Source organism: Novosphingobium marinum (genome assembly GCF_013408095.1).
Lineage (GTDB): Bacteria > Pseudomonadota > Alphaproteobacteria > Sphingomonadales > Sphingomonadaceae > Novosphingobium > Novosphingobium marinum.
Map to the genome: position 1 here is coordinate 612473 of NZ_JACBZF010000002.1, position 57671 is coordinate 670143.

The 57671-nt window shown below is 67.9% G+C and carries 47 protein-coding genes and 1 tRNA gene (1 of these 48 cut by a window edge); 33 read left to right on the forward strand and 15 right to left on the reverse strand.

Annotation, left to right across the window (positions count from 1 at the left end; all coding sequences use genetic code 11):
* The first annotated feature begins 223 nt into the window (after positions 1–223).
* The 26 genes from FHS75_RS07770 (at position 224) to FHS75_RS07895 (ending at position 28222) form a co-directional block, all read left to right on the forward strand.
* Positions 224–724 (forward strand): division/cell wall cluster transcriptional repressor MraZ, encoded by a 501-nt coding sequence (locus tag FHS75_RS07770; RefSeq protein WP_179407110.1) that lies wholly within the window; start codon positions 224–226, stop codon positions 722–724.
* On the forward strand, positions 721–1683 hold the full coding sequence (gene rsmH, locus FHS75_RS07775) for a 16S rRNA (cytosine(1402)-N(4))-methyltransferase RsmH (protein WP_179407111.1): 963 nt from the start codon (positions 721–723) through the stop codon (positions 1681–1683). Before FHS75_RS07770 ends, rsmH begins: the two co-directional genes overlap by 4 nt.
* On the forward strand, positions 1680–2207 hold the full coding sequence (locus FHS75_RS07780) for a hypothetical protein (protein WP_179407112.1): 528 nt from the start codon (positions 1680–1682) through the stop codon (positions 2205–2207). The genes rsmH and FHS75_RS07780 overlap by 4 nt, the downstream gene beginning before the upstream one ends.
* Positions 2204–3928 carry a peptidoglycan D,D-transpeptidase FtsI family protein gene (locus FHS75_RS07785; RefSeq protein ID WP_179407113.1) on the forward strand — a complete coding sequence of 575 codons (1725 nt, stop codon included), beginning with the start codon at positions 2204–2206 and terminating at the stop codon, positions 3926–3928. Before FHS75_RS07780 ends, FHS75_RS07785 begins: the two co-directional genes overlap by 4 nt.
* Entirely contained in the window at positions 3925–5391 is a 1467-nt protein-coding gene (locus tag FHS75_RS07790; RefSeq protein ID WP_179407114.1) for a UDP-N-acetylmuramoyl-L-alanyl-D-glutamate--2,6-diaminopimelate ligase, read from the forward strand. Before FHS75_RS07785 ends, FHS75_RS07790 begins: the two co-directional genes overlap by 4 nt.
* Positions 5392–5395: 4 nt before the next feature.
* Positions 5396–6853, forward strand: coding sequence for a UDP-N-acetylmuramoyl-tripeptide--D-alanyl-D-alanine ligase (locus FHS75_RS07795; RefSeq protein ID WP_179407115.1), 1458 nt, complete (start codon positions 5396–5398; stop codon positions 6851–6853).
* A 12-nt stretch (positions 6854–6865) separates the two neighbouring features.
* Complete coding sequence (mraY, locus tag FHS75_RS07800) at positions 6866–7936, forward strand: phospho-N-acetylmuramoyl-pentapeptide-transferase (protein ID WP_179407116.1); 1071 nt, start codon at positions 6866–6868, stop codon at positions 7934–7936.
* A gap of 10 nt (positions 7937–7946) precedes the next feature.
* Entirely contained in the window at positions 7947–9287 is a 1341-nt protein-coding gene (gene murD / locus FHS75_RS07805; RefSeq protein ID WP_179407117.1) for a UDP-N-acetylmuramoyl-L-alanine--D-glutamate ligase, read from the forward strand.
* On the forward strand, positions 9287–10492 hold the full coding sequence (locus FHS75_RS07810; protein ID WP_179407118.1) for an FtsW/RodA/SpoVE family cell cycle protein: 1206 nt from the start codon (positions 9287–9289) through the stop codon (positions 10490–10492). Before murD ends, FHS75_RS07810 begins: the two co-directional genes overlap by 1 nt.
* The gene (murG, locus tag FHS75_RS07815; RefSeq protein ID WP_179407119.1) at positions 10489–11670 is read left to right on the forward strand and encodes an undecaprenyldiphospho-muramoylpentapeptide beta-N-acetylglucosaminyltransferase; all 1182 of its coding nucleotides are present in this window, start codon (positions 10489–10491) and stop codon (positions 11668–11670) included. The genes FHS75_RS07810 and murG overlap by 4 nt, the downstream gene beginning before the upstream one ends.
* Positions 11667–13079 (forward strand): UDP-N-acetylmuramate--L-alanine ligase, encoded by a 1413-nt coding sequence (gene murC, locus FHS75_RS07820; RefSeq protein ID WP_179407120.1) that lies wholly within the window; start codon positions 11667–11669, stop codon positions 13077–13079. Before murG ends, murC begins: the two co-directional genes overlap by 4 nt.
* Positions 13076–13969 carry a UDP-N-acetylmuramate dehydrogenase gene (murB, locus tag FHS75_RS07825; protein WP_373284976.1) on the forward strand — a complete coding sequence of 298 codons (894 nt, stop codon included), beginning with the start codon at positions 13076–13078 and terminating at the stop codon, positions 13967–13969. The genes murC and murB overlap by 4 nt, the downstream gene beginning before the upstream one ends.
* Positions 13966–14919 carry a D-alanine--D-alanine ligase gene (locus FHS75_RS07830; protein WP_179407121.1) on the forward strand — a complete coding sequence of 318 codons (954 nt, stop codon included), beginning with the start codon at positions 13966–13968 and terminating at the stop codon, positions 14917–14919. The genes murB and FHS75_RS07830 overlap by 4 nt, the downstream gene beginning before the upstream one ends.
* On the forward strand, positions 14916–15845 hold the full coding sequence (locus FHS75_RS07835) for a cell division protein FtsQ/DivIB (RefSeq protein WP_179407122.1): 930 nt from the start codon (positions 14916–14918) through the stop codon (positions 15843–15845). The genes FHS75_RS07830 and FHS75_RS07835 overlap by 4 nt, the downstream gene beginning before the upstream one ends.
* A 13-nt stretch (positions 15846–15858) precedes the next feature.
* The gene (gene ftsA / locus FHS75_RS07840; RefSeq protein WP_179407123.1) at positions 15859–17136 is read left to right on the forward strand and encodes a cell division protein FtsA; all 1278 of its coding nucleotides are present in this window, start codon (positions 15859–15861) and stop codon (positions 17134–17136) included.
* Between the two features lie 158 nt (positions 17137–17294).
* Complete coding sequence (gene ftsZ / locus FHS75_RS07845; protein WP_179407124.1) at positions 17295–19016, forward strand: cell division protein FtsZ; 1722 nt, start codon at positions 17295–17297, stop codon at positions 19014–19016.
* A gap of 85 nt (positions 19017–19101) precedes the next feature.
* Positions 19102–20937, forward strand: coding sequence for a tetratricopeptide repeat protein (locus FHS75_RS07850; RefSeq protein WP_179407125.1), 1836 nt, complete (start codon positions 19102–19104; stop codon positions 20935–20937).
* Between the two features lie 170 nt (positions 20938–21107).
* Positions 21108–21614, forward strand: a complete 507-nt coding sequence (locus FHS75_RS07855; protein WP_179407126.1) for a type III secretion system chaperone family protein — start codon at positions 21108–21110, stop codon at positions 21612–21614.
* Positions 21615–21616: 2 nt separating this feature from the next.
* On the forward strand, positions 21617–22432 hold the full coding sequence (locus FHS75_RS07860; RefSeq protein WP_179407127.1) for a pyrroline-5-carboxylate reductase family protein: 816 nt from the start codon (positions 21617–21619) through the stop codon (positions 22430–22432).
* 112 nt (positions 22433–22544) lie between these two features.
* Entirely contained in the window at positions 22545–23285 is a 741-nt protein-coding gene (locus FHS75_RS07865; RefSeq protein WP_179407128.1) for a Bax inhibitor-1/YccA family protein, read from the forward strand.
* A gap of 122 nt (positions 23286–23407) precedes the next feature.
* A complete protein-coding gene (locus FHS75_RS07870; protein ID WP_179407129.1) occupies positions 23408–24151 on the forward strand; it encodes a hypothetical protein in 744 nt (247 codons plus the stop codon).
* A gap of 80 nt (positions 24152–24231) precedes the next feature.
* Positions 24232–24307 (forward strand) — tRNA-Ala (locus FHS75_RS07875).
* 66 nt (positions 24308–24373) lie between these two features.
* Positions 24374–25426: a GTPase ObgE gene (gene obgE / locus FHS75_RS07880; RefSeq protein ID WP_179407130.1), complete on the forward strand. Its 1053-nt coding sequence runs from the start codon at positions 24374–24376 to the stop codon at positions 25424–25426.
* Between the two features lie 57 nt (positions 25427–25483).
* Positions 25484–26614: a glutamate 5-kinase gene (gene proB, locus FHS75_RS07885; protein ID WP_179407131.1), complete on the forward strand. Its 1131-nt coding sequence runs from the start codon at positions 25484–25486 to the stop codon at positions 26612–26614.
* The gene (locus FHS75_RS07890; protein ID WP_179407132.1) at positions 26611–27522 is read left to right on the forward strand and encodes an NAD-dependent epimerase/dehydratase family protein; all 912 of its coding nucleotides are present in this window, start codon (positions 26611–26613) and stop codon (positions 27520–27522) included. The genes proB and FHS75_RS07890 overlap by 4 nt, the downstream gene beginning before the upstream one ends.
* A gap of 82 nt (positions 27523–27604) precedes the next feature.
* Entirely contained in the window at positions 27605–28222 is a 618-nt protein-coding gene (locus FHS75_RS07895; protein WP_179407133.1) for a peptidylprolyl isomerase, read from the forward strand.
* Between the two features lie 4 nt (positions 28223–28226).
* Here FHS75_RS07895 and FHS75_RS07900 read toward each other — a convergent pair whose 3' ends face one another.
* The 5 genes from FHS75_RS07900 to cobA are packed head-to-tail and all read right to left on the reverse strand — an operon-like array spanning position 28227 to position 32135.
* The gene (locus FHS75_RS07900) at positions 28227–29024 is read right to left on the reverse strand and encodes a phosphoadenylyl-sulfate reductase (protein ID WP_179407134.1); all 798 of its coding nucleotides are present in this window, start codon (positions 29022–29024) and stop codon (positions 28227–28229) included.
* Positions 29017–29445, reverse strand: a complete 429-nt coding sequence (locus FHS75_RS07905) for a DUF934 domain-containing protein (RefSeq protein WP_179407135.1) — start codon at positions 29443–29445, stop codon at positions 29017–29019. Before FHS75_RS07905 ends, FHS75_RS07900 begins: the two co-directional genes overlap by 8 nt.
* Positions 29438–31072 carry a nitrite/sulfite reductase gene (locus FHS75_RS07910; protein ID WP_179407136.1) on the reverse strand — a complete coding sequence of 545 codons (1635 nt, stop codon included), beginning with the start codon at positions 31070–31072 and terminating at the stop codon, positions 29438–29440. Before FHS75_RS07910 ends, FHS75_RS07905 begins: the two co-directional genes overlap by 8 nt.
* Entirely contained in the window at positions 31072–31368 is a 297-nt protein-coding gene (locus FHS75_RS07915; RefSeq protein ID WP_179407137.1) for a DUF2849 domain-containing protein, read from the reverse strand. Before FHS75_RS07915 ends, FHS75_RS07910 begins: the two co-directional genes overlap by 1 nt.
* Positions 31365–32135 carry a uroporphyrinogen-III C-methyltransferase gene (cobA, locus tag FHS75_RS07920; RefSeq protein WP_179407138.1) on the reverse strand — a complete coding sequence of 257 codons (771 nt, stop codon included), beginning with the start codon at positions 32133–32135 and terminating at the stop codon, positions 31365–31367. Before cobA ends, FHS75_RS07915 begins: the two co-directional genes overlap by 4 nt.
* A gap of 151 nt (positions 32136–32286) precedes the next feature.
* On the opposite strand from cobA, the gene FHS75_RS07925 reads away from it, so the two are divergent.
* Entirely contained in the window at positions 32287–33651 is a 1365-nt protein-coding gene (locus FHS75_RS07925; protein WP_179407433.1) for an NAD-dependent succinate-semialdehyde dehydrogenase, read from the forward strand.
* A gap of 182 nt (positions 33652–33833) precedes the next feature.
* On the opposite strand, the gene FHS75_RS07930 is transcribed toward FHS75_RS07925, so the two are convergent.
* From FHS75_RS07930 to FHS75_RS07945, 4 genes are read right to left on the reverse strand one after another with little or no spacing between them, the layout of a single operon-like run.
* Complete coding sequence (locus tag FHS75_RS07930; RefSeq protein WP_179407139.1) at positions 33834–34934, reverse strand: mechanosensitive ion channel family protein; 1101 nt, start codon at positions 34932–34934, stop codon at positions 33834–33836.
* Complete coding sequence (metC, locus tag FHS75_RS07935) at positions 34931–36145, reverse strand: cystathionine beta-lyase (RefSeq protein ID WP_179407140.1); 1215 nt, start codon at positions 36143–36145, stop codon at positions 34931–34933. The genes FHS75_RS07930 and metC overlap by 4 nt, the downstream gene beginning before the upstream one ends.
* 52 nt (positions 36146–36197) lie before the next feature.
* The gene (locus FHS75_RS07940) at positions 36198–37040 is read right to left on the reverse strand and encodes a sulfurtransferase (protein ID WP_179407141.1); all 843 of its coding nucleotides are present in this window, start codon (positions 37038–37040) and stop codon (positions 36198–36200) included.
* A gap of 34 nt (positions 37041–37074) precedes the next feature.
* Complete coding sequence (locus FHS75_RS07945) at positions 37075–38328, reverse strand: hypothetical protein (RefSeq protein WP_179407142.1); 1254 nt, start codon at positions 38326–38328, stop codon at positions 37075–37077.
* Positions 38329–38467: 139 nt separating this feature from the next.
* Between FHS75_RS07945 and queF the strand changes: the two genes are divergently transcribed.
* From queF to FHS75_RS07975, 6 genes are all read left to right on the forward strand, one after another.
* Positions 38468–38944 (forward strand): preQ(1) synthase, encoded by a 477-nt coding sequence (queF, locus tag FHS75_RS07950; RefSeq protein ID WP_179407143.1) that lies wholly within the window; start codon positions 38468–38470, stop codon positions 38942–38944.
* Between the two features lie 176 nt (positions 38945–39120).
* Positions 39121–40248 (forward strand): acyl-CoA dehydrogenase family protein, encoded by a 1128-nt coding sequence (locus tag FHS75_RS07955; RefSeq protein WP_179407434.1) that lies wholly within the window; start codon positions 39121–39123, stop codon positions 40246–40248.
* Positions 40248–40919 carry a TrmH family RNA methyltransferase gene (locus FHS75_RS17825; RefSeq protein ID WP_179407144.1) on the forward strand — a complete coding sequence of 224 codons (672 nt, stop codon included), beginning with the start codon at positions 40248–40250 and terminating at the stop codon, positions 40917–40919. The genes FHS75_RS07955 and FHS75_RS17825 overlap by 1 nt, the downstream gene beginning before the upstream one ends.
* Positions 40916–42523, forward strand: coding sequence for a carboxyl transferase domain-containing protein (locus FHS75_RS07965; RefSeq protein WP_179407145.1), 1608 nt, complete (start codon positions 40916–40918; stop codon positions 42521–42523). Before FHS75_RS17825 ends, FHS75_RS07965 begins: the two co-directional genes overlap by 4 nt.
* A 4-nt stretch (positions 42524–42527) precedes the next feature.
* Positions 42528–44375: an acetyl/propionyl/methylcrotonyl-CoA carboxylase subunit alpha gene (locus FHS75_RS07970; protein WP_179407146.1), complete on the forward strand. Its 1848-nt coding sequence runs from the start codon at positions 42528–42530 to the stop codon at positions 44373–44375.
* A gap of 6 nt (positions 44376–44381) precedes the next feature.
* Positions 44382–45281 carry an acyl-CoA thioesterase gene (locus FHS75_RS07975; protein ID WP_179407147.1) on the forward strand — a complete coding sequence of 300 codons (900 nt, stop codon included), beginning with the start codon at positions 44382–44384 and terminating at the stop codon, positions 45279–45281.
* A 30-nt stretch (positions 45282–45311) separates the two neighbouring features.
* On the opposite strand, the gene FHS75_RS07980 is transcribed toward FHS75_RS07975, so the two are convergent.
* The 6 genes from FHS75_RS07980 to glgX form a co-directional block, all read right to left on the reverse strand.
* Positions 45312–46289 (reverse strand): chemotaxis protein CheB, encoded by a 978-nt coding sequence (locus tag FHS75_RS07980; RefSeq protein ID WP_179407148.1) that lies wholly within the window; start codon positions 46287–46289, stop codon positions 45312–45314.
* Positions 46286–50686, reverse strand: coding sequence for a chemotaxis protein CheB (locus tag FHS75_RS07985; protein WP_229735512.1), 4401 nt, complete (start codon positions 50684–50686; stop codon positions 46286–46288). Before FHS75_RS07985 ends, FHS75_RS07980 begins: the two co-directional genes overlap by 4 nt.
* A gap of 150 nt (positions 50687–50836) precedes the next feature.
* Positions 50837–53281, reverse strand: coding sequence for a malto-oligosyltrehalose synthase (gene treY, locus FHS75_RS07990; RefSeq protein WP_179407149.1), 2445 nt, complete (start codon positions 53279–53281; stop codon positions 50837–50839).
* A complete protein-coding gene (malQ, locus tag FHS75_RS07995; protein ID WP_179407150.1) occupies positions 53278–55278 on the reverse strand; it encodes a 4-alpha-glucanotransferase in 2001 nt (666 codons plus the stop codon). Before malQ ends, treY begins: the two co-directional genes overlap by 4 nt.
* A complete protein-coding gene (gene treZ / locus FHS75_RS08000; protein ID WP_179407151.1) occupies positions 55275–56987 on the reverse strand; it encodes a malto-oligosyltrehalose trehalohydrolase in 1713 nt (570 codons plus the stop codon). The genes malQ and treZ overlap by 4 nt, the downstream gene beginning before the upstream one ends.
* On the reverse strand, positions 56984–57671 hold the final stretch of the coding sequence (gene glgX, locus FHS75_RS08005) for a glycogen debranching protein GlgX (protein ID WP_179407152.1). The gene runs 1415 nt beyond the window's last position; 688 of the gene's 2103 nt are visible here — the last part of the coding sequence; its start codon lies beyond the right edge, outside the window; it ends in the stop codon at positions 56984–56986. The genes treZ and glgX overlap by 4 nt, the downstream gene beginning before the upstream one ends.

The following is a 57671-nucleotide window of genomic DNA, read 5'->3' on the forward strand; positions in this document are numbered from 1 at the left end:
TGCCGCCTTAGTGCAAGACCCGGTTAACCGAACTTGTGCACCGTTTTTCCCGCCTGATCCCAAGATTTCCCTTCCATCCCCACATTTCCCGCGATACATATTCGTTCATCGGAATGATGACGATTGCCGCGTCCCGAAAGGGGCGAACCGGTCGCACGGGGCTGCGGCCGGAAGGGGTCTGCTCGTTCCGCAAACCGGGGTGCCTTAGGGGACGAGTTTCGAGATGGCGGCGCGTGCGCACATCTACAGCGGTCAGGGCTTCTCGCTTCAGCGCGACAAGAACCGCTTCGTGCTGCCCAATCCCATCCGGGCCACGGTCAAGGAATCGAGCGGCGGCAAGGCCGTCCTGTGCCTCGCCAAGCACGACCGCTGGACCTGCCTGACCGGTTTCGGTTTGTCGCGGGTAGATGACTTCGCCGCCCAGATCGCCCGCGAGGAGGAAACCGCGCTCAAGAAGGGCGTCGATTTCGACCGCGACCTGCGCTCCATGCAACTCTACGGCTTCTTCGAAGTCCCGTTCGACGGCAGCGGGCGCTTCGTCATGCCCGAACATCTCGCCAGCCTCGCCAACATCGAAGGCGAACTGTTCTTCCAGGGCGCGGGCGAATTCTTCACCGTCTGGAACCCCGACGAACTGGCCAGCATGCCCTCGGGCCTCGAATTCGCGCAGGCGGCCTGCGCGAACCTGCGCGCCAAGGAAACCGCGAAGGCGAAAAAGGGATGAGCGCCCCGCATGTCCCCGTCCTCCTCGACGAAGTGGTCGCCGCGCTCGCACCGGAGCCGGGCGCGGTCATCGTCGATGCGACGTTCGGCGCTGGCGGTTACACCCGCGCGCTGCTCGATGCCGGTGCCACGGTCCATGCCTTCGATCGCGATCCCGATGCGATCGCCGCCGGCCGGCAATGGCCCGAAACGCATGAGGAGCCGCCCCGCCTCGTCCTGCACCCGCGCCGCTTTTCCGAAATGGTCTCCGCCCTTGGCGAAGCGGGGATTTCCCGTGTCGACGGAATCGCGATGGACATAGGCGTGTCCTCGATGCAGCTCGACCGGCCGGAGCGCGGCTTCGCTTTCGCCGCCGACGGTCCGCTCGACATGCGGATGGGCCGGGAGGGGCCCACCGCTGCCGATTTCGTCAATACCGCGCCGGAAGGCGAAATAGCCGACGTGCTGTTCCGCTACGGCGAGGAGAGGCAGTCACGTCGCGTGGCCCGTGCGATCGTGACTGCCCGTCCCCTTTCCACGACGGGCGAGCTGGCCGGCGTCGTGCGCAAGGCGCTCGGTCATCGTCCCGGCGCGCCGAAGGACCCGGCGACACGCAGCTTCCAGGCGATCCGCATCCACGTGAACGGCGAACTCGACGAGCTGGACGAAGGCCTTGCTGCCGCCGAGACCCTGCTGAGGAGCGGCGGTCGGCTCGCGGTAGTCAGTTTCCACAGCCTCGAGGACAGGATCGTCAAGCAGTTCCTGCGCGAGGCGAGCGGCGCGCTGGCCTCGGTTTCGCGCCACCTGCCCGAAGTCGCACCCGACCACGCGCCGACCTTCGCCCGCGTCAGCAAGGCGATCCGCCCGTCCGCAGCCGAAGTCGGGCGCAACCCGCGCGCCCGCTCGTCGACGCTGCGCCACGCCGTGCGCACCGATGCGCCGCCCCGCCAGCGACCGACCGGCGAAAGGAATGCCGCATGAACTTCACCCGCGACCGCGTCCGCTCGATCGGCTGGGCCTTCGTCCTCACCGTATGCGCCGCGATGGTCCTCGCGCTCACCTTCCGCGTCAACGCGGTCAAGAGCGAGGTACGGCTGGCCGAACGCAGGATCGTCTCGCTGAAGCTGGAAAAGCAGTTCCTCGAAACCGAATTCCAGACCCGCGCCAACCAGCACCAACTCACCGCGCTCAACGCCATCGAGTTCGGCTACGAGGCACCGCGCGCCGCGCAGTACATCGAGGGCGAGCGCCAGCTTGCCGCGCTGGGCCAGCCGCGTGCGCCGGGCGCGCCCGAACCGATCCGCTTCGCCCGCGCCGAGCAGCCGCGGGAGAACGAGTCTGGCTTCCCGGCGATGGTCTCGCCGCTGACTGGGCAGGCGCTCGCCGCCGAGCCTGCGCACGAGGAGGCGGAGGCCGAAAAGCCGCGCGAGGCGGTAAGCGCCGAAGGGCTTGCGGCACGGCTGGCGCGCCTTGAAGCCGCTGCCGGGAATTCGAGCGACGAATGACCGCGATCCCGGTATCCACCACGATCGTCACCGGCCGGCGAAAGCTGGTCAACGTCCGGCAGCGCTCGCTGCTGGTCGCGAAGTGGCGCGCGCTGTGGGTGCTTTCCGTCTTCGCCGCGATCGCTGTCTGCGCGCTGCTGCGCATCGTTTATCTCGGCGTGTTCGAGCCGGGCCGCGGCAGCTATTCCTATGCCGACGCGCTGACGCCCGCGCGCGGCGAGATCGTGGATCGCAACGGCGTGCCGCTGGCGCGCCAGTTCGACGCCTACTCGCTGTGGTACAACCCCAAGGCGCTGGGCGACGGATCGCCGCTGGTGAAGACCCCGCAGCAAGTCGCAGGCGCGCTCGTCGAGGTGTTCCCCGACCTCGACTACACCGAGACGGTGGAGCGGCTGTCCGCCGGAAAGCCCGGCTACATCCGCCGCCGCATCCTGCCCGAGCACGCCAACCGCATCCATTCGCTGGGCGAACCCGCACTCGAATTCCCGCGCGAGGACGAGCGGTTCTATCCGCAAGGATCGATGGCCGCGCACGTCCTCGGCTTCGTCTCGGCCGACGGCAGGGGCAAGGTCGGCATGGAGCAGGTGTTCGACGACCGGCTGACCGATCCCGTGGCGCGCACGCAGCCCGCGGTGCTCTCGATAGACGCGCGGGTGCAGGGCGCGCTCGAGGACGAGCTGGGCCGAGGCATGGTGCTTTCGCAGGCGAAGGGCGCGGCGGGCATCATCCTCGACGTCGATACCGGCGAAGTGCTGGCGCTTGCCTCGCTGCCCGCCTTCGATCCCAACCAGATCGACCGCGCCGACACGCCCAACATCTTCAACCGCGTGACCAACCAGGTCTACGAACTGGGCTCCACGTTCAAGCCGCTGACCGTCGCCGCGGCCATCGACGCCGGTACCGTCACCGACCTCGGCCACCGGTACCAGGCGAACCGGCCGCTGCAGGTCGGCGGCTTCGCCATTCGCGACAGCCATACGATCGGCGCGTCGCTCAACGTGCCGCAGACGCTCATCCATTCGTCGAACATCACCACCGCCCAGATCGCCGACGAGCTGGGCGGCGAGCGGATGAAGCAGGTCATGGCGGCGCTCGGCATGAACGAGCGGCCCTACATCGAGCTTCCTGCGCGCGGCTTTCCGATCTGGCCATCGGGCAACTGGAAGCGCATCCGCACGATGACGGTCTCCTACGGCCACGGCATCGCGGTCACCCCGCTGCACCTCGCCTCGGCCTACGCCACGATGGTCAACGGGGGTATCTGGCGACCGGCGACGCTCCGCAAGCTGGAAGCCGGGGAAGCGCCGAGGGGGCGGCGCGTGTTCAAGGCGGCGACCAGCGCGCGGATGCGCCAGCTGCTGCGCATGATCGTGGTCTACGGCACCGGTCGCAAGGCCGATGCGCCGGGCTTTCGCATCGGGGGCAAGACCGGTTCTGCGGAAAAGCCGGGGGCCGGGGGCTATCGCCGCACGTCGCTGGTCTCTACCTTCGCGGCCGCATTTCCGATGGACCGTCCCCGTTTCGTAGTGATCGCCATGCTCGACGAGCCCAAGGGCACCGCCGCCACTTCCGGCCAGCGGACCGCCGCGTGGAACGCCGCGCCCGTGGTCGGCCGCGTCGTGCCCCGCGTCGGGCCGCTGCTCGGCGTGATGCCCGACGAAACGCGCGACATCGACATCTCGGACCTGAAGCCGCTGATCCCCGGAGAGGCGAGCCGATGACGCTTGCCGACCTTGCGGCCCGCGCCGGGATTTCGCTTTCGGGCGACGCATCGGCGACGGTCACCGGCTTTGCCATCGATCATCGCAAGGTCGCGCCCGGCACGATCTTCGGCGCGTTCCAGGGGATGCAGGTCAATGGCGAGGACTTCGTTCCCGCCGCTATCGAGGCCGGCGCAATCGCGGTCGTCGCGCGGCCTAGCGTGGCGGTGGAGGGCGCGATCCACATCGCCGACGGCAATCCGCGTCGCACCTTCGCACGGCTGGCGGCGCAATTCTTCCGCCCGGTGCCGCAAACCGTCGTTGCGGTGACGGGGACCAACGGCAAGACCTCGACCGTCGAGCTAACGCGGCAAATCTGGCGCATGTCGGGCGAGCGGGCGGCCTCGATCGGGACTCTGGGCGTCACGACGCCGCAGGAAACGGTCTCCACCGGGCTGACCACGCCCGACATAGTCACCTTCCTCGCCAACATGACCGGCCTCGCGCGCGAGGGCGTGAGCCACGTCGCCTACGAGGCATCGAGCCACGGCCTCGCCCAGTTTCGCAACGAGGGGCTGGCCGTCGCGGCGGGAGCGTTCACCAACCTCAGCCGCGACCACCTCGACTACCACGCCGACATGGAGGACTACTTCGCGGCCAAGATGCGACTGTTCGACGAGGTTGTCGACGATGGCGGCGCGGCGGTGATCTGGGCCGACGACGCTTGGTCCGGCCGGGCGATCGAACACGCGAAGGCGCGGAGCCTATCGCTGTTCACGGTGGGCGAAAAGGGCGAGGCGATCCGCCTCGTCTCGCGCGAGCCGGGTCAGTTGGGGCAGATGCTGGAGATCGAGTACGAAGGCGAGCGGCGCAGGCTGAACCTGCCGCTGATCGGCGCGTACCAGGCTGCCAACGCGCTCGTCGCGGCGGGGCTGGTGCTGGCGACGGGCGGTTCGGCATCGGCGGTGTTCGACGCGCTCGGGCGCCTGCAGCCGGTACGCGGGCGGCTGGAGCGTGTCGCCATCGGGCCTGCCGGAGCGCCGGTCTACGTCGACTACGCGCACACGCCCGACGCGCTCGTCGCCGCGCTCGAGGCGTTGAAGCCCCACGCCGACGGGCGGCTGATCGTCGTCTTCGGCGCGGGCGGGGACCGCGATCCGGGCAAGCGCAGGCCGATGGGCGAGGCGGCGGCAAGTCATGCCGACGCGGTGATCGTGACCGACGACAATCCGCGCGGGGAAGACGCCGCCGCGATCCGCGCCGCGATCATCGAGGGCTGCCCCGATGCGCGCGAGATCGGCGACCGGCGACAGGCCATCGCGGCGGCCATCGCCGACGCGGGCAAGGACGACATCGTCCTCGTCGCTGGCAAGGGTCACGAACAGGGACAGATCGTCGGCAGGGGCGCGGAGATGCGCGTGCTGCCGTTCGACGACGTGGACATCGCACGGCAATGCGCCGGCGAAGCGGGAAGGGACAATTGAGGGTATGGGTGCACAGGTGAGGGTCCTCGACTGGCCCACCTCTCTGGAAGACCTGAACGGCACCGCGCTGTGGGATGCGGTCGCGATCGCGCGCGCCGTGCGCGGGACCGCCAACGCGCAGTTCCAGGCGTCGGGCGTCGAGATCGATTCGCGTGACGTCGTGCCCGGAGACCTGTTCTTCGCGCTCAAGGGCGAGAGCACCGACGGGCACCGGTTTTTGCAGGGCGCGTTCGAGAAGGGCGCCGCGGCCGCGGTCGTGGACCGCCCTGTCGACTATCCCCACGTGCTGGTGCGCGATACCAACGCCGCGCTCGAAGCGCTGGCGAAGGCGGCGCGCGAGCGGTCCGCGGCGCGGATCGTCGGGGTCACCGGATCGGTGGGCAAGACCGGGGTAAAGGAGGCGCTGTTCCTGGCGCTCGACCGGTCGAGCCGGGGCGCGGCGCACCGCTCGGTCAAGAGCTATAACAACCATGTCGGGGTCCCGCTCAGCCTTGCCCGCATGTCGTCGCGCGCGAAGTTCGGCGTGTTCGAGATGGGAATGAACCACGCCGGCGAAATCTCGGCGCTGACCGCGCAGGTCCGCCCGCACGTGGCGCTCGTCACCACTGTTGCACCCGCGCATATCGAGAACCTCGGCAGCGAGGAGGCGATCGCCGACGCAAAGGCCGAGATTTTCGAGGGGCTCGAGCCGGGCGGCGTCGCGATAATTCCCGCCGACAACCGGCACTGCGCGCGGCTGAAGGCGGCTGCCGAGGCACGCGGGGCGCAGATCGTCTCGTTCGGCGCGGCGTCGCACGCCGACGTCCGCCTTCTCGATGCGGTCGATGCGCCCGGCGGAGGGTCGCTGGTCACCGCCGACATGGGCGACAGACGCGTGTGCTACACCGTTTCCGCGCCCGGCGAGCACTGGATCGCCAATTCGCTCGCCGTCATGGCCGCGGTCCGGGCGGCGGGCGGGGACCTCGGCGCTGCCGGTGTCGCGCTGGGCGAGCTGCCGGGTCTCGCCGGGCGCGGCGCGCGCACCGACATCGCGGCGAAAGGTGGCTCGGCGATCCTGATCGACGAGAGCTACAACGCCAATCCCGCCTCGATGCGCGCCACGCTTGCGCAGCTTGGCCAGACGCCTGCGCGGCGGCGCATCGCGGTACTCGGCGCAATGAAGGAACTGGGCGACTTCACCCCCTCGTTCCACGCCGCACTTGCCGACCCCATCGCAGAGGCGGACGTCGATTTCGTCGTCCTCGTCGGCGATGAGATGGCCGCGCTGGCCGAGGAACTGGGGAAACCGGAGCGTTCCGCGCTTGGCAAAGCGTTGCGCTTCGCGCATTGCGCCGATGTGGAGCAGGCTGGGCAGGCCGTCCGCGAATTCGGGCTGGAGCGCGGCGACGCGATCCTAGTCAAGGGTTCGAACTCGGTGGGCCTGTCCGCGCTCGTAACGTCGCTTGCACGGCAGGAAGACTAAGGTCCGCCCGAAATGCTTTTCATCCTGGCAGAATGGTTTCAGTTCGAGGGGCTCGCCAACCTCGTCCGCTACCAGACGTTCCGCGCCGGCGCGGCGCTGATGACCGCGCTCCTCATCGGCCTCGTCATCGGTCCCCGTTTCATCCTGATGCTGCGCGTGCGGCAGGGCAAGGGGCAGCCGATCCGCGAGGACGGGCCGAAATCGCACCTCGCCAAGAGCGGGACGCCGACGATGGGCGGGCTGATGATCCTCATCTCACTCATCCTGTCGATGCTGCTCTGGATGGACTGGGCGAACCCCTTCCTGTGGGCGTGCCTTGCGGTGACCGTCGGCTTCGGGCTGATTGGCTTCCTCGACGATTTCGACAAGGTGACCAAGCGCAGCCACAAGGGCGTGTCGGGCAAGGTGCGGCTGCTGGCGGAATTCGTGGTGGCGGGCATCGCCGCATGGATCATCGTCAGCCAGATCAATACCAACCTGTACGTCCCCTTCCTGTCCGACAGGTACATCCCGCTGGGTCCGTTCTACTACGTCTTCGCCGCCTTCGTGATCGTCGGCGCGGGCAACGCCGTGAACCTGACCGACGGGCTGGACGGCCTCGCGACCATGCCGGTGATCATCGCGGCGGGCGCGTTCGCGATCATCGTCTACCTCGTCGGGCGCGTCGACTTTGCCGAGTACCTTGGCGTGCCGCACGTGCCGCGCGCGGGCGAACTGGCGATCATGTGCACCGCGATCATGGGGGCGGGCCTTGCCTTCCTCTGGTTCAACGCGCCGCCCGCCGCCGTATTCATGGGCGATACCGGCAGCCTTGCGCTGGGCGGGGCGCTGGGTGCGATCGCGGTCGCCGCGCATCACGAGATCGTGCTCGCCATCGTCGGCGGGCTGTTCGTGGTGGAAGCCGCGTCGGTCATCATCCAGGTGTTCTTCTTCAAGCGCACCGGCAAGCGCGTCTTCCGCATGGCCCCGATCCACCATCACTTCGAGCAGCTCGGCTGGCCGGAATCGACCGTCGTCATCCGTTTCTGGATCATCGCTATCGTTCTTGCCGTGATCGGCCTATCGACCCTCAAGCTGAGGTGACGGCGCGGCGATGATCACTTCGGAGGCCTTTGCCGGGAAGCGTTACGCGGTACTGGGACTGGCCCGGTCCGGCCTCGCCGCCGTCGAAACGCTGCTCGCCGGCGGCGCGAAGGTCATGGTCTGGGACAGCCGCGAGGACCCGCGCCGCGCGCTCGCCGACCGCGCCATCGTCGCCGATCCCGCCGTGGCGGACATCTCCGGCTACGACGGGGTGGTCGTCTCTCCCGGCGTTCCGCTCAACCGCCATCCCATCGCGGAGGCGGCGGAGAAGGCGGGCGTGCCCGTCATCGGCGATATCGAACTGTTCGCCCTGGCCCGCCCCGCGCTGCCCGCGCACCGCGTTGTCGGCATCACCGGCACCAACGGCAAGTCGACCACCACCGCGCTTGTCCATCACCTGCTGAAAAGCGCGGCGATCCCGGCACGGATGGGCGGCAACATCGGCATCCCGGTGCTGTCGCAGGAACCGCTTCCGGCGGGCGGTGTCTACGTGCTCGAACTCTCGAGCTACCAGATCGACCTCACCCGCAGCCTCGATTGCGAGGTCGCCGCGCTGCTCAACATCACGCCCGATCACCTCGACCGGTACGACGGCTTTGCCGGTTACGTCGCATCCAAGGCGCGTCTGTTCGCGATGCAGACGCGCGACCACGTCGCGGTCTTCGGCGTGGGGGACGACGAGACCGCCGGCATCGCCGGTCGTCAGGTTTCGCGCCACGACCGGGGCAACGTGCAGCAGGTCGACGGATCGGACCTTGCCGGGATGCAGGAGCAATGGCCCTCGCTCCAGGGGCCGCACAACCTGCAGAACGCCGCGGTCGCGATCGCCATCGTCGAGGCGCTGGGCATCTCGCGCAAGCAGTGGGAAGCGGCAATGCCGACCTTCCGGGGCCTGCCGCACCGCATGGAATGCGTGGCCGAGGCGAAGGGCGTGATCTTCATCAACGACAGCAAGGCGACCAACCCGTCCTCCGCCGCGCCCGCGCTTGCCGCCTTTCCGCCCAATCCCGGCAAGCGCATCCACTGGATCTGCGGCGGCCTTCCCAAGGAGGAGAGCCTTGCCGAATGTGCACCGCATTTCGGCAATGTCGCGGCGGCCTACACCATCGGCGATGCAGGGCCGATGTTCGCCGACATTCTCTCTCCCCACATGCCCGTCAGCCGCAGCGAGATGATGGCCGAGGCGATCCGCCAGGCGATCGGGGCGGCAGGGCCGGGCGACGTCGTGATGCTCTCGCCGGCATGCGCCAGTTTCGACCAGTTCCGCGATTACGAGGCGCGCGGCGATGCCTTTCGCCAGATCGTCGAGGCCCTGACGGGCGAAACCAGCGATTTGGGAGGCGGGTGCTGATGGCCAGCAATCCCTCGCACACCCCGTTGGGCGGCGGCTCGCTCCAGCGCTACAACCGCAATCGCCGCAGCGAATTCGCGATCTGGTGGCGCGAGATAGACCGCACGCTACTGTTCCTCGTCCTGTGCCTGATGGCGATCGGCACGGCGGCGGTTGCGGCGGCCTCTCCGGCGAGCGCGCGCAGGCTTTCGACCGCTGCGGTCAGGCTCGACGACCTCCACTTCTTCCTGCCGCATATCCGCTGGCAGCTGATCGGCCTTGCCGTGATGATCGGAGCATCGTTCCTGGGCAAGGACATGGCGCGCAGGGTCGGCATCTGCCTTGCCGCCGTCATGATCGGGCTGCTGTTGCTGGTGCCTGTCGCCGGGTTCGAGGTCAACGGGGCGAAGCGCTGGATCAACCTGGGCGCATCGCTCCAGCCGTCCTCGTTCCTGAAACCCGGCTTCGCGATCACGGTGGCGTGGATCCTTTCCTGGCGGGTGCGCGATCCCAAGCTTCCGACGATGGAACTGAGCCTGATCCTGACGGGCCTTGTCGGCGTGCTGCTGATGCTCCAGCCCGATTTCGGCTCGACGCTGCTCTATGTCGGCGTCTGGTTCGTGCTGGTCCTGCTTTCGGGTATGCCGGTGCGCACGCTGGCGGTCACCATCGGGGCGGGCGTCGTCGGCCTCGTCTGCACCTACCTGTTCTACGACAACGGTCGCAACCGGATCGACGCGTTCCTTGGGGGCGGCTCCGCCTTCGACCAGGTGGACCTGGCGCAGCGCACGCTGCTGGCGGGTGGCTGGACGGGGAGCGGGCTGTGGCTTGGCACCCGCAAGATGTCGCTGCCCGAAGCGCATACCGACTACATCTTCTCGGTTATCGGCGAGGAATTCGGCCTCCTCGTCTGCGCGCTGATCGTCGTGCTCTACCTCGCCATCCTCGTGCGCGTGCTGATGCGCCTGGTCGACGAGGAGGACCTGTTCACCGTGCTTGCCGCTTCCGGCCTCGTGACGCTGTTCGGCGGACAGGCTTTCATCAACATGCTCGTCAACCTGCAGCTGTTCCCGTCGAAGGGGATGACGCTGCCGTTGATCAGCTACGGCGGGTCGTCGACGATCGCGCTATGCCTTACGATAGGGCTGCTGCTGGCGGTCACCCGCCGCAACCCGTTCATCGAGCGCGAGCGCTTCTCGCTGCGAGACATTGGAGGAAAGGCATGACTGCCGTCAGCCGCCACTACGTTCTGGCCGCAGGGGGAACCGGCGGCCACCTGATCCCGGCCTTCGCGCTCGCCGCCGAGCTGGAGCAGCGCGGCCACCATGTCGCGCTCATCACCGACGAGCGCGGCGCGGCCATCCCCGGCAAGCCCGCCTCGCTTACCGCGCATGTGCTTCCGGCCGGACGGATGCAGGGCAGGAACCCGGTCAACTGGGTCAAGGGCGTGCGCGGCATCATGGAAGGTCGGCGCATGGCGCTTCGGCTGTTCGAAAGCTTCGAGCCGACCGCCGTCGTCGGTTTCGGCGGCTACCCCGCGCTGCCGACGCTGCTTGCCGCGCGTTCGGCGAAGATACCCTCGGTGATCCATGAGCAGAACGCGGTGCTGGGGCGGGTCAACCGCTTCTTCGCGGGCCGCGTCGATGCGATCGCGACGTCCTATGCCGAAGTGAACCGGCTGAAGGCGAAGCACCTGTCCAGGGTGACGCTGGTCGGCAACCCGGTGCGCAGCGAAGTCCTGACCCTGCGCGACCAGCCGTTTCCGCCGTTCACCGAGGAGGGATTGCTGCGCATCCTCGTCACCGGCGGCAGCCAGGGCGCGCGGGTGCTGTCCGAGATCGTGCCCGATGGGCTTGCGATGCTGCCGCCTGCCCTGCGGGCGCGGCTGCAGGTGACGCAGCAGTGCCGCCCCGAGGATATCGAGGCGGTGCGCAATCGCTACGCCTCGCACGACATTCCCGCCGAACTGGGCACCTACTTCGAGAACATGGCGGAGCGGCTCGCCGACGCGCACCTTTTCATCGGCCGGGCGGGTGCGTCCACGATTGCGGAACTGACCGCGGTGGGCCGCCCCGCCATACTCGTCCCCCTCCCGATAGCGACCGACGATCACCAGGCCGCCAACGTGCGCGAAGTGGTCGCGGCGGGCGGTGCCCGCTCGATCCGCCAGCACAAGTTCACCGCCAGCGAACTCGCCAAGCAGATCCAGGCGATGGCGCAGCATCCCGAAACGCTTGCCAACGCGGCGCACGCGGCGTGGAACTGCGGCTATCCCGACGCGGCTTCCGACCTTGCCGACCTCGTCGAAGGCTTCGGGGGCGAGCCGCTGATGGACGTCATCCGCATGTCCGGCCAGCCCGCCGCCACGTCTTCCGAAGCGCTGGCGCTGGAGCGCGCCGAATGAAGGGTGTCGGCACCGATATCGGGACGATCCATTTCGTCGGCATCGGCGGCATCGGCATGTCGGGCATCGCCGAGGTGATGCACAACCTCGGCTATTCGGTGCAGGGCTCCGACATCGCCGAAAGCTACGTCGTGGAGCGGCTGCGCGACCGCGGCATCGAAGTGAAGATCGGCCATGCGCCGGAGAATGTGGCGGGTTGCGCGGTCGTCGTCACCTCGACGGCGGTGCGCCGCGAAAACCCGGAAGTCGCCGCCGCGCTGGAAGGACGCATCCCCGTGGTGCGCCGCGCCGAGATGCTCGCAGAGCTCATGCGGCTGAAGAACACGGTCGCGGTGGCCGGCACCCACGGCAAGACCACGACGACATCGATGATCGCCTGCCTGCTCGATGCGGGGGGGATCGATCCCACCGTCATCAACGGCGGCATCATCAACCGTTACGGGTCGAACGCGCGGCTGGGCGCGAGCGACTGGATGGTGGTCGAGGCCGACGAAAGCGACGGCAGCTTCCTGCGGCTCGACGGCACGATCGCGGTCGTCACCAACATCGACCCGGAGCACCTCGACCATTACGGCAGCTTCGACGCGGTGAAGGACGCCTTCGTCGAATTCATCGAGAACGTGCCGTTCTACGGCGCGGCGGTGCTGTGCATCGATCATCCCGAAGTGCAGAACGTGATCGCCAAGGTGCGCGACCGGCGGGTGCTGACCTACGGCTTTTCGGCGCAGGCCGACGTGCGCGGCGACAACGTCACGCCGGTGCCGGGCGGCAACCGCTTCGACGTGGTGGTGCGCGAACGCGACGGCGCGCTGCGGCGGATCGAGGGCATCGAACTGCCGATGCCGGGTCGCCACAACGTGCAGAACGCGCTCGCCGCCATCTCGGTCTCGATCGAGATGGGCTGCCCGGACGCGGTCATCCGCGACGGGTTCGAGCATTTCACCGGGGTCAAGCGCCGCTTCAGCCGGGTCGGCGAAGTGAACGGCGCGGCGATCATCGACGATTACGGCCACCACCCGGTGGAGATCAGGGCGGTGCTTTCCGCCGCGCGCGAAGGCGTGAAGGGCCGCGTGATCGCGGTCGCGCAGCCGCATCGCTACACGCGCCTGCGCGACCTGATGGACGAGTTCCAGGCCGCCTTCAACGATGCCGACGTCGTCTACGTGACGCCCGTCTACCCGGCGGGCGAGCAGCCGATCGAGGGTGTCGACGAGCATGCCCTTGTCGAAGGACTGAAATCGCGCGGCCACCGCGCTGCGCGCACCGTCGCGGGAGCCGAGGAGCTGGCGGGCGAGCTTGCCGCCGAACTGGCCGAGGGCGACATGGTCGTCTGCCTCGGGGCGGGCGACATCACCCGCTGGGCTGCCGGGCTGGCCGACGCCGTCGCCGCGCGCAGGAAGGCGGCATGATGGCCGATACGCTCCCCGCCGTGCGCGGCAAGCTGACCGCCGACGCACCGCTGGCGCCGCTCGTCTGGTTCAAGGCGGGGGGCAATGCCGACTGGCTGTTCGAGCCCGCCGATGTCGAGGACCTTGCAGGCTTCCTTGCCGCCCTCGATCCGCAAGTGCCCGTGATGGGCCTCGGCCTCGGCTCCAACCTCATCGTGCGCGACCGCGGCGTTCCGGGCGTGGTGGTGCGCCTCGGCAAGACGTTCGGCAGGGTCGATCCCGTGGACGAGGTAACGCTTTCGTGCGGCGGCGGGGCGAGCGGCATCCTCGTCTCATCGACCGCTCGCGATGCGGGGATCGCGGGGCTGGAATTCCTGCGCTCGATCCCCGGCACCGTCGGCGGCTTCGTGCGGATGAACGGCGGCGCCTACGGGCGCGAGGTGAAGGACATCCTCGTCGATTGCGACGTCGTGCTGCGCTCCGGCGAGCAGCGCACGCTCGCGCTCGCAGACCTTGGCTACAGCTACCGGCATTCCGACCTGCCCGAACAGGCGATCGTCGTCGCCGCGCGCTTTGCCGGTCATCCGGGCGAGCCGCAGGCGATCCAGGCCGAGATGGACCGCATCTCCGAAAGCCGCGAGGCCTCGCAACCGCTGCGCACGAGGACCGGCGGATCGACGTTCAAGAACCCCGAGGGCGCGCGCGCCTGGGAACTCGTCGACGCAGCCGGGTGCCGGGGCCTTTCGCGCGGCGGCGCGCAGGTTTCCGAAAAGCACACGAACTTCCTCATCAACACGGGCGAGGCCACCGCCGCCGACATCGAGGCACTGGGCGAGGATGTGCGCGCGCGGGTGAAGGCGCACGCGGGCGTCGAACTGGAATGGGAAATCAAGCGGGTGGGACGCACATGAGCTTGCCGAAACTGCATGTCGCGGTCCTGATGGGCGGCTGGTCGAACGAGCGGCCCGTCTCGCTGATGAGCGGCGAGGGCGTTGCCAGGGCGCTCGAATCGAAGGGCCACCGCGTCACCCGCATCGACATGGACCGCGATGTCGCAATGCGGCTTGCCGAGACGAAGCCCGACGTCGTCTTCAACGCGCTGCACGGCTCGCCGGGAGAGGACGGGACGGTGCAGGGGATGATGGACCTGATGGGCCTTCCCTACACCCATTCGGGCCTCGCCACCTCGGTCATCGCCATCGACAAGGAGCTGACCAAGCAGGCGCTCGTGCCCTACGGCATCCCGATGCCCGGCGGGCGCATCGTCGATACCGAAGAGCTCTACCGCAAGGACCCGCTGCCCCGGCCCTACGTCCTGAAGCCGGTCAACGAGGGATCGTCGGTCGGCGTCGCCATCGTCACCGACGAGGGCAACTACGGCAACCCGATCGATCCCGGCGCAAAGGGTCCCTGGCAGGATTTCGACCGCCTGCTTGCCGAACCTTTCATCCGCGGGCGCGAACTGACGACCGCCGTCATTGCCGACCGCGCCCTGATGGTCACCGAACTGCGGCCGAAGTCCGGCTTCTACGATTTCGACGCCAAGTACACCGACGGTATGACCGAGCACGTCTGTCCCGCCGACATTCCCGACGAGATCGCCGAAGCCTGCCGCGAATACGCGCTCAGGTCGCATCGCCTGCTCGGCTGCCGGGGGACGAGCCGGTCGGATTTCCGCTGGGACGACGAGCAGGGACTGGCGGGACTGTTCCTGCTCGAGGTCAATACCCAGCCCGGCATGACGCCGCTCAGCCTCGTTCCCGAACAGGCGAAGCACGTCGGCATGGACTATCCCGACCTCGTCGAGGCGATCATCGCCGAAGCGCTGGCCGACGCGAAGGAGCGGGGAGAGGCAGGATGAGCCAGACGATCCGGCGAAAGGCGAAAAGCGCGCGCAAGACCGCCTCCGCGCAGGGCAAGCAGCGCAAGGTCCGTCAGGCGCGGGAGAAGACCGGCTCCGCGATGGGCAGCGCGATGGCGATCGTACCGCTGTCCGAGGATACGCTGCACAAGTTGTTCCTCGCGGTGATCCTCGGCGGAGCGGTGGCGCTCGCGTGGTTCGTCGCCTCGCTTGCCGGCGTGCCCGCGATGGCCGCGCACCAGGTCTCGACCGTTGCCGCGGACGCCGGTTTCGCGGTTCGCCGCGTCGATGTACGCGGGGTCGAGAACATGAACGAGCTCAAGATCTACGAGCGCGTTCTGGCAGAGCGCGACCAGGCGATGCCCGACGTCGATATCCATGCGCTGCGCCAGGAACTCGTCTCGCTGCCGTGGATCAAGGACGCGCGCGTTTCGCGGCAGTTGCCCGACACGATCGTGATCGACGTGGTCGAGCGGTCGCCGCATGCGGTGCTGCGCAAGCCCGGCCGCCTCGTCCTGATCGACGAGACCGGGCACGCGCTCGAACCCGTGACCGAGGATCGCGCCAAGGGGATGCTGGTTGTTTCGGGACCGGGAGCGGGCCGGCAGGTGACCGGCCTTGCGCACCTGCTCGACGCCGCGCCCGCGCTGAAACCGCAGGTCCGAGAGGCGGAATGGATCGGCAACCGACGCTGGAACGTGACGTTCAAGACCGGGCAGGTGCTTGCCCTGCCCGAGGGCGAGCGAGAATCGGCCAGCGCGCTCGTCGCCTTCGCGCGGCTCGACGGCACCAACCGGCTGCTTGGCGGCAAGGCGGTGGCCTTCGACATGCGCGCGCCGGACCGCATCTATTTCCGCATCCCGGGCCGGGCGAAGGAAGAGGCCGCGCTCGCCGCCGGATCGGCGCGCCGGGCGACGGCGCAGTAGGGGGAGCAGACCAATGGCCCAACCGCGCATTTCCCGCGTTTTCAGCGCCGTCAACATCGGTTCCTTCCGCATATCGGCGATGATCGCGGGAGTTTCCGAAACGGGCGAGATGATCGTGCTCGGCTCCGGCCACCGGGCGAGCCAGGGGATCAAGCGCGGCTACGTCACCGACATGGCCGCCGCGACCTACGCCGTGCGCGACGCCGTCGAGCGCGCCGAGAAGATCGCCAATATCTCGGTATCGAGCGTGTGGATCGGGTGTTCGGGCGCGGGACTCGCCAGCCAGGTCGCCGAAGTCGAGATCGACATCGGCGGGCGGCGGATCGAGCAGGAGGATATCGATCATCTCCTCGTTTCCGCGCGCGACGTCATCCGGCCCGACGGGCGCATGGTGCTTCATGCCCAGCCGGCGCAGTACACGCTCGACGGCGCGCACGGCGTTGCGGAGCCCAAGGGCCTGCATGCCGAGCAGCTCGGCGTCGACATCCACGTGATGCTCGCCGATGGCGCACCGATCCGCAACCTGACCGAAGCGGTGCAGGCCGCCCATCTCGAAGTCGACGGGGTCATCGGCTCGCCGATCGCGGCGGGCCAGGCCTGCCTCTCGCCCGAGGAGCGCGATCTCGGCGTCGCGCTGGTCGAATTCGGTGCCGAGGTCATGAACGTCTCCGCCTACGCCAACGGCATGCTCGTCGGGCTCGTCTCGATCCCCAGCGGATCGGCGGACATCACCGATGCGGTCGCCTCGGCCTTCGGTATCCGTCGCTTCCAGGCCGAGCGGCTCAAGTGCGTCAACGGCTCGGCGATTGCCAGCCCGGCCGACCATCGCGAGATGATCCCGGTGAACGCGCCGGGCGAGGAGGGCGGACCGCTCGCCCGCCACGCCGACGACAAGAACCGCATCCCGCGCGCCGAACTGATCTCGGTGATTACCGGCCAGCTCGGGCGGCAGATGGAGGACGTCTCGAAGGCGCTCAAGACGCTGGGCTTCAACGGGCGGCGCGGGCAGCAGGTCGTGTTCACCGGCGGCGGCGCGGAGCTTGTCGGCCTTGCCGACTATGCGCAGTCCGCGCTCGGCAAGCCGGTACGCATCGGCAGGGCACCCGAACTGACCGGGCTTGCCGAAGCGCACGTAAAGCCCGGATTCTCGACACTTTCGGGCCTCGTGCTCTATGCCGCGGCGGACCCGGTCGACATCCGCTCGGTCGGCAGGAACTACCAGAAGACCATGCGCTACGGCGGGTTCGGCACGGTCGGGCGCGTCTATCGGGCGATGCGGGAGTATTTCTGAGTGGCGCCAGCTTGCGCCACGATCCGACCTTGCGCCGTTCACGGTCCGCCGAAGCGGCTGTGGACAACGGTTAACGAGGCTTTGATTCGCCGAATCGAAGCGTGCAATCAATGCCGGTCAAGCGGAGTGTCCCCCGCGGGCCTGCCAGGAGTAATGCAATGAGCATCAATATCGGACCCCCGGCCGTCGAGGAACTGAGGCCGCGCATCGTCGTGATCGGCGTGGGCGGGGCGGGCGGAAACGCCATCGCCAACATGATCCAGGCCGAGATCGAGGGCGTCGACTTCGTTGTCGCCAACACCGACGCGCAGGCGCTGAACAACGCGGTTGCAGAGCATCGCATCCAGCTCGGCCCCGACATCACGCAGGGTCTGGGCGCCGGATCGCGCCCCGAAGTCGGTCGCGCCGCCGCCGAGGAGACCATCGAGGAAGTCGAGCGCGCGCTCGACGGCGTCCACATGTGCTTCATCGCCGCCGGGATGGGCGGCGGTACCGGTACCGGCGCCGCCCCGATCATCGCCAAGGCCGCGCGCGACAAGGGCGTGCTGACCGTCGGCGTCGTCACCAAGCCGTTCCTGTTCGAGGGCACGCGCAGGATGCGCGCCGCCGAAGCGGGCATCGAGGAACTGCAGCAGCACGTCGACACGCTGATCGTCATTCCGAACCAGAACCTGTTCCTCGTCGCCAAGGCGGAAACGACCTTCAAGGAAGCCTTCCAGCTTGCCGACGAAGTGCTGCAGCAGGGCGTCCGCTCGATCACCGACCTGATGGTCATGCCCGGCCTCATCAACCTCGACTTCGCCGACGTCCGCTCGGTCATGGGCGAGATGGGCAAGGCGATGATGGGCACCGGCGAGGGCGAGGGTGAGAACCGCGCGCTGCAGGCCGCCGAACTGGCAATCGCCAACCCGCTGCTCGACGGCGTGTCGATGCAGGGCGCAAAGGGGGTCATCATCTCGATCATCGGCGGCGAGGACATGAAGCTCCTCGAAGTCGACGAAGCGGCCAACCACATCCGCGAACTGGTCGATCCCAATGCCAACATCATCTGGGGATCGGCGTTCAATCCCGATCTCCAGGGCAAGATTCGCGTGTCTGTCGTCGCCACCGGCATCGAGCAGAGCGCCGAGCAGGCCGAGGCCGCTTCGCGCCCGCTCAATCTCGGCGTGTCGCGCGGGCCGGTCCGCCCGATGGCTGCCGCGGCCCCCGCCGCGCCCAAGGTCCAGCCGCTGTTCGAGCGCACTTCGCCCGCCGCGTCTCCCGAGCCGGAAGCCACTCCGGATGCCGCAGCGGCGTCGGCCGACGAAGCCGAGCCGCTCGAACTCGGCAGCGACATGGCCGAAGCGTCAGACGAGCCGGCGATGACCGGAACGCCGCCGGTTCCGGAGGCCTACGCTCCCGAAGGAGAGGAAGCCGAAGGCCTTTCGGAAGACTTCGATGCAACCGGCGACGAAGATGTTTCGGACGACGAGGAAGACGACGATTCCGCGCCGAAAGGCGGCTATGCCAGCCTGATGGGCGTAAAGCCTTCGCGCAACGAACCGCTCGATCTCGACCTCGAACAGGTCGAGGAAGATGCTTCCGAGGAACCCGCTGCGGAGCCCGGGAAGGCCCGGCAGGACGAACTGCTGCTCGATGCCACCCGGCTCGAGAACGAGGACCGTCCGGTCGCGCCTATCGGCGGGCGTCGCAAGCCCCTCCTGACCCGCGAGCCGGAAGAGGAGAACGCGCCGAGCGCTCCGGGCAGCACGTTGTTCGAGCGGATGGCGAACCTTTCGCGCGGGACGAAATCGTCGTCGCCCGCAGCCGAGGAACAGGACGACGAGAAGGAGTCGTCGGTCAACATCCCGCGCTTCCTCAATCGCCAGAACAACCAGTAGCAGCGGAGGGCGGGGCCATGCGGTCCCGCCCATTCCACCGAGGTTCATCTGGTCTCGTGCAAGGCACTCGCGCTGCCGAGAAAACATGAAGAAGTACGCCCTGCCACCCACCGGCCACGCCGCCCGCCGCCTGTCCGTACCCCGCCTTGCCGGAGGTATCGCAGTCGTTGCGTTCGTCGCCGGGACTTCCCCCGCGCTCGCCCAGAGCGGCCAGCCGGCTGTCTCGCAGCCGGTGGTCCAGCCACTGCCTAAGCGCGAAAGCCTGGAACTCAGCGCGGCACTGTCTCGGCTCGGGCGCGATCCCAGGAACGTCGATGCGCTGGTCGATGCCGGAAACGCGGCGACGGCGATGGGCGATCTCGACGCGGCGGTCGGGTTCTTCAAGCGGGCCGACCAGGTTTCCGGCAACGATCCGCGCGTGAAGGCAGGCCTTGCAAACGCTATGGTGCGAAGCGGCGATCCTTTTTCCGCGATCCCCGTCTATGCCGAGGCGGAGCGCGCTGGGGCGAAGCCCGACCAGATCGCGGTCGATCGCGGCCTTGCCTATGATCTCGTCGGAAACACGAAGGCCGCGCAGGCCTATTACCGGCAGGCATTGCAGGGCAACGATGGGAAGGAGGCTGCGCGCCGCCTCGCCATCAGCCAGGCGATCGCGGGCGACCGCCGGGGCGCCGACGCGACGCTGATGCCGCTGCTGCGCGAACAGGACAAGGCCGCATGGCGTGCCCGCGCCTTTGCGCTCGCCATTGCGGGCGAGGTCGACGAGGCGGTGCGCATCGTGCAGACGATCCTGCCCGAAAGCCTCGCCGGCAGCGTCGTGCCCTACATGCGCTACATGCCGCGCCTCACGCCCGCACAGCAGGCGGCGGCGGCGAATCTCGGCAAGTTTCCACGCGCGTCCGAGATCGGTCGCGACGATCCGCGCGTCGCGCAGTTCGGCGGAAGCAGCGCGCCGCGCATCGCGTCCGCCGATGCGGGCCTGGTGCCGCAGGGCCAGCCGCTGGGGCCGAGTGCAGCGCAGCCGCGCCAGTCCCGTCCCGCGCCGGCAAGGCCCGCGCCGCGCGCCGCTCCGCCCGAGCCGAAGCCGACGCGGACTGCCGAGAGCCGACCGGCGGCGACGAGCACCGGCGAGCTTCCGCCCGTCGATGCGGCGCGTCCGGCAACGCAGCCCGGCGCGGTCGCTTCCGCTCCGGCACCGACGCCCACGCCCACGCCCACGCCCTCACCGGCACCGGCCCCGACATCGACAGCCACTGCGCGACCCGCGACGGCGTCACCTTCGCCGGCACCCGCCGCCACGCCTGCGGCTTCGCGTCCGGCGCAAGTCGCGAGCGCCGCGCCATCGGCGCGTCCCGGCTTCGACCTTGCCAGCCTGCCGCGCTCCGCCCCTGCCGATTCGCCCGCCGAACTGCTGGATCGGGCGACCCCGGGTTCCTCCCCCGCCGCCACCACGACCGTGCCGACGGCGGCATCCCCCCAGCAGCGCGTCTCGCTGCTCGATGCATTCGCCGATCTCGGCGCGCCGTCCACCGCCGCCGCTCCGGCTGCGGGCGCCGTCGATATCCGGGGCATCACGCCGGTGATCGAGAAGGCCGAGCCGGCCCCCGTTCCGGAACCGAAGGCGAAGCCCGCGCCGCCCAGCCACCCCAGCCGTATCTGGGTGCAGATCGGCATCGGGCGCGATCGCAAGGCGCTCGCCTTCGACTGGCGGCGACTTGGGCGCCAGGCGCGCAGCCTGCTCGGCGACCGCAAGGCCTACGTCAGCGAGATGGGCCAGACCAACCGAATGGTCACCGGGCCGTTCGAAAGCGCCGCCGCCGCGAACCGCTTCGTTTCCGACCTGGAGGATGCGGGGATCGACGGACCCTATATCTGGACCAGTCCGGCGGGGCAGGTGGTCGATCCGCTGCCCGGTTCTTAACCATCGCGACCGGCGCGGTATCGCGGCGACCGGGCCCGCCCCCTTGCTTTTTCCACAATGTGTGAACAGTCTTATCGACTTATACGCAGGGGTTATGGCCCGCTGCATTGCCGCGCGGGGGGCTTGGCAAGCATCCAGTGTCCCATGAACACGCACACAGGTTATCGCTCATGAGAACAGTCCAGGAAGAAATCGAACGCGACGACGACGCGGCCCCGGTCGAGATGCTCGCATCGCTCTTCGAGGCGCGCGGCTGGTCGTACGAATACGTCAGCAACGACGAGATTTCGGGCGAGGTGCAGGGGAGCTGGGCGACCTACCAGTTCCAGGCGATCTGGCGCACCGAGGACAACGTGCTTCAGATCCTGTGCCTTCCCGACTTGCGGATTACCGACAAGAAGCGGCTCGCGGTCTTCGAGGCGCTGGCGCTTATCAACGAGCAACTCTGGCTCGGTCATTTCGATGTCTGGTCGAACGGCGGGGTGATCCTCTACCGGCACGGCCTGATGCTGGGCGACGAAGGCATGCTAAGCCCGGCGCAGGCGCAGATGGCGGTCGAAGCCGCGATCGAGGAATGCGATCGCTTCTATCCCGTCTTCCAGTTCATCCTGTGGGGCGACAAGTCACCGGCCGAGGCGCTTTCCGCCGCGCTCGTCGACGCTGCCGGAGAAGCGTGAGCATGGCCGACCCGGTTCCCTCCTGGCCGCAATCGCTGCTGTTCGTCGGCTGCGGCAACATGGCGGGCGCGATGCTCGACGGCTGGCTCGCCGCCGGTATCGACCCGTCGCGCTTCGTCGTCGTCGATCCCGGCCGCAAGACCGTGCCGCCGGGCGTGACGCTGCTCGATGCATTGCCGCAGCGGCAGTTCGACGCGATCCTGCTTGGCGTGAAGCCGCAGATGCTGGGCGACATCGCACCCCGGATCGCGCTCATGACCGACGAGAGCACCGCAATCCTCTCCATCCTTGCCGGCGTCGAGCTCGCGACGCTGCGCTCGCGCTTTCCCGAAGCGGGCGCGGTCGTGCGCGTGATGCCCAACCTCGCGGCCAGCCTCGGCAAGTCGCCGATCGCGCTGGCGGGAGAGGGGCTGGACGAAGCAGGGCACAGCGATATCGCGGCGTTCATGGACCTCCTCGGCACGGCGGAGTGGATCGGCGAGGATACCTTCGACCTCGTGACCGCACTCGCGGGATCGGGGCCGGGGTTCGTCTATCGCTTCATCGATGCGCTGGCATCGGGCGCGGCTTCGCTCGGCCTCGATCCGGCACAGGCGGAGCGGCTGGCGGTCGCCATGGTGGAGGGCGCCGGCGCTCTCGCCGCCGGATCGCCGCACTCGCCCGGGGAACTCGCAAGCCGAGTCGCCAGCCCCGGCGGCGTGACCCAGGTCGGCCTCGACGTACTCGACAGGGACGAGGCGCTTTTGCGGCTGATCGAGGCGACCTTGCGCGGCGCGCGCGACCGCAGCGCCGAAATGGCTGCCGAGGCGCGGGGCTAGGCTCCGATTTTCGGGCCTTCGATGTCCGGTTCTTCTTGAAAAGTTAAGGGGCGCACGCGATATTGATTCACAGTGACCCGGCACTGGGCCGGGCCGCACAAAGGAGTTTGAAATGGCGAATTGGAACGACCCCCAGCCCCGCGCGGGCTTCGGAGCGTCTCCGAGCCTTGATGGCAGGGTAGGACAGCGCGCCGGGTATGACGCCGGTCTGCGCAAACACATGCTGTCGATCTACAACTACATGACCTCGGGCGTGCTGCTTTCGGGCGTCGTCGCCCTGCTGATGGCGAACATGGGCTGGACCCAGGCGCTGATGGGCTCGCCGCTGATGTGGCTCATCATCCTTGCCCCGCTCGGCATCGTCTTCGCGATGAGCTTCGGCGCGAACAAGTTCTCGACCGGCACGCTCCAGGCGATGTTCTGGGGCTTCGCGGTGCTGATGGGCATGTCGCTGTCGACGATCTTCCTCGTCTACACGGCCACCTCGATCGCGACGACCTTCTTCGCGACCGCTGCCGCCTTCGCGGGCCTCAGCCTCGTCGGCTACACCACCAAGAAGGACCTGTCCGGAATGGGCAGCTTCCTGATCATGGGTGTGATCGGCCTGTTGGTTGCGATGGTGCTCAACATCTTCATCCAGTCGAGCGCGCTCGGCTTCGCGATCTCGGCGATCGGCGTGCTGATCTTCGCGGGTCTCACCGCCTACGACACGCAGCGGCTGAAGATGCAGTACTATCAGCTTGCCGGAACCGATTTCGCGGGTAAGGCCATCGTGCTCGGCGCGCTGAGCCTGTACCTCGACTTCATCAACATGTTCCAGTTCCTGCTCGCCTTCATGGGCGGCCGCGAGTAAGCTCGCGTACATATCTGGAAACCTATCGTGCCCGGTGCGTTATCCATCGCACCGGGCATTTTCTTTGTGCCCGCGCAGGCGTATGGGAAAGCGCTCAGGATCGGTCGCAGGCATTGAAGAACATGAATATCAGGAAAGTACCGGGTTGGGCCTTCGTCGTGGCAGGAATCGCCGCGCTGGCGGGCTGTGCAGCGCCGCCGCCCGCACCGGTCGCGCCGCCGCCGCAGATCGCCATACCGCCGCGCCCGACCCCGCCGATGGGTTCGGCGACGAACCTGACGACGCCGCCGGTCAACGCGCTCGGCGTGCGCGAGACGGTGAACCTGGGACTGACGCAGGCGCAGACGACCTGGAACCTGCGCTCGGCCCTCAACGTCGCGGCGCTCAACTGCCTCGATCCGCAGTACGCGCCGATCCTCACCAATTACGGCCAGTTCCTCGATCTGCACGAAAAGTCGCTGCGCGCGGCGAACAAGGAACTCGATGCGCAATTCCGCGAGCGGCACGGCAAGACCTTCATCCCTGCGCGCGAGACCTACCAGACGCAGGTCTACAACTACTTCGCCCTGCCGCCGACGCTGCCCGCATTCTGCGACCAGGCGATGATCGTCTCGCAGGAAGCGGCGGCGATCCCCGCAGGCGAGCTGGACATGTTCGCGATGACCGCGCTGCCGCGCATCGACTCGGTCTTCCTCGAATTCTTCAACGATTACGACCGCTACCGCCGCGAAGTCGCGATGTGGGATGCGCAGTACAACCCGGCGACGCCGGTGATCGCGCTGCCGCCCTCCACCGTGCAGGCCAGCGCTCCCGATGCGGGAACGACCCTGGCGGAGCCGGGCTTCACCCTTCAGGACGGCACTTAACTTTTTCGCTTTCAAGCGCGGGACCCTTTCGCTAAGGGGGCCGCTCGCAACGGGCCGAGGCCCGCTGCCTGCATGGGAACGGGGCCGTAGCTCAGTTGGGAGAGCGCGTCGTTCGCAATGACGAGGTCAGGGGTTCGATTCCCCTCGGCTCCACCATTCCTTTGCTTTAAAGTCCGACCGATTGCGTCGACAAACCACCGACCGCCGGACACGACCAGACCCATGCACTTTCTCGACCAGGCCAAGATTTTCATCCGCTCGGGTGCGGGCGGGCCGGGTGCGGTCAGTTTCCGGCGCGAGAAGTACATCGAATACGGCGGGCCGGACGGCGGCGACGGCGGGCGCGGCGGCGACATCGTGTTCGAGGCGGTGCCCGGCCTCAACACCCTGATCGACTTTCGCTACAGCCAGCACTTCAAGGCGCCGCGCGGCGGCCACGGCATGGGCAAGGACCGTACCGGCGCGGCGGGCAAGGACCTGGTGATCGAGGTGCCCGTCGGCACGCAGGTGATCGACGAGGACAAGGAGACGGTGCTGGCCGACCTGACCGAGGCGGGGCAGCGCATCACGATGCTGACGGGCGGCATGGGCGGTCGTGGCAACGCCAGCTACAAGACTTCCACCAACCGCGCGCCGCGCCAGCACCAGCCGGGCGAGCCCGCGCAGGAGATGTGGGTCTGGCTGCGGCTCAAGCTGCTTGCTGACGCGGGCCTTGTCGGCCTGCCCAATGCCGGCAAGTCGACCTTCATCAACCGCATGACCAACACCAAGGCGCGCGTCGGCGACTATCCGTTCACGACGCTGCGACCGCAGCTTGGCGTCGTGCGTCACAAGGGGCGCGAATTCGTGCTCGCCGACATTCCGGGGCTAATCGCGGGCGCGGCCGAAGGCGCCGGCATCGGCGACCGGTTCCTCGGCCATATCGAGCGTTGCCGCGTCCTCATCCACCTGATCGACATCGAGAACGACGATCCTGCCGAGGCGATGCGCATCGTCGAGCGCGAGCTGGCGGCCTACGGTGCCGGGCTCGACGGAAAGCCGCGCCTCGTGGCTCTGAACAAGGTCGACCTCGTCGATGCCGAACTTGCAGCCGAATTCGCCCGCGAGCTCGAGGCGGAAGGGGCCGAGAAGGTTTTTCCGATCTCGGGCGCGACCGGCGAGGGACTGGAGCCGCTGCTCGACGCCGTGATCGCGCGCCTGCCTGCCGCGACCGTGACCGAACGACCCGACGGCGAGCGCGAGGAAGAGGACGACACCCCGTGGTCGCCCGTTTGACGACAGCCGGGCGGCTGGCTGTTCCAAAGCGGGCGGCTTTGTCCTAAGCGCACGACCATGCAGATCGAGAAACTCGAAGACCTCGCCGATCCGGAAAAGTGCCCCCGGATCGTCGTGAAAGTGGGATCGTCGCTGCTTATCGGCGCGGGCGACATCCGGCGGCGCTGGCTGGGCGGGCTCGTGGCAGAGATCGCCGCGATGCTGCGCCGCGGGCAACAGGTCATCGTCGTCAGCTCGGGGGCGATCGCGCTGGGGGCGTCGCGCCTGAAGTTCGACAAGGGCGGACGCGGCAGCCTCGAGGATGCGCAGGCCTCGGCGGCGGTCGGCCAGATCGCGCTTTCGGGAATGTGGTCCGAACTGCTCGGCATGCTGGGCACGCCCGCCGCGCAGATGCTGCTGACGCTCGACGATCTCGAATACCGGCGGCGCTACCTCAACGTCACCGCGACGCTCAACCGCCTGCTCGATGCCGGTGCGATCCCCGTGATCAACGAGAACGACTGCATCGCGACGCATGAAATCCGCTTCGGCGACAACGACCGGCTCGCCGCGCGCGTCGCGCAGGCCGCACGGGCGAGCGCAGTGCTGCTGCTTTCCGACATCGACGGCCTCTATGACCGCGATCCCGGCGATCCGGAGGCGAAGCTCTTGAAAATCGTGAACGGCGTCGATGCCGAAATCCATGCCATGGCCACCGGCGGTTCGGGCTCGGGCATGGGGTCGGGCGGCATGACATCGAAGCTACAGGCCGCCGAGATCGCCGACCTTGCCGGCATTCCGCTCGCCATCATCAACGGCCAGCACGACATGCCGATAGAGCGCGCGATGGAAACGGGCACCGGCACGCTGTTCCGTTCGGCGGAGGGACATTCGGCGCGCAAGGCGTGGCTGGGCGGACGCATGCGCATGCGCGGATCGCTGATCATCGACGACGGTGCGGTCGCCGCGCTCAGGGACGGCAACAGCCTGCTCGCCAAGGGCATCGTCAAGATCGAGGGATCGTTCCAGCGTGGCGCGCCGGTCGCCATCCGCAACCGCGAGCATGCGCTGATCGCGCGCGGCCTCGTCGAGTACGATTCGGCCGAGTGCGAGCACATCCTGGGCACCCACAGCAACGACCAGGAAGCGATCCTGGGCTACGCGCCGCGCTCGGCCGTGGTCCATCGTGACCAGCTCGCATTGCTATGACGATCGCGGTCACCGGTGGAACGGGCTTCGTCGGGCAGGCCCTGATCGACCGCGCCCTGAGCGAGGGGCGGACGGTGCGCGCGCTTGCCCGCAGTGCGCAGGAGCCGCGCGAGGGCGTCGAATGGATCGCCGGAGACCTCGACGACCGCAAGGCGCTCCGCAATCTCGTGTCGGGGGCCGAAGCGGTCGTGCATGTCGCCGGGCTCGTCAACGCGCCCGATGCCGCCGCTTTCGAGAAATGCAACGTCGTCGGCACGCTCAACCTTGCAGAGGCGGCGCTGGGCGCGGGCGCGACGCGGTTCGTCTTCGTCTCCTCGCTGTCGGCGCGCGAGCCGGAGCTGTCGGCTTACGGCGCATCGAAGGCGCGGGCGGAGAAGATCGTGCGGGCCAGCCCGCTCGACTGGACGATCGTGCGCCCGCCTGCGATCTACGGACCGCGCGACAAGGAAATGTTCGAGCTGTTCCGGTCGGCCAAGTGGGGCGTCATCCCGGTCCCCGCCAAGGGCCGCGCATCGGTGATCCACGTCGACGACCTTGCCCGGCTGCTGCTGGCGCTGCTGTCCGGCGGCGAGGACGTGTCCTACCGCACCATCGAACCCGACGACGGCCGCCCGAACGGCTGGAGCCACGAGGAACTGGCCCGCGCGATCGGCTGGGCGATGGGCAAGCGGCGCCCGCGCGTCCTCGGCCTGTCGCAGGGCACGATGGAACTGGCGGCAAGGGCGGACGGGGTCCTGCGCCGCGACAAGGCCAAGCTGACGCTCGACCGCGCGCGCTACTTCAGCCACCCGGACTGGGTCGTCACCGCCGCGCAGGGCGTGCCCGATGCGTTGTGGAAACCGCGCATCGAAACCCGCGCCGGTCTCGAGACCACCGCGCAATGGTACCGCGAGCAGGGGTGGCTCTGAGCGTCGGTCTCTTCGAAATTAGCGATGTGCGTTTTGCCGGCTTGCGGCTACGAAAGTGGCAGGGGCAGCAGGGTGACCGGGCATGGACTACGCGAACCAGCGGTATTTCGACGATCCGGCGTCACGCGTCGCGGCGATGGGCGGCGACGTAAGGTATTCTCCGCACCCGAGAAAATCGGAGTTCGTAGCGCCTGACGGGAAGGTCATCTTCCGGCTGACCAACGGGGGAATCAGCAAGCCGGTCAAGACCGTGCTCCCGGCCTGGTCGCTGATCGTGCGCATCGGACGGGGGCCATTGCCGCAGGAAGTCGCCGCGGGCGCGTGGTGGATGCTCTGGAACGACTACAAGAAGATCGAGAAATTCGCCGACGCGAACGGCTATTCGGTGCCCGTCGCGATCCGCCTCCTGTGTTGCGTCCTCCTCGACTGGAACGAGATGTCACTGATCCTCCAGGCCCGCCTGAAGATACCCCTGCTTGCCTTTTCCGGACCATCGGCCCCGGCGATGGAGCGCAATCCGAACCTCAAGACATCGGAGTACCTCGACGCCGCGAAAGCGAAGGAACTCGGGGTCCGGCAGCTCTATATTCCCGGGATGACCGATCCCGACCTGCGGCACGATGCCCTGCTCATCGGCGGTTACGGGCACCTGCCTCCCGAACAGTCGCGCAACGGATACGTGATCCGGCCCTATTCCTGAGCGGTCAGAACGCCGGTTCGTAACCCGGCGGCAGGTCGCCTTCGTCGCCGTCCTGGCCGGGGACGTGGATGCCGCATTCGGTCTTGTCCCAGCCGCGCCAGCGGCCCGAGCGCGGGTCTTCGCCCGGTGCGACCTTGCTGGTGCAGGGCGAGCACCCGATCGAGGGGTAGCCTTCGGCGACCAGCGGATGCGCGGGCAGGTCGTGCTCGGCCATGTACGCGGCAAGGTCGTCGGCGCTCCAGTCGGCCAGCGGGTTTACCTTGATCCGGCCCTGCGTGTCCGAGGTATCGAGTTCGAAGCGGGCGATGTTGGCGCGCGTTTCGGACTGGAATGCCTTGCGGCCCGTGAACGAGGCATCGAAGCCCGCGAGCGCGGCGGCGAGAGGCCTTACCTTGCGAATTTCGCAGCAGCCGTCGGGATCGTAGGACCAGCGCAGCCCGGTCTCGTCCCGCCGGGCGATGTCCGCCTCGTCCGGGCGCAGGTTGCGCAGGTCGGTCAGGCCCAGGCGGCGCTCGATCGTGTCGCGATAGGCCAGCGTCTCGGCAAAATGCTTGCCCGTCTCGAGGAACAGGACCGGCACCGAGGGATCGACGCTGGCGACGAGGTGGAGGAGGACCGAGCTTTCGGCCCCGAAGCTCGATACCACGGCGATGTCGCCTGCCAGCCCCTCGCGCACCACCGCCGCGATCAGGTCGCGCGTGCCGACACCCTCGAAGCGGCGGTTGAGCGTCTCGACGTCGGCCCCGGTAAAGCGCGGGCCGGTGTCGATCCGGTCGGCGATACGCGCCGCCGCTTCAGGCATGCCGCTTCGCCCAGATCGGCGTACGGTCGTCGGCAGCGGCCTGGTAGAACTCGGGCCAGCGGGCAAGCGCGGCCTGGGCATCGTCCGAACTGAACGGATGGTCGGGCGCGAAGCTGTCGAACCCGCAACGGCGCATGGCCGAAAGCTGGTCGACCAGCACGTCGCCCACCGCGCGCAGCTCGCCCGCATAGCCCGCTTCGCGCAGGATACGCGCCGCAGAGTAACCGCGCCCGTCGGTGAAGGCCGGGAAATTCACTTCGACGAGGCCGATGCGGTCGAGATAGGGAATGAGCGCGCGCGCATCGTCGCCCGGCTCGAGCCGCACGGCGGACGCGTTCGACTGGTCGGCGAAGGAATCGACGGTGACGGCGGGATCGGACACCGGCTCGTCGTCGCGAAAGCGCAAAGTGCGTTCAACCATAGAGCGCCTCCTTGAATGGATCGATGCCGATGCGGCGGTAGGTGTCGAGGAAACGCTCGCCCTCCTGCTTTTCGCGCAGGTAGACGTCGGCGGCCTTTTCCACCGCGTCGACGATGCCGTCCTCGTCGAAGCCGGGGCCGGTGATCTTGCCGAGCGAGGTATCCTCGCCCTCGCACCCGCCGAGGAGCAGCTGGTAATTCTCGACACCCTTCCGGTCGACGCCGAGGATGCCGATGTGGCCCGCGTGGTGGTGCCCGCAGGCGTTGATGCAGCCCGATATCTTGAGCTTCAGCTCACCCAGCGCGTCCTGCTTTTCCTGCGCGGCGAAGCGTTCGGAAATCTTCTGGGCGACGGGGATCGAGCGGGCGTTGGCAAGGCTGCAGTAGTCGAGGCCCGGGCAGGCGATGATGTCGCCGATCCGGTCGAGGTTCGGAGTGCCGAGCCCGGCTTCGTCGAGCTTCCGCCAGAGCGTGTACAGGTCCGCCTTGCGCACGTGCGGCAGCACGATGTTCTGCGCGTGGGTGACGCGGCATTCGTCGAAGGAGTATTCCTTCGCAAGGTCGGCCATCAGCCGCATCTGGTCGGCCGAGGCATCGCCCGGAATGCCGCCGACGGGCTTCAGGCTGATCGTCGCGCTGATGTAGCCCGGCTGCTTGTGCGGATGGCAGTTGCGATCCGTCCACAGGACGAAGTCGGGGTCCGATGCGTCCACTTCATCGGGTGCCCCGGCTTCGAACGCGGGATCCTGGAAACAGGCCTTGATCCGCTCGAGCTCGGCGAGCGGCGGTTCGATGCCCTGGCCCTGCAGGTGCGCGAACTCCTCCTCGACCTGGCGCTTGTATTCCTCGGCGCCGAGTTCGTGGACGAGGATCTTGATCCGCGCCTTGTACTTGTTGTCGCGCCGGCCGTGGCGATTGTAGACGCGCAGGCACGCCTCCGAATAGGTCACGAACTGGTCGAGCGGCACAAAATCGCGGATCAGCGGGGCGATCATCGGGGTGCGGCCCATGCCGCCGCCGACGTAGAACTGCGTGCCGATCTCGCCCGCGTCGTTCCGGACCATGCGGATCCCGATGTCGTGCAGCTTCATTGCCGCCCGGTCGGTGTCGCTGGCGATCACCGCGATCTTGAACTTGCGCGGCAGGGCGAGGAATTCGGGGTGGAAGCTCGACCACTGGCGCAGCAGTTCGGCATAGGGCCGGGGGTCGATCACCTCGTCCGCCGCCGCGCCCGCGTACTGGTCCGAACTGATGTTGCGGATGCAGTTGCCGCTGGTCTGGATCGCATGCATCTCCACCGTCGCGAGGTCGGCGAGGATGTCGGGCGCGTCCTCCAGCCTGATCCAGTTGTACTGGATATTCTGTCGGGTGGTGAAATGGCCGTAGCCGCGATCGTACTTGTCCGCGATGTCGGCAAGCATGTGCATCTGCGCCGAACTGAGCGTGCCGTAGGGCACCGCGACGCGCAGCATGTAGGCGTGAAGCTGCAGGTAGAGGCCGTTCTGCAGGCGCAGGGGCTTGAACTGGTCCTCGGTGATGTGGCCTTCGAGGCGGCGGTTTACCTGGTCGCGGAATTCGGCGACGCGGGTATCGACCATCGCCTGGTCGTATTGGTCGTACTTGTACATCAGATCACCCAGTTGCCCGCTTCGGGATCGGCGGGCTTTAGTGTCAGGTCGGGGCGCACGGTGGGGCCGAGCGCGCGGATGCGGTCCTTGATGTGCGCGGGGCGGACGCCTTGCGCGTCCTTCTCGCCATCGATGGCGTAGGCTCCGACGACGCGGCGCGCGGCTTCCTCGGCGGAGATGATGTCGTCGGCCCGGTCGCCGACGTCCACCGCGTCCTCGACGTGGATCGACCAGCTCTGGCCGTCCCACCAGACGACCGCGCCGGTCTTGAGGTTGTTGCCTGTCAGGATCTTCACGGGTTCATCTCCAGCGCGAGCGCGCGCAAGTTCGTTTCGGGCTCTGCGGCGACTTCGCCGATGACGATGAGCGCGGGACTTTTGACCTTCCCGCGCGCTACGAGGTCGGGCAGGCCAGCTAGCGGACCGCGCAGCACGCGCATCGCGGGACGGGTCGCGTTCTCTATCACCGCGACGGGCATGTCGGGGGAAAGCCCGTCCTCGATCAGCTTCTCGGCGATCTGGGGGGCGGTGGCGACGCCCATGTAGATGACGAGGGTGCGGCCCTTGCCGGCAAGTCCCGCCCAGTCCTGATCGGTCAGACCCTTGCACTGGCCCGCGACGAAGCTGACGATCGAGGCATCGCGGCGATGGGTGAGCGGGATCTGCGCCGCCGCCGCCGCCCCGGTCGCCGCGCTGATGCCGGGCACCACTTCGACGGGCACGCCCGCGGCACGGCAGGCCTCGACCTCTTCGCCGCCGCGACCGAACACGAACGGATCGCCGCCCTTGAGGCGTACGACATCGTTTCCGGCGAGCGCCTCACGCACGAGCAGCGCGCCGATCTCGTCCTGCGGCATCGTGTGGCGCGAACGGCGCTTGGCCACCGAGATCAGCCGCGCATCGGGACGCGCCATGGCAAGGATCGCCTCGCCGACAAGGCCGTCGTGCACGACGATGCCTGCCTGCATCAGGAGGCGCGCGGCGCGCAGCGTCAGGAGGTCGGGATCGCCCGGCCCCGCGCCGACCAGCCAGACTCGGCCTGTGGATTCGGATGACTTTTCCATGCCGTGCCACATGGCGGCGAAGGTCCGCGCACGCCAGCCAGAATGACTTTGCCCGCCGGAAGGGGAGCTTTAGCCGCCGCTGCGCATTGCCGGAACAGATATGGGCGGGCAGGCATTTCCTGTCATGTCCGATGCCAGCGAGGAAATTTTCATGATCACCACCGTCAATCCCGCGACCGGCGAGACGCTTGCCGACCATGAGGAACTCGACGGTGCGGGGATCGAGGAAAGGCTGGCGCGGGCGGCATCGGGCTGGCGCGGGTGGCGGGAAACGCCGCTGGAGGAGCGTGCCGGGCTGCTCCTGCGGCTTGCCGGGGCCTACGAGGCGCACAAGGAGCGGCTGGCGCGCCAGTGCACGCTCGAAATGGGCAAGACGCTCAAGTCCGCGATTGCCGAGGTGGAGAAGTGCGCCGCCGCCTTTCGCCACTATGCCGATAACGGTCCGGCAATGCTCGAACCGCTGCGCTGGGACCTTGCGGGCGGCGGCGTGGCCGAAGGGCGCTGGCTGGCGCAGGGGCCGGTTCTGGCGGTGATGCCGTGGAACTTCCCCTACTGGCAGGTCGCCCGCTTTCTTGCGCCGACGATCATGGCGGGCAACGTCGGCCTGCTCAAGCATGCCAGCAGCGTGCAGGGCAGCGCGCGCCTGATCGAGGAGATGATGGGTGAGGCGGGTGCGCCCCCCGGCCTGTTCCAGAACCTCCCGATCAAATCGGGCGCGGTGAACGGAGTCATCGCGGACGATCGCGTCGTCGCCGTCACGGTGACCGGAAGCGAGGGCGCGGGGCAGGCGGTTGCCGAACAGGCGGGCAAGTGCCTCAAGAAGGTCGTCCTCGAACTCGGCGGGTCGGATCCCTTCATCGTCATGCCGTCTGCCGACCTCGACGAGGCGGTGAAACAGGCGGTGACCGCGCGAATCCAGAATACCGGGCAGTCGTGCATCTGCGGCAAGCGGATGATCGTCCACGCCGATATATACGACGCGTTCCTCGACCGCTTCACGGTCGCGATGGGCGAGGTGACGGCGGGCGATCCCTTCGACGAAGCGACCGACATGGGGCCGATGTCGAGCTTCGAGCAGCGCGACACCGTGCTTGGCCAGCTCGCCATGGCGAAGGCGGAAGGCGCGGACCTGACCGGCGGCGCGGCGTTGCCGGGCGAGGGTGCCTACATGGGAGCGGGTGTGCTGACCGGCGTCGATCCCGACGGACCGATGGCGCGGGAGGAAATCTTCGGCCCGGTGGCGATGGTGTTCAGGGCCGCCGACATCGACGAGGCGATCCGGATCGCCAACGCGACGCCCTTCGGCCTCGGCTCATCGGTGTGGACGAACGACGAGGGCGAGAAGGAGCGCTTCGTGCGCGATATCGAGGCGGGAATGACGGCGGTGAATCGCTTCCTCGCCTCCGCTCCCGAAGCGCCGTTCGGCGGTATCAAGCGATCGGGCCACGGACGCGAACTCGCCCGCTTCGGCCTGCACGAATTCATGAACCTGAAGACGGTCCTGCTGAACGGGTGAGGTTCGGAACGTGATTGTGCGATCGACATGCGTCGATGCGGCACCGGCCCTCTCCCCTACCCGGCCACCCAACGGCAGTATCCTATCGGTGGCCGGGTGGGGGAGAGGGCCGGGACCGCGCCAGCGAAAGCTGGTCTGACGGGAAAACCTTCCCGGTGGCGAGCCGGCAAAAGCTGGCCCGACTAGCTCTCCTCGGGTGGCGGCTTCGCCACCCTTTCGTCGCGCAGGGCCTCGATCAGTTCGCGGAATGCCTCGTTGTCGCGCAGGTTGAGGTCGCGCTGCGGGAAGGGGATCTCGATGTCGTTGTCCTTGAGGAGCCACCACAGCTTCTTGAGCACTTCTGACCGGACGTTGCCCACCCCGTCCTCCGGATCGCGGATCCAGCAGTGGATCGTGAAGTTGACCGCGCTGTCGCCGTATTCCTTCATCCAGACGGTCGGCGGCGGTACCTCGAGCACGCGCTTGCAGCTGTTCGCGGCCTCCAGCATCAGTTCCTCGGCCCGCTTCATGTCGGCGTGGTACGATACGCCTACCTCGACCTGCATGCGCACGTTCTTGGAGGAATAGGACCAGTTCTCGACCTGGTTGATCATCAGGTTCTCGTTCGGAATCAGGTATTCGCGCTGATCGCGTGTGGTCACCGAAACCGCGCGTATGCCGATCTTGCGGATCTGTCCGAAAGTCGAATTGCCCGCCTGGTCGGCGATGGCGATGACGTCGCCCGGCTTGATCGAGCGGTCCATCAGCAGGATGATGCCCGCGATCAGGTTGCCGAAGGTCTTCTGCAGGCCGAAACCGATGGCAAGGCCGAACGCGCCCGAGAACACGGCGAGCGCTGTTAGGTCTATGCCGAGTATGTCGATCCCCATAAGGATCGCGACCGCCCAGACCACCAGCGTGATGAGCTTTTCGGCCAGCAGCCGCTGCGCCATGTCGAGCCGCCCGATGCGCTTCACCGCGCTGACCGCCATCCGGCTGCCGAAGTAGGCGAGCAGCATGACCGCCGCGATGACGAGCAGCACGACGATGCCGTCCCACACCGAGATGCGCGTGCTGCCGACCTGGAGGGCGAGCGCGTCGAGCGTCTCCACCACGCCGCCGATAGTGTCGCTGCGCTCGGCGACCGCCTTTGAAATCGCGTCCGCCCCCGACACGCCGCTTTCGACCGGCTCGCTGGGAACCGCGCTCGGCAGGTCGGACGGGATCGCGGAGGCGGTTTCCGCTGCTTCGGACGCGGCCGCGTTCGCCTCGTCCAGCACGTCCTTCAGCGCGGCGGTGCTCATGGCGTCTCCATTGCGGCGAGGGCCTGCTCGATGTCGGCAATGAGGTCGGCGGGGTCTTCGAGGCCGATCGACAGGCGGACGCCGTGCCGGTCGCTCTCGTCCAGCCCCGGCGGCGGCCAGCCGGTGACGGCGCGCATCGGCGCGGGGTCCACGGGCACGGCGAGGCTTTCGAACCCGCCCCAGCTGTAGCCGATACCGAAGAGATCGAGCGCGTCGATGAAGCGGTTGCGCCGGCGCGCGCCCGCGCCCCTGAACACGAAGCTGAACAGGCCGCAGCCGCCGGTGAAGTCGCGCCGCCAGATGTCGTGGCCGGGAGAGCCGGGCAGCATCGGGCACATCACCAGCGCCACCTCGGGCCGTTCGGCGAGCCAGCCTGCGATGGCGAGCGCGCTCTGCGTCTCGCGCTGCAACCGCACTTCCATCGTGCGCAGGCCGCGCAGGGCAAGCGCCGCATCGTCGGGCGAGACCACGAGGCCGAGCGACTGCGCGCGTTTTCGCAGCTTCGGATAGAAGTCCTCGCCCGCGCTGGCGCTGCCCATCATCAGGTCCGAATGCCCGCCGACGTGCTTGGTCAGCGACATGATCGCGATATCGACGCCGCGTTCGAGCGCGGGAAAGCCGAGCGGTCCGGCCCAGGTGTTGTCGATCAGCGATACGAGGCCCCGGTCGCGCGCGATCGCGGCAAGGCGCGGCACGTCCTGCACTTCCATCGTCAGGCTGCCCGGCGCTTCCAGCAAGACGGCGCGCGCGCGGTCGCAGATCGCGGCCCCGAACGCGGCGGTATCGAGCGGGTCGAAAAAGCGCGTCTCCACGCCGAAGTCGGCCAGCAGCCCCTTGCCCATCGCGCGGCTGGGATCGTAGGCGTTGTCGGTCATCAGCAACACGTCGCCGGGGCGCAGCACCGTCATGAGCGCGCCTGCAATGGCCGAAACGCCCGAAGGATAGAGCACCGTACCCGCCGCGCCGGGCTCCATTGCGGTCAGCGCGTCGGCCAGCGCCCACTGCGTCGGCGCGCCGCGACGTCCGTAAAAGAAGCGCCCGTCCTCGTTGCGGCGCGGCCCTTCGGCAAGCGCCGCCATGTCCTCGTAGAGATGCGTGCTGCCGCGCCAGACGGGGGGATTGACCACCGGTCCGGTCCATTCCCTGCGCCGTCCGGCCTCGACCAGCCGGGTGCCGGTGCCGTGGCCTGCCGATTTCGCGCTGTCGTTCAATGCATTCTCCGAACCGTCCGGTGCGCCAGCGGAGCCGCGATAGCGGGCGAAGTCAAGCCGGACCCGTGGCCTTGGGCGTTGCGGGATCGATGCCCCACTCGGCCCAGCTTCCGTCGTAGAGCGCCACGTCGCGCTTGCCGAGCCGGTCGAGCGCGAAGGCAAGGACGCAGGCGGTGATGCCGCTGCCGCAGCTCGTCACCACCGGCCGGCCCAGATCGACGCCCGCGTCCTCGAACGCGGAGCGCAGGCCGGCATCGTCCTTCAACGTGCCGTCGGGTTCGAAAAGCGCGGCATAGTGGACGTTGCGCGCGCCGGGAATGTGGCCGGCCGCCATGCCGGGGCGCGGTTCGGGCTCGTCGCCGCGAAAGCGCGCCGGCCCGCGTGCATCGACGACCTGCTCGGCGCCGGTGTCGACATTGGCGAGCATGTCCTGCCTGCTGCGGAGCGAAGCAACGCCTGAGCCGGGGGTGAAGTCGCGCTCCGGCGGGACGGCATGCCCTGCTTCGGTTTCGCGGCCCTCCGCCCGCCACTTCGCGAGGCCGCCGTCGAGGATGGCCGCTTCCCCGATTCCGAAAAGGCGCGCCATGAACCACGCGCGCGCTGCCGAATGGACCGCGCTGTCGTCGTAGAAAACGACCCTGCAACCGTCCCCGATGCCGAGCATGCCCATGCGGTCGGCGAAGCGCCGGGGCGGCGGAAGCGTGTTGTCCGAGGCGCCATCGGGATCGGTCAGCGTGCCGAGATCGAGGAAGACCGCGCCGGGAATGTGGCCTGACGCGAACTCTGCGGCGGCGTCGCGCCCGGCATCGGGCAGGTGCCACGAGGCATCGACGATGCGAAGGTCGTCCGATCCAAGCTCGCCTGCCAGCCAGTCGGTCGATACGAGGGTGTCCAAGGCGCCAGCTCCAGCGATTGAGAAGGCGTCCGTGCTAGCCAGCCTTGCCCGCCCCGTCGAGATGCACCCAGTTCTCGCGCTCGATTTCGCGGCGGTCGAGCGCAGCGAAATTGCGCGGCCCGGTATCGAGCCGGAACGGGCGCAACGCGCCTTCGGGCCGGTCGGGGGCCTGCCCGACGCTGTAGATGCGCACCAGCGGCGCGCGGCCGGGCATGTCGAGCACGAAGCGCGCGAGCGGGAAGAACAGCGCGCTCGCCCGGCCCTTTACCGGGACGATGGCGTTGAGCGGGAGCTGGATTTCGCCCTTCAGTTCGGCGGTGTTGCCGGGTTCGAGGCTTGCGAGGTCGTGCAGTTCGGCAAGCGCTGCGGTATCGGGCGCAAGCTGCGCCTCGCTGCCGAGCGAGGCATGCGCCGAGATGATGTCGCCAAGGACGCGCATCGGCCCCTCGTGCTCGCGCGGGCGCGTGACTTCGAGGCGGTAGGACATCGTGGCGTAGAACAGCGAAAGCCGCATCGCGACCGGCTCGAACCGCAGCGGCGAGGGCGCTGCGCCGAAGCTGGGGCGCGGAATGGGCGAGGGCGACGATGCAGGCGCGGCGGCCGGTTTCGGCGGTGGCGCGGGCGGCGGAAGTGAGGCTCTGGGCGCTACCGGCGGCAGCGCTGCCGGAGCGCTCGGCGCGGTGTCGATGTCCGCGGGCGCTTCGTCGCGGTCGAAGCCTTCGTCCTGCGCGGTGCCCGTTGCCGAGCCTCGCCGCGACCACAGCAACAGACCGGCAAGCAGCAGGACCAGCACGACCGGTATTGCCATCCACCAGGGCAGCGCGTCGTCGGGAGCTTCTGCCCCGGCAACCACTTGCGGCGACGCCACAGGTGTCGGTTCTTCGCTCCCTGCGGGAGGTAGCGGCGAGAACCGGGGAGCCGGTTCCGGTTGGGGCGAGGGCTGCGCGACAGTCGCCCCGGTACGCGCTTGCGGCTGGACTGCCGGGGTCTGCCGCACCCGGGGTACGACGGTTTCAGGCCGCGCGACCGGCGGCGAAGGCGTCGCGCGCGCGGTCGGGGCCGGCGCCGGAGCGGGCTGCGCGGTCGGCGAGGGGCGCGGAGTGGGCACGCTGACGGTCGGCGCGACGACCGGGTTTTCCGTATCGACGGGGCCTTCCAGCACCGGGCCTTCCTTCGGCGCGGGCGGCAACTGGTAATCGCTCACCGATTGCGCGGCTGCGGGCACGGCGAAAAGCGCCAGTGCCAGCACCGACGATCCCGAACCCGATCTCGTTACCCGAACCCTCATGCGCCCCCCGTCGCGATCCCGGCGGCCTTGTCGCCGCGCATTGCGCCAGCCGGTCCGCCGCGCGCGCTTAACGCCTCGTGAATTTCGTGCAACTGTCCGGCGACTTGTGTCGAAGGCGCGATGGCGGCAAGGAGCGGGCATGAGCGAAAACGAGACCGACAGGCCGCAAGGCGGGCCGCTGCACCTTGGCCGGCAGAGCGCGCTGCCGGCCTCGCCCGGCGAAGCCGCGCTCGATTACGTGCCCAATCCGCGCAAGGGCGCGCTCTACCTCGTGCGCTTCGCCGCACCGGAATTCACCTCGCTCTGCCCCGTCACCGGCCAGCCCGATTTCGCGCACATCGTCATCGACTACGCGCCGGGGGAAACCATCGTCGAATCCAAAAGCCTCAAGCTGTTTCTCGGTTCCTTCCGCAATCACTGCGGCTTTCACGAGGACGTGACCGTGGGCATCGGGCAACGCCTGTTCGACGAGATGTCCCCGAAATGGCTGCGCATCGGCGGATACTGGTACCCGCGCGGCGGCATTCCCATCGACGTGTTCTGGCAGTCCGGCGCGCCGCCCGGAGGGCTTTGGGTGCCCGATCAGGGTGTCGCATCCTACCGGGGCCGCGGCTGAGGCGGTTCCCGACACGTCGCGAGGCTAGGCGTCACAAGGCTCCGCTTCACAAGGCTCGACAGGGCCGGTGGCATGTGGAATGGCGGGCCAGAACAACGGAATGCCCCTCGCCCTGACGGGTTGAGCGCACGGACAGGATCGAAAGGACAATCGTGCTCGATTTTCAACTCGGCGAGATGGCCGACACGATACGCGATACGACGCGGCGTTTCGCCGAGGAGCAGATCGTTCCCCGCGCTGCCGCGATCGACGAGAATGACGAATTCCCGCAGGACCTCTGGCCGCAGATGGGCGAGCTTGGCCTGCACGGCATCACGGTGGACGAGGCGGACGGCGGTCTCGGCCTCGGTTACGTCGAGCATGTCGTCGCGGTCGAGGAAGTCAGCCGCGCCTCGGCCTCGGTCGGCCTGTCCTACGGCGCGCATTCGAACCTTTGCGTCAACCAGATCCGGCGCTGGGGATCGGATGCGCAGAAGGCGAAGTACCTGCCCAGGCTGATCTCGGGCGAACACGTCGGCGCACTCGCGATGAGCGAGGCGAATGCGGGGTCCGACGTCGTGTCGATGAAGCTGCGCGCCGGGCAGGTCGATGGCGGCTGGCGGCTCGATGGCACGAAGTTCTGGATCACCAACGGAGCATTTGCCGACACGCTTGTCGTCTATGCAAAGTCCGATGCAGGGGCCGGTTCGCGCGGCATTACAGCGTTCCTCATCGAAAAGGGCATGGGCGGCTTCTCGATCGGCCAGAAGATCGACAAGATGGGCATGCGCGGTTCGCCCACCAGCGAGCTCGTCTTCGACGACTGCTTCGTGCCCGACGAGAACGTCATGGGCCCGGTCGGCGGCGGCGTCGGCGTGCTGATGAGCGGGCTGGATTACGAGCGCGTGGTGCTGGCGGGCATCCAGATCGGCATCATGCAGGCCTGCCTCGACACCGTCCTGCCATACGTCCGCGAGCGCAAGCAGTTCGGAAAGCCGATAGGCGCGTTCCAGCTGATGCAGGCCAAGGTCGCTGACATGTATGTCGCGCTGCAATCGGCGCGCGCCTACGTCTACGCGGTGGCGCGGGCCTGCGATGCCGACCGGACGACGCGCTTCGACGCGGCCGGCGCGATCCTTCTCGCCAGCGAGAGCGCCTTCCGCCAGGCGGGCGAAGCGGTGCAGGCGCTGGGCGGCGCGGGCTACACGAAGGACTGGCCGGTCGAACGCTATCTGCGCGATGCCAAGCTGCTCGACATCGGGGCGGGCACGAACGAGATCCGCCGCATGCTGATCGGCCGCGAACTGGTGGGCGCGAGCCTCTAATGCCGCTGGATCGGGTTGACGGGGGAACCGAGAAGGTCAAATCATCGGTGCGCAAGCGTGCCGATGCTATCAAGCCGTTCATTTGCAAGAATCTTGTCGCCGTGATCGAGGCTCCGTCCGACGTGCGGAACATCGGCACTGTTATCCGTAATGTTAACGCTCTGGGCTGCGAGAAGGTCTACGTCGTGGACCCGGCCACCGCACTACCAGACGAGTGGCATCAAATGCGTGAAGAGAGAGCGCTCACACGGACTTCGGTTTCTGCGGTAAAGTGGAGTTTTGTGAAGCGCTTTGACAGCACCGATGACTGTTTCGATCATCTTGAGGTCAACAACTTCCATTCTGTGGTGACCTCACCCCATATCAAAGGCCAAAAAAGCATCTGGCTGCATGAGGGAGACTTTACTGAACACAGCAAGCTGGCAGTCTGGTTTGGCAATGAGAAGCGCGGGATCAGCAGCCGCGCGGTCGAGCGCAGCGATGCATGTGTGTCTATTCCGATGTTCGGAATGATCGAGAGCCTGAACCTTGCTACTTCGTCAGGCATCGTCCTGTACGAGATTACCAAGCAAAGGCGCGCTTATCAGAGCGTTTATCGGAAGGGGCGGGGACGGAGCAAGAGGAGCGAACCCCTGCCGACAGTCATGAACCGAGAGGATGCTCAGAAGTGACCGCACCTGTCCTTCCCGCAAAGGCCGATATCGACGGCCCCGACGCCAGGGCCCGGGCCAGCCACAACCGCGCCCTTGCCGCAGAGCTGCGCGGACATGTCGCCAAGGCGGCGCTGGGGGGCGAGGAGCGGCATCGCGAACGGCACCTGTCGCGCGGCAAGCTGCTTCCGCGCGACCGGGTGGAACGCCTGCTCGACGCCGGTTCGCCTTTCCTCGAGATCGGCCAGCTTGCCGCGTTCGGCATGTATGGCGGGGACGTCGCGGGCGCGGGGATGATCGCGGGAATCGGCCGCGTATCGGGACGGCAGACGATGATCGTCGCCAACGATCCCACGGTGAAGGGCGGCAGCTACTTCCCGATGACGGTCAAGAAGCACCTGCGCGCGCAGGAGGTCGCGCGGGAGAACCGCCTGCCGTGCGTCTACCTTGTCGACAGCGGCGGCGCGAACCTGCCCTACCAGGCCGAGGTCTTCCCGGACCGCGAGCATTTCGGGCGCATCTTCTACAACCAGGCGCAGATGAGCGGCATGGGCATTCCCCAGATCGCCTGCGTGATGGGAAGCTGCACGGCGGGCGGGGCCTACGTTCCGGCGATGTCCGACGAGAGCGTCATCGTGCGCGAGCAGGGCACGATCTTCCTTGCCGGACCGCCGCTGGTCAAGGCCGCGACGGGCGAGGAGATCAGCGCCGAGGACCTTGGCGGCGGAGACCTTCACGCGCGCAAGTCGGGGGTCGTCGATCACCTTGCCGACGACGACGAGCACGCGCTTTCGATCGTGCGCGACATCGTCAGCCACCTGGGGGAGAACACCGCTGCTGCCGCGCATGTCGAGGCGCGCGAGGCCCGCCCGCCGAAATACGACGCGCAGGACCTCTACGCGCTCGTTCCCGAGGACGTGCGCGCGCCCTACGAAGTGCGCGAGGTGATCGCGCGGATCGTCGACGGGTCCGAGTTCCACGAGTTCAAGGCGCTCTACGGCTCGACGCTGGTCTGCGGCTTCGCGCACATCCACGGCCTGCCGGTGGCGATCCTTGCCAACAACGGCGTGCTGTTCTCCGAAAGCGCGCAGAAGGGTGCGCATTTCATCGAGCTGGCCTGCCAGCGGCGCATTCCGCTCCTTTTCCTGCAGAACATCTCGGGCTTCATGGTCGGCGGCCACTACGAGGCGGAAGGCATTGCCAAGCACGGCGCCAAGCTGGTGACGGCGGTCGCGACAGCGCAGGTGCCCAAGATCACCGTGGTCATCGGCGGATCGTTCGGCGCGGGTAATTACGGCATGTGCGGGCGAGCCTATTCGCCGCGTTTCATGTTCACCTGGCCCAACGCGCGCATCTCGGTGATGGGCGGCGAGCAGGCCGCATCGGTGCTCGCCACCGTCCACCGCGATGCCGACAGCTGGTCCGACGAGGAGGCAGAGGCCTTCAAGCAGCCGATCCGCCAGAAGTACGAGGACGAGGGCAACCCCTACTACGCCACCGCGCGGCTGTGGGACGACGGCGTGATCGACCCCGTCCAGACCCGCGACGTCCTCGGCCTCGCGCTTGCCGCCAGCCTCGAAGCCCCGATCCCCGACCGCGCGCCCTTCGGCGTGTTCAGGATGTGATGACATGATCCAGTCCCTCCTCATCGCCAACCGGGGCGAGATTGCCTGCCGGATCATTCGCACCGCCCGCCGGATGGGCATTCGCACCGTCGCGGTCCACTCGGATGCCGATGCCGACGCACTGCATGTGCGCATGGCGGACGAGGCGGTGCATGTCGGTCCCTCGCCGTCGGCGGAAAGCTACCTCGTGGGCGAGCGGATCATCGCGGCGGCGGTGCAGACCGGTGCCGAGGCGATACATCCCGGCTACGGCTTCCTGTCGGAAAATGCCGGTTTTGCGCGCGCGGTGCTCGACGCCGGCCTCGTCTGGGTCGGGCCGAACCCGGAATCGATCGACGCGATGGGCCTCAAGGACGCGGCCAAGAAGCTGATGGCCGATGCCGGCGTGCCGGTGACGCCGGGCTATATGGGCGAGAACCAGGACCCCGCTTTCCTTGCCGACGAGGCGGCGGAAATCGGCTATCCCGTGCTCATCAAGGCGGTCGCGGGCGGCGGCGGCAAGGGCATGCGGCTGGTCGAGCGGGCAGGCGACTTCGCCGACGCGCTAGCCTCGTGCCGGCGCGAGGCGGCGGCCTCGTTCGGCAACGACCACGTGCTGATCGAAAAGTTCATCGAACGCCCGCGCCACATAGAAGTGCAGGTCTTCGGCGACACGCACGGCAGCGTCGTCCACCTGTTCGAGCGCGACTGCTCGCTCCAGCGCCGCCACCAGAAGGTGATCGAGGAAGCTCCCGCGCCGGGCATGGACGAGGCGACGCGCGCCGACCTCTGTGCCAGCGCCGTGCGCGCGGCCAGGGCGGTCGACTATGTCGGGGCGGGCACGATCGAGTTCATCGCCGATGCTTCCGACGGACTGCGCGCCGACCGCATCTGGTTCATGGAAATGAACACGCGCCTGCAGGTCGAGCACCCGGTGACCGAGGAGATCACCGGCGTCGACCTCGTCGAATGGCAGCTTCGCGTGGCGAGCGGAGAGCCGCTGCCGCTGGCGCAGGACCGGCTCGCGATCAACGGCTGGGCGATGGAAGCACGGCTCTATGCCGAAGATCCGGAAAGCGGCTTTCTGCCGTCTACAGGGCCGCTCGAACTGCTCGAGTTCGGCGATGCGCCGGGCGGCCGGATCGAGACGGGCGTGGAACAGGGCGGGCAGGTTTCGCCGTTCTATGACCCGATGATCGCCAAGGTCGTGGCGCGCGGCGACACCCGCGACGAGGCGCGCGAAGCCTTGCACGAAATGCTGTGCGAGACCGCCGTCTGGCCGGTGAAGAGCAACGCATCCTTCCTCGTCAACGCGCTCGAACATCCTGACTTCGTCGCGGGCGATGTCGATACCGGCCTGATCGGGCGCGACGGCGAGGACATGGCGAAGCCGCCTGTGCCGTCGATGGAAGTGCTCGAGGCTGCCGCCGCCGCGCTGGTTCCGGCATCGGACCTTGGCGGATTTCGCCTCAACGCCGCACACCGCCGCGCCGCGTGGTTCCTGCTCGACGGCGAGACGGTGGTGATCGAGCCTGCCGAAGCAGACCCGGACGACGACGGCGAACCGGTCGAATCGGTCATGATCATGGAGCGCGGGCGCGCCCGGCTGCTCGAGCCGTGGCGCAAGAACTCCGCGGGCGGCGCGGCTGCGGGTTCGGGCGCGATCCTTGCGCCGATGCCGGGCAAGGTCATCGCCGTCTCGGTCGCCGAAGGCGACACGGTGAGCGAGGGACAGAAGCTCCTGACGCTCGAGGCGATGAAGATGGAGCACACGCTGACCGCGCCGTTCGACGGTGTCGTGGCCGAACTTTCCGCCAGCGAAGGCGCGCAGGTACAGGTCGAGGCATTGCTCGCGCGCATCGAAGCGGCCTGACCCGCGATGCGCCGTTTCGACCAGCGAATATTCGATCGCAGGTGGGAACTCGACATCGTCGACCTGCTCGCGCTGGAGGACGTCGGGCAGGATCGCTTCGTCGCGCCGCGCAACCAGCCCAATGCCTACGGCACGCTCTACGGCGGGCAGATCGCGGCGCAGGCGCTGACCGCGGCCGACCGCACGGTGCCTGAGGGCCGCAAGGTCCATTCGCTGCATTCCTACTTCCTGCGCGCCGGCGACAACGACAAGCGCGTCGATTACGACGTCGAGCGCACGCGCGACGGCGGGCGCTTCTCGACGCGGCGGGTCACCGCCTCGCAGCAAGGTCGCATCATCTTCTCGATGGAGTGCTCGTACCGGTCGGGCACGCACGGCTTCTCGCATTTCCGGGAGCAGCACGCGACGCAGTCCGCCGAGGACGCGCTTGCCCCCGAGGACATCCGCGCGATGGTGAGCGAGGAACACGCCTCGTTCCTCGGCCTGTTCGCGGGCAACTACCCGGTCGAACTGCGGCTGCCCGGCACCGCCGGCTATTTCGAGACCGCGCCCGAGGCGAAGCGCCACTACTGGCTGCGCGCGCCGGGCGCAGGCCGCGTCTCCGATCCTGCCGTCCACCGCCAGATATTCACTTTCCTGAGCGATTTCATGCTGGTGGGCGTGCCGCTCGTCCCGCACACGGTGGCGCTGCCGGGACCGCACCTGTTCGTCGCCAGCCTCGACCACAACGTCTGGTTCCACCGCGATATTCGCTGCGACGAATGGCTGCTGTTCGAGACCGAAGGACCCAACGCGCACGAGGGCGTCAATCTCGCTCAAGGCCATGTCTACGACACCAAGGGCGTGCTCGTCGCCACTGTCGCGCAGGAGGCGCTGCAGATCCCGCAGGATGGCGATCAGGAATAGGCGGCAAGCCCGAGTGACCCGCGGGCGCGCTCAGGCGGCGTCGGAGTTTCGCGTCAGTAGCATCTGCTCGATCGTCTCGGCGTCCTGCGAATAGCCTTCGGCCCGGTCGAGCAGGCGATCGGTCGTGCTGCCGCCGCGTTCGGCGAGCCGGCGGAGCATTTCGGTTTTCTCGCGCAGCGACCGGAGGCTGTCGTACAGGCTGCGCTCGAGCATTTCCTCCTGGCGTTTGTCGAGCGACGCGGCAGTGTAGGCATGCCCCGTGTGGCAGCGGAACCGGGTCATGGGTCCGTCGCTGATTTCCCAGAGGACTCCATTGCAGTCGGGACAATTGAACGGGGACAGCTCGCCCAGCTTGTTTTCGTTCGCCATGCTGGCCTTCTCCAATCCGGCGATCATCATTTCCAGCTTGATCTTTTCGTCCGCGGCTATGTCCTTGCCGGCGGGTTCGCCGCTGATGCGGCCGACGAGCTTACCGAGTTCGGATGCCGAAGCGATTGCGCGCGGTTCCCCGACCGCGCTGATCGCCGCTCGCGGCATGGCCGGGGAGAGGGCGTCGGCAGGGTCCTGAACCAGCACGATGCCGCCGCTCGCCTCGATCGCGCGAGCACCCGAGGCGCCGTCGTCGAGATAGCCCGAAAGGACCACCCCGCAGACGCGACCCATGCCAAACACCGCAAGCGACCGGAACAGCGGGTCGATCGCCGGGCGGAAGTTGTTTTCGCGCGGGCCACGTTTCAGATGGAGATGCCCGTGGCCGACCATCATGTGGCAGTCAGGCGGGGCAAGGTAGATGCAAGACGACCGGATCGGTTCACCATCCCCGGGTTCGCACACCTCGAACGAGGTTGCCTTGTCGACGATTTCGGCAAGGTGGCTCGTCTCGACCGATCGGTGCAGGACGACGAACAAGCTGCACGGAGCGGATGGCTGGAACGCGTCCAGAAACGAAATCAGTGCAGGCAACGCGCCCGCGCTTCCCGCGATGCCGATGAGGTCGCGCCGCTTCATTCCTTGCCCGCGACTTCTTCGCCGAGGGCGATCGCCCGCGCCGAGTGCGCCAGGAGCGTTGCGGGCGAAACCGGCTTGGCGAGGAAGTCGAACGACGCGATGCCCTGCTCTATGATGAGGTTCGATCCGTAGCCCGACACGATGATGACAGGCACGTCCCGCTCGGCGAGTTTCATCGCCAGCGGAGTGACCGGATCGCCATCGATGTTGTAGTCGAGCACGGCCAGCGCGATGTCTTGGTTGTCGATGCCTTCCAGCGCATCCTTCAGCGAATGGAACGGGCCGACGATCTCGGCTCCCATGCTCGACAGTGCCTGGGCGGTCTGCTCCGCCACCAGCCATTCGTCGTCCAGCACCAGCACCTTGCGTCCCCGGATCGTCGTCAGGTCGGTGGAGCCGGGCAGCGAAGCGGACCGTGGCTGCGCTTCGGCCAGGATCGACATTTTCTCCAGCGGGAAGGAGCACGTCACGACAAGGCCTTCGGGACGGAAATCGATCGTGGTCTCGGCCCGGAGCTGGCTCTTCATGATCCGCTCGATCACCGTGGACCCGAAGCCCCGGTGCTTCGGTCTCCTGACTGCGGGACCGTCCGACTCCTGCCAGACGAGGTCGAGGTGTTCGCCGTCGCCGGTTTCGCGAACCGACCATTCGACCAGCAGCTTGCCTTCGGGAACCGACAGCGAGCCGTACTTGATGGCATTGGTGGTCAGTTCGTGGAGCGCCATGGCGAGCGACTGGGCCGCGCTGGGAGCGATGGCGATCTCCGGCCCCCGGGTCTCCACTCTTTCGGGGTTCGGCGCGTGCGCCAGTTCGTCCTCGATCAGCACCGAGAGTTTCGCGCCCCGCCAGCGGTGCTCTGCCAGCAGGCTGTGCGTGCGCGCCATCGACCTGAGCCGCTGTTCGAAGTTCGAGGTGAAGGTGGCCAGGTCCGGCGCATCGCGGCTGGTGATCGCGGCGATCGACACGATGATGGCCAGCACGTTCTTCACGCGATGGTCGAGTTCGCGCATCATGAAGCGGGAATGCTCCTCGGCTTCCTTGCGCGCGGTGATGTCGGCGTTGATCCCGATCACGCGGACCCGGTCTTCGCCTTCGACGCGTTCGGCCTGACCGATCAGCCAGATGATGCTTCCGTCCGCACGGCGCAGGCGGAATTCCTGTTCGAAAGGTTCGCCCCGCTCGGCCGTGGCGGCAAGCGCCCGGTCGACCCGGTCGAAGTCCTCGCTGACGACCATGCCCATGAAATCGTCCACTTTCGGACGCCGCTTCGGCCCGACGCCCATGAGTTCGCGCAGGCGCTCGTCCCAGTAGACTTCCTTTGTCGCCGGATCGTATTGCCATATGCCCATGCCCGCCGTCTTCATCGCCAGCGAGAGCATCAGGCGGTCGCGGGCAAGGCTCGCCTCGCGTTCGATCTGCCGGATCGTGGCTGCGGCCGTACTGGCGGCGGCCTGCACGATGGCGACGTCCTCGGCGGCGAAATGGTTCGCATCGCGATCATGCACGCCGATCACGCCCCACGGCTTGCCGCCCACCTCGACAAGGCAGCTGATGCCCGAAAGCACCTTGTGCTCGATCAGCAGCGAAGGGGCCTCGAACCGCTTTTCCTCGCGGAAGTCGCTCACCAGCACCGGCGATTCCGATTTCAGCGTATAGCCTCCCTGGCTCTTGACGCCGGTCGGCACGGTCCATTTCGCCAGCGACTGCGCCTTCCAGCCGGCACCCGCGACAAGGCTGAAGGCTTCGTCGTCGCTTTCGAACTTCAGGACCTTGGCGTAATCGCAGTCGAGCGAGACCCGCAGCGTGGCGCAAAGCTCGTTCAGGAAACCGGGAAGGTCGCGCGCGCCAAGCGCCTTCTGGCTGATTTCGGCGGTCAGCCGCTGCTGCCTCTCGCGCGAGGCGAGAAGCGCCGACATGTTGGCCTGCTGCGAGATGTCCACGTAAGTGACGACGACGCCGCTGATCCGCTCGTCCGACGTGCGATAGGGCTGGACCCGGCGGACATAGACGGTCTCGCCGGCCCTGACTTCGCGCTCGCGCGGAGACAGGTGGTTGAGCGTGGCCTTCGCGTCGTCGAGCAGGTCTGCATCCTCGACGCTGAACGCAAGGTCGGCGATCGGACGTCCGACATCGCTGTCGCGCAGTTCGACGATGCCGCGCATGGCAGGCGTGAAGCCGCTGATCCTGAGTTCGGGATCGAGGAACAGGACCGGCAGCCGCGTGGAGGTCAGCAGGTTGCGCAGGTCGTCTGTCGTTTTCTCGACCTCGGTGACCTTCTCCTCGAGCTGGTTGTTGACGGTGATCAGTTCCTCGTTGAGCGACTGTAGCTCCTCGCGGCTCGTTTCCAGTTCCTCGTTCGCGGACTGCAGTTCCTCGTTGGCCGCCATGGCTTCCTCATGGCTCGCCTTCAGTTCCTCGTTCGAGGTCTCGAGTTCCTCGACCGTGGTCTGCAGGTCCTCGCGCATGATCTCCAGTTCGCGTTCGAGCTGTTCGACGTGCGCCGAGTTGCGGTCCTCGTCGTCGCTGGCGGCGCTTGCGGGATCGGGCTCTTCCTGCTCGATGAAGGTGACGAGGTAGAGTGGCTCCTGCTCGTCCTCGATCGAGACGCATTCGATGCAGACCATCGCGTCGTCATCCGAAAGGCGAACCCGGGCGCTGCGGTGAGAAGGGCTCTCGCCCTGCGAGACCGCCCGCACCGCCTCGCGCACGCGGCTGCGCAGCGATGCAGGCACCATGTCGAACACGTTGTTCGACGGCTCGCCCGGCGGCATGGCGAGAAAGCGCCGGACGTTTCCCGAAAGGAACGCGATATCGCCGCTCGCGCGTACCGCGACCGACGGGGGCGCATATCGTTCGAGAAGCGAATTGCGAACTCGGCCCCCCAGGTCGAGCGCGCCCCTTCTCTCCCGCGGGCCGGATTTCGACGGCGCAGCGAACTGCGTCGATACGTGGCGCGCGCTCATTTGCGCCATCGACTGGCCGGGGCAGCGCCGATAAAGGTGCGACTTGGTATCGACCGGCGTGAACCGCGAATTCTGCGCTCCCGTCGTCTCCGATGTGCCGAGAAGCAGCATCCCGCCCTCGTTCAGCGCGAAATGGAAGGTTTCCAGAAGCCGGTTCTGGTGCTTGCTGTCGAGATAGATCAGCAGGTTGCGGCAACTGACCATGTCGAGCTTGGAAAAGGGCGGGTCGGTCAGCACGTCCTGGTGGGCGAAGACGACCCTTTCCCGCAGCTCCTTGTTGACCCGCCATCCCGTCGCCTCGCGTATGAAGTACTTCTTGAGCCGCTCGCTGCCGACGTCGTCCGCGATGCTTTCCGGGTACTGCGCCTCGCGCCCCCGTGCGACGGCATCGGTGTCGAGGTCCGTGGCGAAGATCTGCCAAGGCGTGGGACCGGGAATCTGTCGTGCCGCCTCTTCGAGCAGGATGGCGAGTGTATAGGCTTCCTCACCGCTGGAGCAGGCCGGAACCCAGACGCGCAGGGTGCGGTCCTCGCTTGCCGACCGGACGAGGAGCGGCTGGATGACTTTCTCGGCGACTTGCTCCCAGACCGCCGGGTCGCGGAAGAAGCAGGTCACGTTGATCAGCAGGTCTTCGAACAGGCGGCGCAGCTCGTCCTCGTTCGAACGTACGTGCGTGGTGTATGCGCCAAGGTCGTCGAAACGCAGCAGGTTCATGCGGCGCCGGATGCGCCGTCTGAGCGTGCCGAACTTGTAGGCGGCGAAATCCTGCCCGGTGCGCGCCTTGATCAGCGAGAGCAGGCCGCCGATCTCTCGGCGGGCGAACCCGTCGCCGGATACGCCTTCGCCGATGCGGTGCGACAATTCGCGGATAGTATCGACGAGCGTGTCGATCGAGCCGACCTCGTCGACGACACCTGCCTCTATCGCCGAGCGCGGCATCCCGTCGTAGAGCGCGTTTTCCGGGCTCTGTACTAGCGAGACGCCGCCCGCACCCTTGATCGCGCGCAGGCCGATGGAACCGTCGTTGCCGGTACCCGACAGTACCACGCCCACTGCGCGCGGTCCGGCGCTGTCGGCAAGCGAGCGCATGAAATGGTCGATCGGCATGCGCTGCCCGCGCGGCCCGTGCGCCGGCTCGACGAAAAGGCCGTGGTCGACGATCGTCAGGTAGCGTCCGGGCGTGAGGACGTAGACGTTCCCCGAATTGATCGGCATGTCCTGCGATGCTTCCGAAACCGGAAGCGCGCACGATCTCGACAGGATGTCGGTAAGCTGGCTCTCGTGATCGGGGGCAAGGTGCAGAAGGATTACGAACGCGGCCCTGTCGTCGGCGTTCAGTTCGCTCACGAAGTTCTTCAGCGCTTCGACCCCGCCGGCGCTGGCCCCGACCGCAACGATCGGAAAATCGAGTTCCCGTTCCTTCTGGATGCCCACCTCCCATTGGCAAAGCTTACAATGCCATGACGGGGGGCATCCGCGCCAGTTCAAATGTTAAGTATTACAGGGCTTAAGCGCAGTTTACTGGCTGATCGGCCCGGTCGAACGTTCAAAAGTGTCCGCAGCGTGGGAGGAGGGCGTGCCAGACTATCGCCGGGAGATGCGCACCGAGACCGGCCCCGCATCCAAAAGCCCTGCGACGGGCTCTGCCCGCCCGCCGAAGGAAACGGTCGTGTCCCGCCACCAGTCTGCAGTGGGTGCCGGGGCGGTGCCACCGAGGAGCGCGGCACCGCAGCGAATGGCAAAGGCGCATTGCAGCTCGGCATCGTCGAGGCTGCGCGTAAAGCCCAGGACGTTGCCCGCGCGCGCGCCGCCAACCGTCGCCGGTTCGTAGCTTCCGCCGGCGAAGAGTTCCGGCCCCGCCCGCCGCAGCGTCAGCAGGTAGCGGATCAGCGCCAGCTTGGGATGTTCCGCGCGTTCCTGCGCCAGCATCGCATCGCGGACCGCGTAGTCGACCGGGCGGCGGTTGTCCGGATCGACCATCGAGAAGTCGGGAAGCTCGCACCCCTGGTAGATGTCGGGCATCCCCGGCACGGTGAAGTGCAGGCCGGTCTGGACGAGCATGTTCGCTTCGGTCGCGGCGGCGGTTTCTCCCAGGAAGGCCGCAATGTCGGCCAGCAGGTCCGCCGACTGCGCCAGATCGCACAACCGCGTCGCGAAGCTGCGGCAGCGCGTTTCGTACGGCTCGTCGGGCTGCTCCCAGGAAGAGCGCAGCTTGGCTTCGCGCAGCGCCTTTTCCTGCCAGGCGGCAAGGCGCTGGCCATAGGCGGCAAGCCCGTCGCGGTCGCCGGCGGCAAGTCCGTCGGGCCATGCCCCGAACAGCATCTGGTAGAGCATGTAGCGGTCGGCCGGATCGACGTCCGGCTCGCTCGCCATCTCGTCCCAGCGCAGCACACGCTCGCGCCACACTTCAGGGATCGAGGAAAGCACCGCCAGCCGCGCGCGCACGTCCTCGCCGCGCTTGTGATCGTGAGTCGCGGTGGCGAGCATCGATCCGGGGAAGTCGCGCGCGCGCCGTTCGCAAACGCGGTGGAACCGTTCAGGCGGGCAGGCCAGGTGCGCCGCGTCGAAGCCCACGTCGGTGCGCGACAGCAGCTTGCCGTGGCGGTAGAACGCGGTGTCCTCCACTGCTTTTGCCGCGATCGGTGCGGAAAGCTGCTGGAACCGGCACACCGCATCGGCGGCGAGTGCGGCATCGCCCGGGCCCTTTCCGGCCAGCCAGTTCAGGATGGCGTCGGACACGACCTCCTCGCCGGGCGGCGTGAAAGGCGCGGCCTTGCGCCTTGCCGCCTCACGCACGTCCGAATCGCTGGCCGGCGCGTCGTCACCCGTCCCATAGGTTCGGTAGACCGGGAAGGCATCGAGCAGCCGCGATATCGCCCGGCGAAGCATTCCGTGGGTGAAGCCGCGCGTCGCGGCATCGGTGGCTGTCAGCGCACGGAACGCCGCGACGCAGGCGGTCAGCTGCGCCTCGAACGCCCAGGCGAGCATGTCGCGCCGCGCGGCAAGCTCTTCCGCCGCGAAATCGGCGGGCCGGCCTGAAAAGCGCGTCCACAGGTCGGCCAGTAAATCCTCGCCGCCCGGATCGTGCAGCAGGAGCGAGACCTCTTCCATGAAATCGTACCCGCTGGTGCCGTCGACGCCCCAGTCGGTCGGAAGCGCCTCGCCGGGGCCGAGGATCTTCTCGACGACGATGTAGGCCGGCCCTTCGGGTGCATCGGCGGGGCGCTCGCTTTCGGCAAGGCGTTCGCGCAGCTTGCGGCAATAGGCCGCGGGGTCGGTCAGGCCGTCGACGTGGTCGATGCGCACGCCGTCGATCAGCCCCTCGCGCCACAGCCGGAAGTAGAGCGCGTGGGTTTCCTCGAAGACTTGCGGGTCCTCGACGCGCAGGCCCGCCAGTTCGTTGATCGTGAAGAAGCGTCGCCAGTTCAGCTCGTCGTTCGCGGTGCGCCACCAGCCCAGCCGGTAGTGCTGCTGGGCGAGCAGTTCGTGGAGGCCCTTGCGGTGTTCCGGGGAGGGCAGGCGGCTTCCCGGCGCGAGCGGCAGGCGATGTTCGCCGTAGACGACCAGCGCCGGGTCCGCGCCCGCGCGGTCCACGAAGACCTGCCCTTGTGCGATCACCTCATCCAGCGGCGCGCCGAGGATCGGCAGCAGCACTTTCTCGCGCCAGTCGATATCGAAGAACCGCGCGTGGCGACTGCCCTGTCCGAGGCGCAGGACATCGTTCCACCAGGCATTCTCGCCGCCCGCCACGCCCATGTGATTGGGCACGATATCGATGACGAGGCCCATCCCGTGCCGCCGCAGCGCGCCGACCAGCGATCGCAGTCCGTCCTCCCCGCCCAATTCGGGATTGACGCGCGTCGGGTCGACGACGTCGTAGCCGTGCATCGATCCGCTGGCCGCCGTGGTGATCGGCGAGGCGTAGACGTGGCTCACGCCCAGCCCGTCGAGGTAGGGGACGAGCGCCTCGGCACGCTCGAAGGGGAAATCGCGATTGAACTGGAAACGGTAGGTTGCGCGCGGGGTCATGGGCGGGCCTTGTTCACCTTTGCGATCCTTGCGGCAATCCGTTCGTCGGCGAGCAGGTCTTGTGTCGGGGCGGGCATGCGTCGCTGCCAGTTGGGATGCTCGTCGATCGTACCGGGAAGGTTGGGCTGCTCGACAAGGCCGAAGAGGTCCTCGGCAGGGAAGATGGCAAGCTGGCATGGCGTTTTCGCGACGTGCGAGACCACGGCATCGACGACCGGCGCGGTGTCGTCGGGAGCGGGCGGGTCGCCGTTCGCCGAACCCGATGCCTCCAGCGCGTTCCAGAGGCGCGCACGCTCCGCCCCGCGCCCCTCGCGCTCGGCACCCTCGCTGTCGGCCTTTGAGCCACGACCCAGCTGCCAGGTCCAGTCGATGTCGCGGCCCGACCACCAGCCCGCGACGGTCGGCAGGTCGTGCGTGCCGCTCATCGCCACCGCCTGCGCCTGCCAGCGGGAGGGCGCAGTGTACCCCCCGTCCGGGCCGCGCTCAAACCACAGGACGCGCATGCCGTAGACCTGTCGCGCCTCGAGCTGCGGGCGCAGTCCTTCGGGCACGGTGCCCAGATCCTCGCCGATGACGACAGCGCGCCCGCGATGCGATTCGATGGCGAGAACGCGCAGCATGTCCGCCAGCGGGAAGGTGAGGTAGGCGCCCTCGGAAGAGGGCTGGCCGTGGGGGACGACCCACAGGCGGCGCAGTCCGAGCGCGTGGTCTATGCGGATGCCACCCGCGCTTTCCAGTCCCGCCCGCAGCGTGGCGATGAAGCCTTCGAAACCGGTGCGCAGGAGCGCGGCGGGCGCGAACCCGGTGATACCCCAGTCCTGCCCGTCAGGACCGAGCAGGTCGGGCGGTGCGCCGATCGAGAGCCCGCTCAGCAGATCGTCGGGGCGGCTCCAGGCGTGGCTGCCGCCCGCGTCCATCCCGACGGCAAGGTCGGAGACGAGTCCGATCGCCATCCCGGCCCTGCGCGCGCTGCCTTGCGCTGCTGCAAGGCTTTCGCGCGCCAGCCATTGCGCGAAGGCGAAGAAGTCCACCTCGGCGCGATGCTCGCGCGCAAAACCGGCGACCGCCGGGCCTGCCGGATCGTGAAAGCGTGCAGGCCAGTCCCGCCACCCCCGCGCGCCGCTGTCGAAAAAGTGCGCATGAAGAGCATCGAAGGTCGCGTGCCGCTCGAGGTCGTCTCCAGCGCCCTCTCGCCAGTCCCGGACGCGCTCGCGAATATCGGCGGGGCAAGCGTCCCATGCCTTGCGCAGGGCAGCGAGGCGGGCGGGGATGGCGGCGTGCCAATCGACGAGGTCGCCAGATCCGCCCTCCTGCGGAAGCTGGCCGACAAGCGAGAGATCGCCGAACAGGACGTTGAGGAACAGGCGGCTCGACGGCGCATACGGGCTGTAACGGCTGGCGTCGGCCGGGAAAAGCGCATGGGTCGGACTGATCGCCAGCGCGTCCGCGCCCGCCTTCGCGAAGGCCCCGGCAGAAGCCGCCAGCGTTCCGAAATCGCCGAAAGGCCGCTCGTCGGAGGTCCGCAGCGACGGGACCTGTACTGCAGCACCCCACGGGCGCTCGCGAGGCGTCGCGTCGCCCACTCCGAAGCAGCGCGGCGGTGCCACGGCCAGCGTGAACGTGCGGTCGCCGAGATGGAGCCGGTGATAGCCGGCCTCGTCGACGCCGGGCGCGAGCATCCCGCCGTCGCAAGGTTCGAGCGCGATTTCGCGCTCCTCTCCGCTTGCGAGAACGAGCAGGGCCGTGTCGCCGGCAGCCCGGTCGACGGGTAGCACGCAGGCGCAGCCGGCATCGGCAGAGAGAAAGCTGCATTCCCCGGCCTCGACGCGCGCGGCATCGAGGCTCTGCGCGATCTGTGCGTCGGTCTCGGCGGGCAGGCCGAGCGCGCCGAGCACGCGGCGCAGCGCCTCGTCGGAAACGGTTTGCGGCCTGCTCGCCGCATCCTCCCAGTCGATCTGCAGGCCGGCGCTGCGGGCAAGGTCGTGCAGCGCGCTCAAGCCGCGATCTCCGCGCGGAAAGCGGCCGGTTCGCCCGGTTCGCCCAGCGCGAAGACAGTCTCGCCGACCGGTTCGGGGAATTGCACCGGTTCATCGCCGAGGTTGAGCGCAATCGACAGGACCGCGCCGTCGTCCATCCGCCACCGCGCCGCCACCGCCTTGTCGCCGAGCACTTCGGCACCTTCGCCGCACGCGCCTGCGAGGCGCGGGACGACGTGCTCGAACCGAAGGCGCAGCAGGTCTCGGTAAGGCTCCAGCCAGTCGCCTGCATCGGGACCGGGAGCGGCGACCGAGTCCGCAAAGGTCCGCGTCGCGTTGGGATCGGGAATCTTTTCGCGCGCCGCCGGGTCCGAGAACGCGGCGAACCTTGCGAATTCGCGCCGCCGTCCGTTGCGCACGGCCTCGGCGAGTTCGTCGTGGAAGTCGGTGAAGAACAGGAAGGGCGAGCGACTGCCGGTCTCGTCCCCCATGAAGATCAGCGGGATCTGCGGAGCAAGCAGCAGCAGCGCGGTCGCGGCGCGCAGGCGCTCGTTCCCGGTCAGCAGCGTCAGGCGCTCGCCGAAAGCGCGGTTGCCGATCTGGTCGTGGTTCTGGAGAAACGAGACGAAGCGGGTCGCGGGCAGGTGGCTGCTCGGCTTGCCGCGCGCATGGTCCGCGCCGGGCGGAGTTTCTCCCTGGTAGATGAAGCCGTCCGACAGGCAGCGCGCCAGTCGCTCGGTCGCGTCGTCGGCGAAGCCTTCGTAGTATCCCTCGCGCTCGCCGGTCAGCAGGACGTGAAGCACGTTGTGAAAGTCGTCGTTCCATTGCGCGTCGTACGCATCGGGGGCTAGCAGGTCTGCGTCGTTCTTCTCGTTCTCGAGCACGAGGTGGACGTGCCGGCCGGGCAGCGCCTCGCGGATTTCGGCGGCCATCGCGGACAGGAAGCCGTCGTCGGCAATCGCGTGAACGGCATCGAAGCGCAGCCCGTCGAACCGGTATTCGCCCAGCCACATCAGCGCATTGTCGATGAAGAAGCGCCGCACCGGCTCCTGCGAAACCGCGACCGCGCCGCCCCAGGGCGTATCGGCATCGCGATCGAAGAAGTCCGACGCATAGGTGCCGAGGTAATTCCCGTCCGGCCCGAAGTGGTTGTAGACGACGTCGAGGAACATCGAGAGGCCAAGCGCGTGCGCATGGTCGATCAGGGCCTTGAGGTCGTCGGGCGTGCCGTAGGGTTCGGCCAGGGCATAAGGCAGCACGCCGTCGTAGCCCCAGTTGCGAGTGCCCGAAAATGCCGCGACGGGCATGAGCTCGATGGCGGTGATCCCGATCTCGGCAAGTTCGGGAAGCTTGTTCGCCAGCCCCGCGCAGCCGCCCATCGTGCCGAGGTGCACTTCCTGGATCACCGTCTCTTCCCACGGGCGGCCCGTCCAGTCGCCGGTGCGCCAGCTATACGCGGCGGGGTCGGTCACAATGCTCCAGCCGTGCACGCCGCCCAACTGCGCGCGGGAAGCCGGATCGGGCACAGACAGACCGTCGGGCAGGCGAAAGCGGTAGCGGGTGCCGGGGCGCGCTTCGGCACTGGCCTCGAACCAGCCGCCCTCCGTTCGTGCCATCGGAACGTCCGCCGCGCCGTCGATCTCGAGCGTCATGCCCTCGTGGTCGGGCGCCCAGAGGCGGAAGCGGGCGCGCGCGCCGGGCAGGATGTCCGTCCCCCAGCGCGCGCTCATCCGAGCCGCCCGTACCCGACGATGATCATGGCCGCGCGATCGGGTACCTCGATGCTGTCGCCAATGGGGCGTTCCGGCGCCCGCGGATCGGAGCTGTCGACGATGAGATGGCGTTCGAGGTCGGGCGGCGGCATCCGGAATGTCAGCGATGTGTGCGATGCATTCATCACCAGCAGCACCGATTGCAGCGTGCCGTCGTCCATCCGGCGCACCCGGCGCATCATCAGCGCGCGGCCCTCGGCATTGTGCCAGTCGGCTTCGCTCAGGTTGACGCCGCGCTCGTCGAACCAGTCGATGTCGAGCACGCCGGGAGCGACTTCCTCCTGGCCGTGGAGGAAGCTGTTGGCGCGCATCAGCGGGAACTTGCGCCGCGTTTCGGCGAGGCGGCGCACGAAATCGATGAGGGCCTGCCCGCGCTCGCTGCGTTCGAGCGACCAGTCGAACCAGCTGATCTGGTTGTCCTGGCAATAGGCGTTGTTGTTGCCGCGCTGGGTACGACCGAACTCGTCGCCGCCCAGCAGCATCGGCGTGCCGAGCGAGGCGAAAAGCGTGGTCAGCATCGACCGCACGACACGGTCGCGGCATGCTTCGATGCCTTGGTCGTCGGTCGGCCCTTCCGCGCCCCAGTTGCGCGAATAGTTCTCGGAATGACCGTCGCGATTGTCCTCGCCGTTCGCCTCGTTG

Bases quoted from the DNA above. Each gene is read 5' to 3' on its own strand.
- queF (WP_179407143.1), top strand. From the start codon at position 38,468: ATGAGCGAAAACGAGACCGACAGGCCGCAAGGCGGGCCGCTGCACCTT.
- treY (WP_179407149.1), bottom strand. From the start codon at position 53,281: ATGACCCCGCGCGCAACCTACCGTTTCCAGTTCAATCGCGATTTCCCC.
- FHS75_RS07955 (WP_179407434.1), top strand. From the start codon at position 39,121: ATGGCCGACACGATACGCGATACGACGCGGCGTTTCGCCGAGGAGCAG.
- treZ (WP_179407151.1), bottom strand. From the start codon at position 56,987: ATGAGCGCGCGCTGGGGGACGGACATCCTGCCCGGCGCGCGCGCCCGC.
- ftsZ (WP_179407124.1), top strand. From the start codon at position 17,295: ATGAGCATCAATATCGGACCCCCGGCCGTCGAGGAACTGAGGCCGCGC.
- FHS75_RS07870 (WP_179407129.1), top strand. From the start codon at position 23,408: ATGAATATCAGGAAAGTACCGGGTTGGGCCTTCGTCGTGGCAGGAATC.
- FHS75_RS17825 (WP_179407144.1), top strand. From the start codon at position 40,248: ATGCCGCTGGATCGGGTTGACGGGGGAACCGAGAAGGTCAAATCATCG.
- FHS75_RS07865 (WP_179407128.1), top strand. From the start codon at position 22,545: ATGGCGAATTGGAACGACCCCCAGCCCCGCGCGGGCTTCGGAGCGTCT.
- FHS75_RS07925 (WP_179407433.1), top strand. From the start codon at position 32,287: ATGATCACCACCGTCAATCCCGCGACCGGCGAGACGCTTGCCGACCAT.
- mraY (WP_179407116.1), top strand. From the start codon at position 6,866: ATGCTTTTCATCCTGGCAGAATGGTTTCAGTTCGAGGGGCTCGCCAAC.
- obgE (WP_179407130.1), top strand. From the start codon at position 24,374: ATGCACTTTCTCGACCAGGCCAAGATTTTCATCCGCTCGGGTGCGGGC.
- rsmH (WP_179407111.1), top strand. From the start codon at position 721: ATGAGCGCCCCGCATGTCCCCGTCCTCCTCGACGAAGTGGTCGCCGCG.
- FHS75_RS07855 (WP_179407126.1), top strand. From the start codon at position 21,108: ATGAGAACAGTCCAGGAAGAAATCGAACGCGACGACGACGCGGCCCCG.
- FHS75_RS07860 (WP_179407127.1), top strand. From the start codon at position 21,617: ATGGCCGACCCGGTTCCCTCCTGGCCGCAATCGCTGCTGTTCGTCGGC.
- FHS75_RS07905 (WP_179407135.1), bottom strand. From the start codon at position 29,445: ATGGTTGAACGCACTTTGCGCTTTCGCGACGACGAGCCGGTGTCCGAT.
- FHS75_RS07910 (WP_179407136.1), bottom strand. From the start codon at position 31,072: ATGTACAAGTACGACCAATACGACCAGGCGATGGTCGATACCCGCGTC.
- murD (WP_179407117.1), top strand. From the start codon at position 7,947: ATGATCACTTCGGAGGCCTTTGCCGGGAAGCGTTACGCGGTACTGGGA.
- FHS75_RS07780 (WP_179407112.1), top strand. From the start codon at position 1,680: ATGAACTTCACCCGCGACCGCGTCCGCTCGATCGGCTGGGCCTTCGTC.
- murC (WP_179407120.1), top strand. From the start codon at position 11,667: ATGAAGGGTGTCGGCACCGATATCGGGACGATCCATTTCGTCGGCATC.
- murB (WP_373284976.1), top strand. From the start codon at position 13,076: ATGATGGCCGATACGCTCCCCGCCGTGCGCGGCAAGCTGACCGCCGAC.
- FHS75_RS07890 (WP_179407132.1), top strand. From the start codon at position 26,611: ATGACGATCGCGGTCACCGGTGGAACGGGCTTCGTCGGGCAGGCCCTG.
- FHS75_RS07945 (WP_179407142.1), bottom strand. From the start codon at position 38,328: ATGAGGGTTCGGGTAACGAGATCGGGTTCGGGATCGTCGGTGCTGGCA.
- FHS75_RS07895 (WP_179407133.1), top strand. From the start codon at position 27,605: ATGGACTACGCGAACCAGCGGTATTTCGACGATCCGGCGTCACGCGTC.
- FHS75_RS07785 (WP_179407113.1), top strand. From the start codon at position 2,204: ATGACCGCGATCCCGGTATCCACCACGATCGTCACCGGCCGGCGAAAG.
- FHS75_RS07980 (WP_179407148.1), bottom strand. From the start codon at position 46,289: ATGAAGCGGCGCGACCTCATCGGCATCGCGGGAAGCGCGGGCGCGTTG.
- FHS75_RS07970 (WP_179407146.1), top strand. From the start codon at position 42,528: ATGATCCAGTCCCTCCTCATCGCCAACCGGGGCGAGATTGCCTGCCGG.
- FHS75_RS07770 (WP_179407110.1), top strand. From the start codon at position 224: ATGGCGGCGCGTGCGCACATCTACAGCGGTCAGGGCTTCTCGCTTCAG.
- murG (WP_179407119.1), top strand. From the start codon at position 10,489: ATGACTGCCGTCAGCCGCCACTACGTTCTGGCCGCAGGGGGAACCGGC.
- FHS75_RS07835 (WP_179407122.1), top strand. From the start codon at position 14,916: ATGAGCCAGACGATCCGGCGAAAGGCGAAAAGCGCGCGCAAGACCGCC.
- FHS75_RS07795 (WP_179407115.1), top strand. From the start codon at position 5,396: ATGGGTGCACAGGTGAGGGTCCTCGACTGGCCCACCTCTCTGGAAGAC.
- FHS75_RS07930 (WP_179407139.1), bottom strand. From the start codon at position 34,934: ATGAGCACCGCCGCGCTGAAGGACGTGCTGGACGAGGCGAACGCGGCC.
- proB (WP_179407131.1), top strand. From the start codon at position 25,484: ATGCAGATCGAGAAACTCGAAGACCTCGCCGATCCGGAAAAGTGCCCC.
- FHS75_RS07830 (WP_179407121.1), top strand. From the start codon at position 13,966: ATGAGCTTGCCGAAACTGCATGTCGCGGTCCTGATGGGCGGCTGGTCG.
- FHS75_RS07810 (WP_179407118.1), top strand. From the start codon at position 9,287: ATGGCCAGCAATCCCTCGCACACCCCGTTGGGCGGCGGCTCGCTCCAG.
- FHS75_RS07850 (WP_179407125.1), top strand. From the start codon at position 19,102: ATGAAGAAGTACGCCCTGCCACCCACCGGCCACGCCGCCCGCCGCCTG.
- cobA (WP_179407138.1), bottom strand. From the start codon at position 32,135: ATGGAAAAGTCATCCGAATCCACAGGCCGAGTCTGGCTGGTCGGCGCG.
- ftsA (WP_179407123.1), top strand. From the start codon at position 15,859: ATGGCCCAACCGCGCATTTCCCGCGTTTTCAGCGCCGTCAACATCGGT.
- FHS75_RS07900 (WP_179407134.1), bottom strand. From the start codon at position 29,024: ATGCCTGAAGCGGCGGCGCGTATCGCCGACCGGATCGACACCGGCCCG.
- FHS75_RS07790 (WP_179407114.1), top strand. From the start codon at position 3,925: ATGACGCTTGCCGACCTTGCGGCCCGCGCCGGGATTTCGCTTTCGGGC.
- FHS75_RS07975 (WP_179407147.1), top strand. From the start codon at position 44,382: ATGCGCCGTTTCGACCAGCGAATATTCGATCGCAGGTGGGAACTCGAC.